Origin of the sequence: Rhizobium sp. AC27/96 (assembly GCF_001692325.1) — a bacterium.
Lineage (GTDB): Bacteria > Pseudomonadota > Alphaproteobacteria > Rhizobiales > Rhizobiaceae > Rhizobium.
In genome coordinates this window covers 1-55822 of record NZ_LXKN01000014.1, presented here as the reverse complement: position 1 = coordinate 55822, position 55822 = coordinate 1, and the positions used below count along the sequence as shown (strand labels likewise).

Here is a 55822-nt window from a genome sequence, read left to right as displayed (position 1 = left end):
GTCGCCGGCCCCGACGGCATGGCGGCGGGCGCGATCGCGGAAAAGGCCGAGGTGTCGCCGTCGAATGTGTCCTTCCATCTGAAGGAACTGGAACGGTCGGGGCTAATCGCGCAGCAGCGTGAATCCCGATCGATCATCTACACCGCCAACTACGAGGCGCTCGGCGGCCTCGTTCGCTTCCTCATGGAAGACTGCTGCTCCGGACACCCGGAAATCTGTGCACCGGCCGCCGAGGTCGCGGCCTGCTGCACCCCTAAAATGGAGGAGAAACTGCAATGACCACTGACCGCGTTTACAACGTGCTCTTTCTCTGCACGGGCAATTCCGCCCGTTCGATCCTGGCGGAGTCGATCCTCAACACCGAGGGCAAGGGCCGCTTCAAGGCTTATTCGGCCGGCAGCCACCCGAAGGGCAAGGTCAACCCGTTGGCGCTGAAGGAGCTCGAATCCCTTGGGTATCCGTCGACGGGCTTTCGCTCGAAGAGCTGGGACGAGTTCGCCGAACCGGGCGCACCGGAAATGGACTTCATCTTCACCGTCTGCGACAGCGCCGCCGGCGAGGCTTGTCCGGTCTGGCTCGGCCATCCGATGACCGCTCATTGGGGTATCGAGGATCCCGCCGCCGTCGAGGGCAGCGAGATCGAGAAGAGACGCGCCTTCGTGCAGGCCGCCCGCTTCCTGAAGAACCGCATCATGGCCTTCCTGAGCCTGCCCCTGACATCGATCGACAAGCTCGCACTGGAAACGCATCTGCGTCAGATCGGTGCGATGGAAGGCGCCAGCATCAAGCAGCCCAAGGCAAGCTGATGGGCTTCGATTTTCCGCGCCGGCTTGTCGCTGAGGGACTTGGCACCGCCATGCTGGTCGCGACTGTCGTGGGTTCGGGAATCATGGCCACGTCGCTGACCCAGGACGTCGGGTTGGCGCTCCTCGGGAATACGCTGGCGACGGGCGCCATCCTGGTGGTGCTGATCACCGTGCTCGGGCCGATCTCCGGCGCCCACTTCAATCCGGCCGTGTCGCTGGTCTTTGCGATGTCTCGATCCTTGCCGAAGCGCGACTTCGGCGGATATGTGATTGCGCAGATCGCCGGCGGCATCCTCGGGACGCTGGTCGCCCACCTGATGTTCGACCTGCCGCTGATCGAGCTGTCGAGCAAGGTTCGCAGTGGTGGCGCCCAATGGTTCTCCGAAGGCGTCGCGACATTCGGGCTGGTTGCCACCATCCTTGCCGGTATCCGCTTCGAGCAGAAGGCGGTTCCGTGGCTGGTCGGGCTCTACATCATGGCCGCCTATTGGTTCACGGCATCGACATCCTTCGCCAATCCAGCCGTCGCTCTGGCGCGGTCGCTGACCAATACGTTCTCCGGCATCCGTCCGGTCGACCTTCCAGGCTTCTGGATCGCGGAGATTGCCGGCGCGGTCGCAGCCCTCTTCCTGTTCACCTGGCTGCTGCAGCCCGGTGCGTCATCAACCGTATCGTCAGAGGCAAAGCTATGAACGTCACCATCTACCACAACCCCGACTGCGGCACGTCGCGCAACACGTTGGCGATGATCCGCAACGCCGGCATCGAGCCGACCGTGATCGAATACCTGAAAAACCCACCAAGCCGCGAGCAGCTGGTGAAGATGATCGCCGACGCGGGCCTGACCGTCCGCGGCGCCATTCGCGAAAAGGGCACGCCCTATGCGGAACTCGGCCTCGACAATCCCGATCTGACAGACGACCAGCTTCTTGACGCAATGCTGAAGGACCCGATCCTGATCAACCGGCCCTTTGTCATCACGCCGCTCGGCACACGCCTGTCGCGGCCGTCGGAGATCGTTCTGGAGATTCTGCCGGAAACGCACAAGGGCGCCTTCACGAAAGAAGACGGCGAGAAGGTACTCGACGCCGAGGGCAAGCGCATTGTCTGACCTGCCAGCCGCTTCGCCGGAACATCTGCGCCAGGTCGACTTGGCGGCGCTTCGGCCGCCATTCTCGGCACACAAGCCACGCATCCTGATCCTTTATGGCTCGTTGCGCGCGGTCTCGTACAGCCGTTTCCTTGCGCACGAGGCCGCACGGCTGCTTGAGCACTTCGGCTGCGAGGTGCGGATCTTCAATCCGGAAGGCCTGCCGCTTCCCGACGACGCGCCAGTGACACATCCAAGGGTCCAGGAGTTGCGCGCGTTGTCGGCATGGTCGGAAGGCCAGGTCTGGGTGAGCCCGGAGCGCCACGGTGCGATGACGGGCATCATGAAGGCGCAGATCGACTGGATCCCGCTGTCGGTCGGCTCGGTCCGGCCGACGCAGGGCAAGACGCTGGCGCTGATGCAGGTGTCGGGTGGATCGCAATCCTTCAATGCCCTTGGCCAGATGCGCATCCTCGGCCGCTGGATGCGGATGGTCACCATTCCGAACCAGTCATCTGTCGCCAAGGCCTTCCAGGAATTTGATGCCGACGGTCGCATGAAACCGTCATCCTTCTACGATCGTGTCGTCGATGTCTGCGAGGAGCTGGTGAAATTCACCTGGCTGACGCGCGACGCGTCCGGCTACCTCACCGATCGCTACAGCGAGCGGAAGGAAGAAGCCGAGAAACTCGAACAGCGCGTGAGCCTCAAATCCATATGACCACGACCAGCACCGAACGGCCGCCCGTCGCCGCGATCCTTGCCCTCGGCCTTACCCAGGTCATCGGCTACGGCACGCTCTATTATAGTTTCAGCATTCTCGCGCCCGCCATGGCGCGGGATCTCAACTGGTCGTCGGAGTGGATTTTTGGCGCATTGTCGGCCGCTCTCCTGATCGGCGGTCTCGCCGCCCCGACGATGGGCAAATGGATCGATCGCTTCGGCGCTGGCCGCGTGATGACGGGTGGATCGGCGATTGCCGCCGCGGCGCTGATCGCCTGCGCCTTCTCTTCCGGCAAGATCGCCTTCGTCGCGGCGCTGATCGCTATCGAGACCGCGTCCAATCTGGTGCAATACGGAGCCGCCTTCGCATTGCTCGTGCAGATCAGACCCAAGGTGGCGCAGCGCAGCATCACCTATCTGACGCTGATCGCCGGCTTTGCCTCGACCATTTTATGGCCGATCACGGCGGCGCTGCACGCGCATATGTCGTGGCAGGCGGTCTATCTGGTCTTCGCAGCCCTCAATATCGCCGTCTGCCTGCCGATCCATGCGTGGCTGTCGTTCAGCGTCACCAAGAGCCGGAAGAATGAATCGGGAGAACCGGCAAAGCATGTCGAGCCCAGCCTGCCGCCGTCGATCCGGACGCCGGCCTTCGTGCTGATGGTCACGGGCTTCGCTCTGGAGAGCTTCGTCAACGCCGCGCTGCTCGTCCACATGGTTCCCGTGCTGTCGGGACTTGGGCTCGGAGCCATGGCGGTGATGGTCGGCACGCTGTTTGGCCCCTCGCAAGTGCTCAGCCGCTTCACCAACATGGTGTTCGGGGGCGGCCTGTCGCAGTTAACGTTGGCGCTCATCTCCGCCGTGTTGCTGCCGGCGGCGCTGGCCATTCTCATCCTCACCGCTCCGTCCGTACCCGGCGCATTGGTCTTCGCGGTGGTCTTTGGCCTCGGCTCCGGCCTGAGCAGCATCGTGCAGGGAACCCTGCCGCTGGCGCTCTTCGGCAGTGAGGGTTACGGCCGACGCCAAGGGCAGGTGCTGGCGATCCGGTTGGTGGTCTCTTCGACTGCACCATTCGTGCTGGCGTTCATGATGGAAAACATCGGCGTGCCGTGGTCGCTCACGGTTGCGGCTATCGTCGGCGCGATTGCCGTGCTTTCGTTCGGCGCCATCAGCCGGCTGGCCCACCTGCTGGACCGATCGCATCACACCTTCGGCCGTGCCGAGACCTGATCGTTGCCAGTCGCCTGGGACGGGCCGCTTGATTTGCAAGCCGGCTAGTGTCGCCAGACTTTTACTGCCGAGATCAGCAGGATGATGGCCAGAGCGGGGAGCAATATCGCGTTGGGGACGATACCGAGCAACAGGCCGCCGATGAACGTACCGACGATCGATCCCGCAGCCATTATAAGCAGGAAAGCCTTGTTGCGACCGATCACGGAAAAACTCTGGTCGCGGCTGTATCGGGTGAACCCGACCAGCATCGTGGGCAGGCTTACAGCGAGCGAGAGGCTACCGGCGAGCTTGATGTCGGCGCCGAACAGGAGGACGAGCGTCGGGATCAGGAGTTCGCCTCCTGCAACACCCAGCAGCGCGGCAACAATGCCGATGACGAAACCCGCGACAACGCCGGCAATCGTCTGGGCCACGCCCGTCAGCAGCGGTTGGCCCGCTGTCGCATCATGCCCGACCATCAGAACGATCGCGATTGCCACGAGCATGATGGCGATAACCTTGTAGAGCGTTTCCGATCGAAGTCTTGTCGCCCAGCCGGCGCCGAACCAGGCGCCGATCAGGCTTCCGGCGAGGAGGTTGAGAACGATCGGCCAGTTATCGGCGATGACGTCGAAGGGAACGGTCCCCGCCCGAAAGGGAAGCGCGGTCGCCACGACAACGAGACTCATGGCCTTGTTGAGGATGACCGCCTCCAGGGCTGCAAAATTGAAGAACCCGATCAGGATCGGAAGACGAAACTCGGCGCCTCCAAGACCTATGAGGCCACCGAGGGCGCCGATAACCGCACCTCCGCCAAAAGCAGTTGCAGGATGACGGGGAAGTGATGTGTTGGCGGCGTCGGTCATGGGCGATATGTATGCACAAATATCGCGAGAGTGGACAGTCGGTATGGCAGAGGAAAACATAGAAAATTGTCGGTGGTGCCTTGCGAACGGCTTGGCTGGAGCAGAGCCGGCGGCAAGCAATCAGTCCCAATATCTGATGCTGAAGCCGACCGTGCCGAACCCGTCGGCGATGATCATTCCCTTCCGTCATGTCGAGACGCCCTTCGAGTTCAGTTCGCAGGAGTGGTCCGACCTCGGCGATATGCTGGCGGAAGCGAAGCGCCAGCTTGACCGGTTCCAGCCCGAGGGGTTCACGATAGGATGGAATGTCGGAACAACCGGCGGCCAGCATATCTTCCACGCGCATATGCATGTGGTGTGCCGCTACGAACACGATCCGAAGGCTGGCCAGGGAATCCGCGACTTTTTGCGGTGATCAGCGGCACGAAGGCTTGTTCTTGCCGGGCTACGCCTCCCCTGAGGAACCACGGTTCTCCTCCTGCAGCGCGAAAACCTGATTGGCGTAAGCGTCGAGCAGCACTTCGCATTTCGCCAGCCGTGCCTCGGCCTCGGCCGCCAGCGTCGCGCCATAAAAGTCGAGCCGGCGGATTTTCTCGTACCAGGACCTGAGCTTCTTCAGGTCCTCGTCGTTCTCCTCGATCTCGGCATAGCTGAAGTGGTTTGAGGTCGTCTCCTTGGCAATCTCGGCCTCGAAATCGTCGCAGCGTCCCAGCAGTTCCCTGTATTCTTCGTCTCGGTCGGCCCGGAACCGGGCCAAGACCTTGTCGCCCTGGGCCTTGTCGAGCGCCACCGTTTCGAGAAGGACGGCCTCGCCCTCCATCTCGGCGATTTCGTTTTCGATGACCTTCAGCGCCCGGCGATGATCGTCGGTTTTCGGAAGCAGGCAGACACCGCTCTGCAGGTAGACCGCTCCCATGCTCTTGAGCTTGCGCCACAGCGCGACGCGCCGGCGATTGGGTTCGGCAGGAACTTTATAGGTGAGCAGGAACCATGTTTCTGTAGCCATACGTGGAATCCTAATGTAACAGTGGTTACAAATAAAATCCTATAAGGCCATCCATGCTGAATCGATATCTCGACACTCCGCTTCGCAGGATCGTCGCCCTCGTGGCGTTGCTGAACGTCGGATACTTCGGGATCGAATTCGCGGTAGCGCTCAAAATCGGTTCCGTGTCACTGTTTGCGGACAGCGTCGATTTCCTCGAAGATGCTTCGGTCAATCTGCTGATCCTGCTCGCGCTCGGATGGTCCTACCGGAGCCGGGCTCGGGTGGGGATGGTGCTTGCACTGATATTGTTGGCGCCCGGCATCGCGACGTTATGGACCGCCTATCGGAGCTTCATCGATCCAGCCCCGCCGCAGCCCTTGCTGTTGACCGTCACGGGCGCGGGAGCGCTTGCCATCAACCTGTCCTGCGCCTTCCTGCTTGCGGCTTTCCGTCACGAGAGCGGCAGCCTCACCAAGGCTGCCTTCCTTTCCGCACGCAATGATGCGCTCGCCAATATCGCCATCATCGGCGCGGGCCTCTTCACCGCCTTTGTCTGGCGTTCGGCGTGGCCGGACCTGATCGTCGGCCTTGGCATCGCTGCGATGAACATGGATGCAGCGAGAGAAGTCTGGGAAGCAGCAAGGGACGAACATCGCGCCGCTGCCTAGAACGTCGATCATGCCGCTCCGCGAGAACGCGTATGCATCGGGAGGCAAAAGCCCGACAGCGGATTTTGGTCGGCTCGGAGCGGCGTGCCGCTATCCCGATGGTTCGGACCAGGAATCGAGGTCTTCCGTCATAGCGTCGTCGTCGGGCTCCTCGCCAGGTGCGATGGGAATGTCCCCGTCGGGCGACCCGTCCTTGCTGAGCAAGCCCGCATCCTCAAGCGCTTCGAAATCCGGCAGGTCGCGCAGGGTCTGGAGCCCGAAGTGCGACAGGAAGGTTTTGGTCGTCACCAGCGTGTAGGGTGCGCCCGGTTGCGGACTGCGCGGCCCGGAGGAGACAAAGCCGAGCGCCCGAAGATGGGCGATCGTGTCGCGGCTGACCTCCTTGCCGGTGATCTTCGAGATTTCGCCACGGGTGATCGGCTGGTGATAGGCGATGATCGCCAGCACCAGCAGATCCGCTTGCGACAGCGGCCGTTCCTGCTGCTCGACGGCCGTCACGCTGCGGATCGCCTCGGCAAACCGTTGCCTGGTGCGGTGCTGCCAGCCGCCGGCGACCGAGACGAGCTCGTAGGGACGGTCACGCAATTCTTCGCGGATGTCGTCGATCAGGAGATCGACGCTGCAGTCGCGCCCGACCAGGTGGGCGAGCGTCTCGCGCATCACCGGCTCGGCTGATGCGAAAATCACCGCCTCTACACGCCCCATCCACTCGCGCCAACGCAGCTCCGGCGGCAGATCGGTGAGCTCTGTGTCGAGCCCCTCTGTTGGTCGTGGCCGCCGTCCCATGAGCTACAATCCATAGAGCCGAAAGGTCGATCGACCGGTGAGCTCGCGGACCCCGCCGAGCGTCACCAGCCGGTCGAACAGCCGCCGGCTGGACCGGTCGCTGGTGGCCCTGCCGGTCTTTGCAGCCATCGCGTCCTCGCGGATCAGGATCGAGATTGTCGTATCGGCGTCCTTACCGCGCAGTTGTGGTGCCACTTCGAGCAGCTGCGTCGTCCGCCGCCCGAGATCGGCGTGGAGATCCAGCGCCGCCGCCGCGCCGCGGCCATAAGCCAGATGGCAGGCATCGGTCCAGGCTTCCGCCCTGCCCTCCCGCAGCACCCGCCAATCGGCCGGCCGCAGTGCGTTCGCCAGAAGCGGCAGGGGTGCCGGCCAGCCGAGACGGGCAGCGAGAACGGCATCCGCCAGCCAGACGGCCATCGGTCGGGCATCCGGGCGGCGCCGGGTGAACTCCAGTGCGGCCGTTGCGGCCGCCCGCACCGCATCGCCAGGCCCGCGCACATGATCGGCAGCCATCTCCAGCGCCACGATCAGGGATGCGTCGGCGGCGAGTTCGAACAGTTTTGGCAGGCGCGTCGCCCACTGCTCCGAACGCGTTGCCCGCGACTCGCCCAGTGCGCGAAATGCGCCAAGCAGCCGGCCCGCTGGTCCGGGATCGCCGCCTACCGGCGTCAGATACCAGTGGTCGCGCAGCATCGCCTCCCCTTCCGGCCGTCCCTGCTGCCGCGCCACTACCGCGGCACAGCCAAGCGCCAGCCGCTGTCGCCAGAGACTGCCGAGCGGATGTTCGTCGCACGCCGGCGGATGCAGGGCGGCGAGTGCCGCGCCGGCGAAATAGCCCGCGTCGCCAATGGCTTCCGCCGTGGCGGGAAGACGCGCCCAGCCGGGAAGGGGCGGATAGCTCGGGGGTGGATCGGGGATGATTCGCGCGCGTGAGGCCATGCCGGACCCTAGCAGATGGCGGCGGTTTATGCTATGTTTTGTGGACAAAACCGCCGCGCCCGTCGGCGGATAAAAACGAACGATAAACTTCCATTATCGTTCATTTCTGTCATTATAGAGAAATGGTGCAAATCATCGAGCAAAACAGCGAAAGTTACCTTCCCGAGAGCGCTGCTCCGTCTGGCAGCATGACGCCCGACGCCGATCTTTCGGCGCCGCAGGTGTCGGCCGACGTTTCCGCGCGCAATGCGGCGACCCCCTCCCCTCTTCCGGAAGCGTCCCTCGCCCTGCCTGCTCATCTGGAGCGGCTGGCCGATCAGGCGCGCGGTTATGTCGAGGCCGCCAGCTCCGCCAACACCCGCAAGGCCTATGCCTCCGACTGGAAGCATTTTTCCGGCTGGTGCCGCCGGCAAGGGCTGGAGATCCTGCCGCCGAACCCGCAAACCGTTGGCCTCTATGTAACGGCCTGTGCTTCCGGGGCTGCGATCACCGGCCACAAGCCGAGTTCCGTCACCACGATCGAGCGACGCCTTTCTGCCATTACGTGGAATTATGTGCAGCGCGGCACACCACTCGACCGCAAGGACCGTCACATCGCCACAGTGCTTGCCGGCATCCGCAACACCCACGCCACCCCTCCCCGCCAGAAGGAAGCGGTTCTGCCCGAGCACCTGATCGCCATGCTCGAGACGCTTCACCGCGGCACGCTGCGGGGCTTGCGCGACCGGGCAATGCTGCTGATCGGCTTTGCCGGCGGGCTGCGGCGCTCGGAGATCGTCGGGCTCGACGTCGGCCGCGACCAGACGAAGGAGGGTCGCGGCTGGGTCGAGATCCTCGACAAGGGCATGGTCGTGACGGTCCGCGGAAAACGCGGCTGGCGTGAAGTGGAGATCGGCCGCGGTTCCTCGGACGCGACCTGCCCGGTCGCGGCGCTGCAGACCTGGCTGAACCTCGCGAGGATCGCGCACGGCCCCCTCTTCCGACGGGTCACCGGCCAGGGCAGAGACGTGGGTCCCGATCGACTGCTCGATCAGGAAGTCGCACGCCTCGTCAAGAAGGCAGCACTGGCTGCCGGCGTGCGTCCAGACCTTACCGAGGCCGAGCGTGCGGAAATGTTCTCCGGCCACTCCCTGCGTGCCGGCTTGGCCTCCTCGGCGGAAGTGGATGAGCGTTACGTGCAAAAGCAACTCGGCCACGCTTCGGCGGAAATGACCCGAAAATATCAGCGCCGACGGGACCGGTTCAGAGTGAATCTGACCAAGGCGTCCGGGCTTTGACCGACCCCTCCCCTGCTCGCAGTGAAACGGTTAGATGAAAATCGGGGCTGAATTCTCAGCTTAGCGCTTCAATTGAAATCGGGAAGTAAAAGCCACAAGCATTCATTACAGGCTGCTTTTGTTAAAGCGTATCTAACCATCGATAACAACCTCTTATCGCTGGTAGATCGACAAGGCCCGCAAATCACCCTATCGTCGCGCCATCAATCGCCGGAAAGGCTCACCATCCATGGAAGATCGCGTCCGCTTTGCCCTCGAAAAGCTGCTCAACGTCGCGCACGGCGATACCGGACAGAGTCGCCGTGTCGCGAACTTCCTGCTGGCCTGGTGGAATGCCGACGTGCATGGCGGCTTCGACCTGACGGACCTTGCCGATCTCGATCCCGAAATCTGCGAGGACATCGTCACCGTCTTCACCTTTATCGCCCGCGAGGAGACGCTGTCCTATCCCGATGCCTACAAGCCGGAGATTGTTCAGATCATCCGCCGCTGGCGGCCGCATGTCGAGATCGACTAATGGCGGCCCCACGGAAATCGGCTAGCCTCTCTGGCGTCGAGCGTCGCGCCGTCGAACTCGACACCATCGCATCGGTGCTGCCGCTCGAGCGCCGCGACGAACTCGCCGAACTGCTGACCGACCAGGACGTCGAGACGCTGCGTCATCTCGTCAACGAGGGCATGGGCGCCAATACGCTGCGGGCACTGACCTCCGATCTGACCTATCTCGAAGCATGGGGCTTGGCGGCGACGGGGAGGTCCCTTCCCTGGCCGGCGCCTGAGGCGCTGCTGTTGAAATTCGTCGCCCATCACCTTTGGGATCCAGAGAAGCGCGAGACCGACCCCGATCACGGCATGCCGGCCGATGTCGACGAAAACCTCCGGCGCCAGGGCTTTTTGAAAACCATCGGCCCGCATGCGCCAAACACCGTGCGCCGGCGGCTGGCCAACTGGTCGACGCTGACGAAATGGCGCGGCCTCGACGGCGCCTTCGCCTCCCCTGCCCTGAAATCCGCCATTCGCCTCGCCGTGCGCGCCGTTCCGCGAACGCGTCGTCGCAAGAGCGCCAAGGCGGTGACCGGCGACGTGCTGGCTAAGCTGCTGGCGACCTGCGCGACGGACAGCCTGCGCGATCTGCGTGATCGGGCAATTCTAATGGTCGCTTTCGCCTCCGGCGGCCGGCGGCGTAGCGAGATCGCCGGACTGCGTCGGGAGCAGTTGACCACAGAGCCGCCCATCGAAATGCCTGACGGCCCTCCCCTCCCCTCGCTTGCCATCCACCTTGGCCGGACGAAGACTACGAGCGGCGAGCATGACGACGTTGTCTACCTCTCCGGACGCCCAGTCGAAGCCTTGAGTGCCTGGATGGTTGCGGCCAAGATCGATAAGGGAAATGTGTTTAGGGGGATCGGGCGTTGGGGAACGGTGTCGAGGCGGGCCCTCGATCCGCAGTCGATCAATGCGATCTTGAAGCAGCGGGCGGAGATGGCTGGTTTGGAGCCAGACGAGTTTTCGGCGCACGGATTGCGGTCGGGATACCTGACGGAAGCCGCCAATCGCGGTATCCCTCTTCCGGAGGCGATGGAGCAGTCACGTCATCGGTCCGTTCAACAAGCATCCACTTATTACAACCATGCGACACGGCGCAGTGGTCGAGGCGCTCGGCTCCTTTCTTAGCCGTCACCTAAATTACTAAAGGTTGTCGCTTACCAGAATTTAGCGAACCCGATTTACTACTGCCGGTTGGAGCACCTCGATCGGAACAGTGATGAATTTTGACGACGCAGACCTCGAACTTCTGACAAGCCGCGGACTTAGCATCCTTCACCTCGGTGTCGACGACTGGGAAAACATCCTCGACACGAGGCGCGGAGAGAGAGGATTTTCTTTGATTTTCCCTCACCACATTGCCAGGGCGGGGCGAAAACAATCGCTTGTCCTTATTGTCGTCGATAGTCCCCTCTGCAGCCTTCGGCTCGGCTGGATTCGTTCAGTCCAATCGGTATCGACTTTCGACTCCCGCATTGCGTTTGACCACGTGCGCCCTATCAAACCAGGGGATCTTGAAGCGCTTCTGGCACCTTTAGCGGCAACGTCGCTGAACTCCGCGGCCACCACCCTCGCACGGTCGCGCGATCAGCTCGTGCGAGTCTCACCGAAGCTCAGCGTTAGACTGATCCGCGACCTCGCTTCAATCCCGGATAACGCCACGGCGATACAACTGGTCCTCGGCCAACTGAAAAGGCCTACTCACTTTCAAGATGCTCGGGCATCGCAACAGGACGCCGTGGAGTTAGCTCTGAAGGCGTTTGGCCTTATCTCTGGAGCGAAATCTGTCTATCTCCCAAAAGAGACAGCGCTTGCGGGCGTCAGGCTCCTAGAGGACGCGGTAATAGAGCACGATGCACGTGCAATCGAAGGCTGGAGATTGTCCGAGAGTGACGTGACAGGGCGAGCAATCTTCGAAAAGCCTGGCGAGCAGTTGGAGGTGATCACAGCAAACAAAAGGCCGCTAGAAACCCTCTTGGGCATTGATCTCATCTACTTCAATCAGCTCCAGAAATCTCTGGTTATGGTTCAATACAAGATGATGGAGCCCCAACCGCGCGGCCGGCATACCGAAGTGCGCGGTAAACATAGCTTTGAAGAGTTGGACGAAAAGGAATGGATTGTTCCCATCGATGATCAGTTCGAGGCGGAACTCAAGCTCATGGAGAGCTACGATCGGGACCTTGCACCTGCTGGCGACTACCGCCTCAATAGCAGCGCTTTCTTCCTGAAGCTTGTCAAACGTTATGCCTCCACAAGCACGTCCAGTGTGATGTTAAGTCTCGGTCACTTCAACCACCTAAGGGAAAGTGGCGTCTTCAAAGGGCCGAGAGACGGGTTCTGGTTAACGTATAGCGGGCTTCGCAACCAATACCTTCGAACCGATGCCTTCGTTGAGCTTGTACGATCCGGATATATCGGCTCACGCGGCGCTACCACCGACCATCTCTACGCTTTGATAGACGCGGCGATGGACGGCGGCCGAGGTGCCGTTGCTGCTATACAAACATCGATCAAGGAATCCGGGCACGACATTGTCGACGATGAACAGGATCCGGAGAAGCCATTGATTCTCAGGCGCAGACCGCACGGGCGCCGGTAACTTGACTGGAGCGAAAGAGACCGGCGCCATTGGATTTTTGTGGCGCTCATACTCCGCACGTTGGCCGGTCTCATCATGCATTTTTCACAGCGATGCCAATCGGATCACTTATGACTAGTCACCTCGAACTTTTCGACAAGATCGAACAGGTTTTCTCCGCTGAGCTTGGCAACGCAATGCCGAGTGACGTCTTTCGCGAGCGCAAGCTTGTAGTTTCGGATGATGGGAAGCGGGTTACAGAATTCACGTCCAATAGCGGCGCACTCGCCGAGGCCGTGCTTGGCGTCGACTTCCCTCGCGAGGCTGGCCCGGTGCTGCTCGAGCATTACGCGCCATTGCACGCGTTGAAGGCAATTGCTGCATCCTCGCAGATCCTGCTCAGACCCGTCTCCAATTACCTGCATCAGGATGAATTCAAGACCTTTGCAATCGATCATCATCTCGACGGTTATCTTGCCGTAGATGACAATTGCCGAGCCGTGTTCGAGGATTTGACGGACAACCTCTTCTTTCTGTCGCTGACCAAGCCAGGAAACCAAAACGAGCTCGACCTTTGGAAAGGGTTCGCAAATGAGGGAAAAGGCGCCTGCCTTCAGCTGTCCCTTACCCCTGAACCAGCATGCGACGTGCGCGCCATGAGTTATCAGCACAGCAAAACCGCATTTCGACGTATCAATGACGAGCTGGCGAAAATCGGTATGACATACATCCCTTGGACACTATCGCGGATTTGCGCTTTCTATCTGCCTCAGACATACAGCTACGAAGAGGAGATCCGCTTGCTGATCAAACGTCATGAAGGCGGCATCAATAACGCCATCAGCGATGTCCGAAGCGAAGCTTGGCCCGTGCAAATCGGGGTTTCCGGATCGCCGGTCTTAGACCCTTGGTGCGGAATTGAACTCGTTGGAATTCGATCCGGACCCCGGTGCACTCCCGACGCCGTGCGGGCAGCCATCAAGGGAACGACTTTCGAGGACACCCCAATCACGTGAACGCGTGCACACCTTGTAACTGAAAAGCAAAGCCATGCCTAAAAGTTCTAAGAGCCACCCGGCCTTCACCGCTTCACTGAACAAGGTCTTTGAGGCGCTGGACGCATGCCCTACGGATGGCTTCAAGCCGTTTTTTCCGAAACTTGCCGACAAAGAGTATTACGAGACCCAAGTCATGTTTTCCGTGCGCAAACGCGAAGCAGCAGCGTACCATCTGGTGAATGTCAGGCGGCACTTGGCGAACGATCTCAAGGCTTCCCAGCGTGCAGCCCTGAAACATGCGCCGAATACGAAACCAAGCAAGGGGGCATTTTCGGTCTCCCTTTCAATTTCGAAGGGCGAATATGTTCACGAACTCGGTGCTTTTCTCGGAGCACTCAGATCCGGGCTCGACTTTGCGAGCGTTTTTGCGTCGAGATCGATTTCCGGTGTATCGGCGCACTCGATCACGACCCTGGTCAAGATGGTAGACGAGGGCAAGGTTGCGCCGATGCTTGAGGTCGTGAAAGCGCACCGAGATTGGATCCTGGCTCTGCGGGCATACCGCGATGAAACCGTCCATCGGTTGGTCGTTGCCTCCCCTGCTTCAGGGTGGCGAGTGTCGCATGATGGACTGACGTCGACTGTGTCACTTCCGATTGTTGTGCCCAAAAGCATTCCAGAGCGGGTTTCCGATACGAGAAGATCCAGATCGATGGACGCCGACGTCCCGCTCGGCTTAAACGAATTTCGAAAGCACGCTGTCGCAACTTTCCCTGACGGCACCATCCAGGCCTTGGATCATTCCGTCACTTATTCACCAGCAAAGGGCTATATCGCCATCGATGAATTTATGCGGCGTCACCTGGAATCATACGACGCCTTTTTGAATGACATCTTTGGCACCCTCTCTACGCTCGATTTTCATCCTCCCAGCAAGCCGACAAAGCTATCCACTTCCGCATCGCTTTGAACGGCTTCCTAAGAGCCAGCGGCAGCCTTCAGCGCCGATGTCCATTCAGTACAGGTATTGGGCACGAATTGTGAAGCTCTTGTCGGATGGTGGCAACATCGCCGGATTCAAGATCAAGCATCCCGAAAAACTTCCTGCCGAAACCTCCAAATGATGTTCCGATCATTTTTCCGTGGGATCCGTCCTTGATAACAAACCGATCGTGCAGCTTGTCCGAGCTAAAGTGACGCACGTTTCGACCCTGCTTCAATGCGCTCAAGACCACTGGACGAACCGCGTTTGCATAGCTGTTTGTGTACAGGTCCACGCGTTTCGCTGACGCCGGAAGGAGTTTCGCCAGTTCATCAGCGTATTCAGAAACATCCTTGTACAGATCAGACGGCGAAAATTTCAGGAGGTACGGGTCACAGATAATGATGTCGGTGGATCCTCGCAGCCAGTTTCTGAGGTGTGCCAATCCACCCTCGGCTTCCTCGACGCCCGCGCGCACGATCATGTGAATGTATTGGCCGGCCGATTCCACACTCTCGGAACTCGGCGACCTAGTCCTCAGCTTTTCGCAGAGAACGACCAGCGTCTGCTCAAATTCTCTCGACGTAAGAACGCTCGGACCAAGTTGACCGCTCCGGATCTGCGCCAGGCAAGCCTCGAAGAGCCTCAGGCAATAGATTCTCAACTCGTCGTCCATTCGCGATAACCTTTCAAAGCAATCGGGACGATCCTTCTCCACGATTGAAAAATTGCGTTCAACTTCAATAAGGCCCTGTTTTCAATAGAGAAACGGCGAAAAAAACCGGCTGACAAGTAAGGAACAAACGAACTCGTCACGCTACCCCAGCCGTATCACCCAGCAAGCAGCCGGCCGTCGCCCGCGGACCTCATCAAAGCCATCAACATCGGCCCCAGCGAAAACTCGCCGCGTTCCGAGCGTCTCGTCAGATCCCTCAGATACCCGCCGGCTGAGTTGATAAAATTCGATCGCTCGAGAATGCACGCTATCGCCACGGCTGCATTCTCAGGCCCCATGGCATCGCAAGCATCCTGATAGGCTGACGGGCTGACACCGAGCATCGACCGGACCAGCACCGCGGCTGCCATGAGCTCGCGCCAGTGCGATATGCCACCACCCGGCCCGTAGTCGACGATCTGGGGGCAAGCTCGCAGGACCATGCCCAGCGGGAACGACTTGATGGGCTCCCGTTTCGCCTCGGCCCGCCGCCCGCTCACCGTTTGTGGTTCTAGCCGCCCCACTTCGCCCTGCTCTTTTTCAGAGCTAGGTTCAAGTTCATAGATGGATTCGGTTTTTGAATTCTGTATGTGGCATCCATTTTGAACACCATTGCCATCTGTATTTTCAGTTTTAACATGAATTTCCAGGATGTTGAGGACTTCTCCCCTGAGAAGCTCCATTTCATCGAGCGTAGCTTCTACCTGCGCCCGGGAAGGATACCGCGGCAGACGCCCAAGAATGCCTGCGCACATGCCTTCCACGGCAAGCCAGTCGCCCGACACTCCCTCCTCAATCGCTGCTGTAATCAATTTCCGAACGTCTCGCCGGCAAATGGTCAATGCTTCCTTCGCGCGGCGAAAGCGAATTCGTTCAGCTGCGATGTCCTGCGCAGCTGCTGCAAACTCTGCCGCGCGCGCCACCAGCGGCGCGAGATCGAAGCCATATGCTTGTTCGATCTCACCGTCGCGGTTGCGATGCGCGTAGCGCTTTCCGTTGGGGCTGTCACGGCGCTGGATGAGCCCAGCCTCTACGAGCGCCGCCAAGTGTCGCCGTAGCGTGGTTCCGGTGATCCCGTGCGCGCGCACCGATAGCTGGCCGTTCGAAGGAAAAACGACAAGGCCCTGCTCCGCATCGAGCTCCGTCTCAGGATGAAACGTCAACAGCGCGTCGAGAACGGCAAGCGCTCTGTCCTGGAGGCCGAAGCGTTCTCGTGCCTCGCAGACGTCGCGAAACACTTTCCACTTTTCAACGCGTGCAGTGGGTTTTAACTCGGCGACCTCAAGCTGGCCCTTCACCAAGGCAAGCGTCATCGGCCGCCGCCCAAAAGGCGTCGTCACATGTCCCGTATGCATTTCTCTCTCACCTTTCTTCAGGCAAAAGAAATCCGCTCACCAAATCGGTGCCAAAGACTCTTGACTGTGATTCCGGGAAATGCGATTCTCGATCTTGCTAAGGATAACGAGAGAGGCTTCCGCGGTTTGCCGTTTGGGGGCCTTTTTCTTTTGCGGTCTAATCTCCGTTGCGTTCAGGTTTGGACTGTCTGTATTCGTCGTACAAACGATCCATGCGACTAGAAAGCCAATCGCTGAAGGGTTTGGCTTCCGCATTCGAAAGCTCGATCGCGACCTTCTTTGACCTGGCATTCATTGTGAGACTCAGAGAACTGTCAATCGACGTCCATTCTTTCGCCGACCTCGGACCTTTCGGATTCTTGGCCGCTGACTTGTTCTTGTACCGAGCCAGATACCCGTGCAGGTTATCGAACCTCGCCTCTTCCTCAAGCTTCAGAAACTCGGCCGTTTCCACATAGCCCGTGGCGATCTTCAGAAGGGCAGGGGTCAGCAGCAGCTGGCGCAAGCTCAGCCACTTGTCGCGGCCGATCTTCTTGGACGCACCGAGAGCCTGGATGACCGGGGCAGGGACCACATCGACCACGCCTAGCATTTTGGAGAGCATTGCCTCATCAATCGCCAGCGAAGATCTGACCACGTCCTTCGTCATCCCGGACGCGATCAGGTTCTGTGCGAAATAAGCACGCTCAATAAACGAGAGATTTAAGCGGGCGGAGTTTTCCTGTCCTTGCGCAATCGCAGAGGTGATGTCGTCCAGCTTCTTGACGACGGCCTTGACCGGTATTCCGAGTTCTCGAGCGACCTTGAGGCGACGATGGCCGAAGACGACCATGTAGCGTTGTCCGTCTGACGAACTGGGTCGAACCAGAATAGGTGTCGTTTGCCCAGATTCTTTGATCGCTTGCTTGAGCTCCTGAAATTCCTCGCCGTCGTCTGAAAGTCGATCGGCTATGAACGAGACGTCGAGGAGTCGCGGATCCAAATCCACGATCACCTCGCCCTCCATGAGCTTCTTCGTATTCTCCGCTAGGTCCTCAATGGACCGGACGACTGTCTTTGCAGCGCCCGTCATGCCGTAGCCAGGCTTCGTTGGCGTTTTCTCGTTCAGCGAGGAAAGATCCAGTTTTGCGAACGGGTTTTCACGCGACATAATCGGCCTCCATATTCGCCATCAACTGCGATAAGGCATTGGCTCGGCTAGTGAAAAGCGGGAAAAAAACGGCTGACAAGTTGATCATTTCCTCCCCCATGCGCTGTGAATGAGATCCACGACCTCGCCGTTGGCCGCGTTCAGGCTCTCCATAGCGCGGTCATAGGTTGAGCGAACGAAATCACCGCGCTCAACCTCATACAACGTCTGCTTTCGTATCGATGCATCCGATATCGCCGTCGACTTAAGCACGTGATTTCGCAGCATCTGCTGTGCAAACATCGACTGCATAAAGCCGACCATCTGTGCTTGCGGAATATCGGTCGGCTCAAAGCGAGTTACGAGGTAACGGAACCATTCCACACGGATTTCTGCACCAGCCTCTGCAACGGGGGTCATGATGCCGCCCAGCATCTGCAGGAACTGGCTCATCGACATGATGTCCAGCATTTGCGGGTGGATGGTAATCAGGATGCCGGTGGAGGCCATCAGCGCGGTGATCGTTAGATAGCCGAGTTGCGGGGGGCAGTCGATGACAACAACATCGTACCTGTCATCCACTTCCTTCAGCGCATTGACGATGCGCATGTGAAACAACCGGCCCTCGTCACCTTTCCGCGAGGAAATGGACAGTGGCACATCGTACTCAAACTCCTGCAGCACGAGATTTGCCGGGACAACGTCTAGTCCAGGAATGTTCGTCGGCTGGATCACCTCTGAGATTGGCTTGCGCTCATCATCGAAACGAAGCGCTTCGTATAGAGACGCGGTGTCATCGAGTTCGGGCTGAATGCCGAACAACGACGTAAGTGACGCCTGAGGATCGAGATCGACGGCGAGGACACGGTGACCGGTGAGGGCTAGGTATTGCGCCAGATGCGCCGCTGTCGTCGTCTTGCCGCTTCCGCCCTTGAAGTTCACGACCGAAACGACCTGCATCGGTTCCCCTTCACGACGCTGAGGAACGTAATAGCGCTTGTCGGATTTTTTGTTTGCTTCGAGATACTCGCGAAGTTCCAGCATCTGATCCGCCGTATAGTAGCGTCGGCCGCTGACCGATTCGATCTCTGGACCCTTCCCTTCGGAATGGATTTGCCGGAGATGGCTCTGGGTAACGCCCATGAATTCGGCGACTTCGCCAAGCTGAAACTTGCGTAGTCCCTTCCGAGCGTCCGGAGGATACTGCTGGCTGCGCAGCATATGCAACGCGCTTGAGATCTTCGCCCCTTGCTGGGCGATCTCAACGTCAAACCTGTTGGGCTGCGGCTGGTTCATTTTGCAAACTATTTCCTGGGAGGCTAAACTTTCGAAAAAATGGCCCCATAGCCATAATTTTCGCAACTATCTCCCGATTCTCACATAGCCGCAAGAGATTTAAGGTTAACAAAGGGTTAAGGCGAAATCGACGGGTTGCACGTTTACAGATTCTTTTTCTTGCGTTTTCATGTATTTAGCAAGCGGCATGGCCTGCCGCGTTCATGCTTTGTTTTACTGTGAATCCTACAATGCCCCCGCTTTTATATGGGGGGACAAGACCGCCCTCGATCGCTCTTTATCGCTTGTCCTGGCCGACTCGTGTGAGTGCGACTTGTAGGATCCTACAACTGCCCGCCCATCCAGATTTGTGCTGATTTCCCCGTCGACCAACAACGTCGGAGAAATTCATGCAGGTTCTCGCCCTCTCAACACCCAGGACAATCCAAGAGGCGCATCTCCTTCAAATCCACCACCAGCTTCGTGCGCGGGTCTTTTCCGATCGCCTGGGTTGGGAAGTCGAAGTATCGGCTGGGTGCGAGTCGGATGGTTTCGACGCGCTTCGGCCGACCTATGTTCTCGCCATCGCTGAGACCGGCCAACTGGTGGGGTGCGCGCGGCTCCTTCCTACGCTTGGTCCGACAATGGTGGCGAACGTTTTCCCGTCGCTTCTCCCCGACGGTCAACTTAACGGTCACGCCGCGATGATCGAGAGTTCTCGTTTCTGCGTCGACACGGCCCTCGCGGAGGGAAGGGGCGACGGTTCCATCCATGAGGCCACGCTGACCATGTTCGCCGGCATCATCGAATGGTGCATGGCGAATGGCTACACCGAGATTGTCACGGTGACCGATCTTCGATTCGAGCGGATCCTTGCTCGCGTCGGATGGCCGCTGCAGCGTTTGGGCGAGCCCAAGAAGATCGGCGTGACGATGGCCGTGGCGGGCACGTTGCCAGCCAATGCGGACACGTTCCTCAGGCTCCGTCCTTCCAATTACCGTTCTGATCTCACCCCTCTCAGCCAGGCAGCGTAAGGAGAAATCCGTGAACCAGCTTCGCTCTCACCCTCGGCTCGTCCGCAAACTTCAGGAGGCGCTCGGCGATCAGCTTTGTGTTGCCCTGGACGACGCAAATGTCGTCGAGATCATGCTCAATCCGGACGGAAAACTGTTCATCGAACGCCTCGGTCACGGCGTTGCGCCTGCTGGCGAGATGTCATCCGCTGCCGCGGAGATGGTCATTGGCACAGTGGCGCACGCGCTTCAGTCAGAGGTCGACACGGAACAGCCAATCATCTCCGGCGAGCTGCCAATTGGCGGCCACCGCTTTGAGGGTCTGTTGCCCCCAATCGTCGCCAAGCCTGCCTTTACCATTCGGCGCCGCGCGTCACGCCTCATTCCGCTCGAAGATTATGTCCGTACCGGCGTCATGACCGAATACCAGGCGTCGACGATTCGCAGCGCGATCTCCGCGAGGCTAAACATCGTCATTTCCGGGGGAACGGGCTCGGGCAAGACGACGCTTGCGAATGCGGTGATCGACGAGATCGTCAAATCTGCGCCGGAGGATCGTCTCGTCATTCTTGAGGATACCGCGGAAATTCAATGCACTGCCGAGAACGCAGTTCTTCTCCATACCAGCGACACGATCGACATGGCGCGGCTCTTGAAGAGCACTATGCGACTGCGTCCCGACAGGATTGTGGTTGGCGAGGTCCGCGACGGCGCGGCCCTGACCCTGCTCAAGGCTTGGAACACTGGCCATCCCGGTGGAGTGGCGACCATTCACTCGAACACTGCCATGTCGGCGCTCCGTCGCCTTGAACAACTGACGGCCGAGGCGAGCCAACAGCCAATGCACGAGGTGATCGGCGAAGCGGTTGATCTCATCGTGTCCATTGAGCGGACGCCGCGCGGACGGCGCGTGCGCGACGTCATCCAGGTCGAGCGATTCGTCAATGGTCAATACGAGATCGAATCCGATCAACTCACGGAAGAACAGGAGGCGCGCCATGTCGCGTAAGAACGCACTGATCGCCATAGCAATCCTTGCAGCGCCGATCGTATTAGCCTCCGTCGCGCCGGCGCTCGCGAGCTCCGGCGGCAGCCTCCCCTGGGAAGGACCGTTGCAGCAAATCCAGGAGTCGATCACCGGCCCGGTCGCGGGCGCGATTGCGCTTGCGGCCGTGGCTATCGCGGGCGGCATGCTAATCTTCGGCGGCGAGCTCAACGATTTCGCCCGAAGGCTTGTCTATGTCGTTCTCGTCGCCGGCATCCTGCTCGGCGCCACCAACATCGTCGGCCTGTTCGGCGCAACCGGCGCCTCGATAGGACTGACGAGCGAGCAGCTCAACACGAACGACTCGACCGGAGGAGGGGAGCGAACTCATGGCTAACTCCCTTTCCGGCCTGCAGCGCAACCGCATCCACCGCGCGCTTTCGCGCCCGAACCTGCTGATGGGCGCCGACCGGGAGCTGGTGCTGATCACCGGTCTTGCCGCCGTCATCCTGATCTTCGTGGTCCTGACCGCTTATTCGGCGCTCTTCGGGATCGCCGTGTGGATCGTAATCGTCGGACTTCTCAGGATGATGGCGAAGTCGGACCCGCTCATGCGACAGGTCTATATCAGGCACATTTCCTACAAGCCCTACTACAAGGCAACCACTTCGCCTTGGCGTCGCTATTGAGGAGACCGCCATGGTAGCTCTCAATCGCTTCCGGGTGACCGGTCCATCCTTTGCGGATCTCGTTCCCTATGCCGGCCTCGTCGACAATGGTGTTCTCCTCTTGAAGGACGGAAGCCTGATGGCCGGCTGGTATTTCGCCGGTCCGGATTCTGAAAGTGCGACCGACCTCGAACGCAACGAGCTGTCGAGGCAGATCAACGCCATTCTCTCGCGGCTTGGAAGCGGCTGGATGATCCAGGTCGAAGCTATCCGCATTCCGACGGTCGACTATCCCACAGAAGATCGTTGCCATTTCCCCGACCCGGTGACCCGCGCGATCGATGCCGAACGGCGCGCACATTTCGCGCGCGAGCAGGGACATTTCGAGAGCAAGCATGCGCTGATCCTGACCTACCGGCCGCTCGAGTCCAAGAAGACTGCTCTCAGCAAATACATCTATTCGGATGAGGAAAGCCGGAAGAAGTCCTACGCGGACACGGTTCTCTTTGTGTTCAAGAACGCGGTGCGAGAGCTTGAGCAGTATTTCGCCAACACACTTTCGATCCGGCGAATGGAAACCCGCGAAACGGTCGAAAGGGGAGGGGAGCGAATTGCCCGATATGACGAGTTGCTCCAGTTCGCCCGCTTCTGCATCACAGGCGAGAGCCATCCGATCAGGCTTCCCGATGTTCCCATGTATCTCGACTGGATCGCCACGGCTGAGCTTGAGCATGGACTGACGCCAAAAGTCGAAACCCGTTTCCTTGGCGTCGTTGCGATCGACGGCCTGCCCGCCGAAAGCTGGCCTGGTATCCTGAACAGCCTGGATCTCATGCCGCTGACCTATCGCTGGTCATCGCGCTTCATCTTCCTTGATGCCGAGGAAGCTCGTCAAAAGCTCGAGCGCACGCGAAAGAAATGGCAACAGAAGGTCCGGCCGTTCTTCGACCAGATATTCCAGACACAAAGTCGATCCGTCGACCAGGACGCGATGACCATGGTGGCCGAGACTGAGGATGCCATCGCGCAGGCCTCGTCGCAGCTGGTTGCCTACGGCTACTACACGCCGGTCGTCGTGCTCTTCGACAGCGATCGCGAAGCACTCCAGGAGAAGGCCGAAGCGATCCGCCGGCTGATCCAGGCGGAAGGCTTTGGGGCACGGATCGAAACGCTGAACGCCACCGACGCCTACCTCGGCAGCTTGCCGGGCAACTGGTATTGCAACATCCGCGAGCCGCTGATCAACACCAGCAATCTCGCCGACTTGATTCCGTTGAATTCGGTCTGGGCCGGAAACCCGGTCGCGCCATGCCCCTTTTACCCGGCGAACTCCCCGCCCCTGATGCAGGTTGCGACCGGTTCGACAGCGTTTCGCTTGAACCTGCACGTCGATGACGTGGGTCATTGCCTTATCTTCGGGCCGACTGGTTCGGGCAAATCGACGCTGCTTGCTCTGATCGCCGCACAGTTTCGGCGGTACGAACATGCGCAGATCTTCGCCTTTGACAAAGGCAGTTCACTTCTTCCCCTAACTCTTGCTGCCGGTGGTGATCACTATGAGATCGGCGGCGAGAATGCGGAAGAGGGGAGGGCGTTGGCCTTCTGCCCGCTCTCTGATCTCAAAAGTGACGCCGACCGGGCTTGGGCGACAGAGTGGATCGAGATGCTGGTCGGTCTGCAGGGCGTGACGATCACCCCTGATCATCGCAACGCCATCTCTCGGCAAATCGGACTAATGGCGAGCGCATCCGGTCGCTCACTGTCGGATTTCGTCAGCGGCGTGCAGCTGCGCGAAATCAAGGACGCGCTGCATCACTACACCGTCGACGGGCCGATGGGCCAGCTTCTCGATGCCGAAGAAGACGGCCTGACGCTCGGCGCCTTCCAGACCTTCGAGATCGAGCAACTGATGAACATGGGCGAGCGCAATCTCGTGCCAGTGCTGACCTACCTGTTCCGGCGGATCGAGAAGCGTTTGGATGGGTCGCCAAGCCTGATCGTCCTCGACGAGGCGTGGCTGATGCTTGGCCACCCAGTTTTCCGCAGCAAGATCAGGGAATGGCTCAAGGTGTTGCGCAAGGCGAATTGCGCAGTCGTTCTGGCGACCCAATCAATCTCCGACGCCGAACGGTCAGGGATTATCGACGTGCTGAAGGAATCCTGCCCCACCAAGATTTGCCTTCCGAATGGTGCCGCTCGAGAGCCGGGGACGCGGGAATTTTATGAGCGTATCGGTTTCAACGAGCGCCAGATTGAGATCGTCTCAACAGCGATCCCGAAGCGCGAATACTACGTCGCCACGCCGGAAGGCCGTCGTCTCTTCGACATGTCGCTCGGACCCGTTGCGCTGAGCTTCGTAGGAGCTTCCGGGAAGGAACACCTCAAGCGCATTTGCGCATTGAAATCCGCACATGGCCACGACTGGCCGATCCATTGGCTTGAATCGAGAGGAGTTTACGATGCCGCATCGCTACTCAAATAAATGGATCGCCTGCTTGGCGGCCACCGCCATCACGATCGTAAGCGCAGGTTCGGTGCAAGCCGGTACGGCCACCGGCGCTGCGACGGAATGGACGCAGCTCGCCAACAATGCGCAACTCGTGGACCTCATGAAAAGCTCCGGCATCCAGGTCGACAACCAACTGACGCAGATCAGCCAGCTTGCTGAGCAGATCCAGAACCAGCTCAAGATCTACGAGAACATGCTGCAAAACACTGCGCAGCTTCCTGATCATATCTGGGGGCAGGTCGAAGGCGATCTCAACCAGCTGCGCAGTATCGTCGACCAGGGTCAGAGTATCTCATTTTCGATGGGCAACGCTGACGACGTTCTTCAGCAGCGCTTTCAGAGCTACGCCGATCTCAAAACCAACCTGCCTGATAACGCGACGTTCTCCTCGACCTACCAATCCTGGTCGGACACCAACCGTGACACGATCGCCAGCTCGCTGAAGGCTGCGAGCCTCACGGCCGACCAGTTCGATAGCGAGGAAGATACGATGTCCTCGCTGCGGTCGATGTCCGAAACGGCGGACGGGCAGATGAAAGCTTTGCAGGTCGGCCACGAGATCGCCGCTCAGCAGGTTGCCCAGATGCAGAAGCTTCGCGGTCTCGTCTCGCAACAGATGACGATGATGGGAACCTGGCTGCAGACCGAACAGACCGACAAGGACCTGGCGCAGGCGCGGCGGGAAAAGTTCTTCAACGCCGAGGTCAAGAGCGTTCCGGAAGGCCAGAAAATGGAGCCGCGTTGGTGAGCCGCCCTGTCCTGGTTGCCATATTGCTCGCCGTCGCCGCCGCATCGTCGGCTGCGACCGTTCTGATCGTTAAGTCCGGTGACGCAGGTAAAGCCGCGCTCACCGATGAACAGCGTGCTGTCCGGGAAAAATTCTTCGGCTCCGACAAAGAGTTGCCGCCGGTCAAGGATGGTCAGGAGATGCGCCCAAGATGGTGAAGCCCGCTGTCACACGTTCACTCCTGATAACTGGTCTGTTCTTCCTCGCCTATGCTCCCGCATTTGCGCAGGAGGGGCAGGTCCTCACGGAACTGGAAAACCAGGTCTCCTCCGCCGCGAAGGGCTGGGAGACCACTATCATGGATGCGGCGAAATCCCTTTTCTGGATCCTCGCAACGATCGAGATCGGCATTGCGGCCGTCTGGCTGGCGATCCAGTCAGCCTCGCTGGACAGCTGGTTCGCCGAACTGGTTCGGCGGATCATGTTCGTCGGATTCTTCGCGTTCGTTCTGACCCAAGGTCCGAGCTTTGCGCGGGCGGTGGTCGACAGTCTTTTCCAAATTGGCGCCGGCGGCGGTTCAGCTTCGCCCGCCGAAGTGTTCGATGCCGGCATCCGCGTCGCCTCGCAAATGTCGCAACAGGCGCAGTTCGGTGTGTTCGAGGATAACGCCCTCGCGATCGCCGCCGTTCTCGCCATGGGCGTCGTGGTCATATGCTTCTCGCTCGTCGCCGCGATTTTCGTGTCGGTGATGGTGGAGATGTATGTCGGCCTGCTCGCCGGCATGATCATGCTCGGCCTGGGCGGTTCTTCCTTCACCAAAGACTTTGCTGTTCGCTATCTTGTGTACGCCTTCGGCGTCGGAATGAAACTGATGGCGCTGGTGATGATTGCAAAGATCGGGTCACAGGTCCTCTTGGGTCTGGCCAATGCCCCGACCGCATCCTCCGACCAGTTTGTCACCACCCTGGCCATCGCCGGTATTTCCGTCGTGGTCTTCATCATCGCCATGTACGTGCCGAACATCATCCAAGGTGTCGTCCAGGGTGCGTCCGTCACCGGCGGTATGGAGACAATCCGCCACGGCGGGCAGGCGGCGTCCTTCGCCGCGGGCGCTGGATTCTTGGCAGCCGGCGCTGCCGGCGCGGGTTTTGCGGCGGCCCAAGCCGCACGAGCTGGCGGTTCATCCGTCGCTGGTGCTGCCCTGCGGGGGATAGGCGCAAGCTTCAGTTCCGGCGCGCAAGCAGCGGGCGCGGCCGCCAAGGAAAAGGCAATCGGCTCTCCCGGTGCCTATGCGGGGTCCATCCTCGGACTAGCCAACGCCAAGCTCGATGAACAGCGCAGCGGTCACAGCGGCCCGAAGCCTCCTCCCGAACGCAACGACAAACCATAATCGAGACAAGGGAAGAATAAATGGCAGCGAACCGCGCCCCTGATAATCCGTATCTTGCCGCCCGCCAGGAATGGAACGAGCGCTACGGCACATATGTGAAGGCTGCTTCCGCATGGCGGATCGTCGGCATTCTCGGCCTGGCGATGGCCGTCATCGGCTTCAGCTACGCGATGTACCTAAGCACGCAGGTCAAGCTCGTGCCTTATATCGTTGAGGTCGACAAGCTGGGGACGGCGGTCACGGCAGGCTTCCCGGAGCAGATCGAATACGCCGATGTCCGCGTGGTTCGCGCCACACTCGGCAACTTCGTGACAAGCTTTCGCTCGATCACGCCGGATGCCGTGGTGCAGAAGCAATATATCGACCGCACATACGCTCTTCTTCGCACGTCCGATCCGTCGACGGAGAAGGTCAACGCCTGGTTTCGAGGCAATTCTCCATTCGAGAAGGCGAAGTCTTCGACAGTTGCCATCGAGGTCAACAACATCGTGGCGCTTTCGAACCAGACCTATCAGATCGACTGGACGGAATACGAGCGAGACCGCAAGGGCAAGGAAACCGGCACACGCCGTTTCCGCGGGATCGCAACGGTGACGCTCACCGCGCCGCAGGATGAGGCGACGATCCGCCTCAATCCGATCGGCCTCTATGTCCGGGATTTCGACTGGACGGCACAGCTTTAAGGGCAGGGATTTCTCAATGCAAAAGACAGGATTGATCGCAGCCGCCGGCTGCATGGCCGGACTCGCCTTTGTGGTGAGCGCGCAGGCGCAAAGCATGACGAGCAACGAGGTCAAGGGCACGAATATCTCCCGGAAATGGCGCGGCACACCGGGCCTGGTCACAACGGGACCGGACGGCAAAGTGATTTTTCTGTTCGGCGAGACCCAGCCGTCCGTCGTCTGCTCGCCGCTGCAGGTCTGCGACATCGAGCTTCAGGGCGGTGAGATCGTTCGCGACGTGCTCGTCGGCGATACGGTGCGGTGGAAAGTGGAGCCGGCCACCTCGGGGGCGACAGGCGGGCAGGCCATCCATCTGATTGTCAAACCGTCGGAGCCAGGTCTTCTCACCTCGATGGTCGTGACGACGTCACGGCGAACCTATCATATCCAGCTCAAGTCCCATCCCAGCCAGTACATGGCGCGCGTTGGTTTCGAGTACCCCGAGGACGCTTCCACCAAACTCGCCGATATCAACGCCCGTCTCGAAACGGGCGGCATTCCCGGCACTGCCCCGGACAAGCTGAACTTCTCCTACTCGGTGAGCGGCAGCGCTCCCTGGAAGCCGAAGCGGGTCTATTCGGATGGAGTGAAGACCTACATCCAGTTCCCGATGTCGATCTCAGGTCAGGATGCGCCGGTGCTCTTCGTCGTCTCCGGCGGTCAGAACCGTATCGTCAATTACCGGATGAAGAACGACATGATGACCGTCGACTATGCGATCGACAAGGCGATCCTCGTTTCGGGGGTCGGCTGGCGGCAGCAGAAGATCACCATCCGGCGGCGAGGCTGAACCATGCGCAAGCTCCTCGCACTCTTCATCGCGGCCGCACTTCTCTCCGGTTGCCAAACGGCCGACGACGCAATGACCACCAGCTCAACCCCGGTCACCGTCACCGGACCCGCGGCAAGCGCGATCGCCGGTGACCTGGCAAGTCGTCTCGCCGAGCAAATCGGCCCGGCCAGCGCTGCGACGGCGATCAAGATGGAAAAGGAGCAGTCGGAATTCGCGACCGCCCTCGAAGCGGCATTGAAGGGGTGGGGATATACCGTCGTCACCGACGGCAAAGTCGCCAAAGACGTCAAGCCGGTCGAACTTGCTTTTGCCGTCGAGGGCTTCGATGGGCAGGTTTTTGCGCGCGTTTCGACGCCTTCCATCGCTCTTGGCCGCGCCTATACGCCAACGGCGGCCGGCGCCACGCCGGCCAGTCCGCTTTCGATCATGCAGCGCAACTGACGGAGGGGAATATGGTCCAGTCGCTCCAACTTGGCGCGCCAGCCCAGGCCGACGATCAGAATGGCATGCGCCGGCTCAACCGCCTGCCGATCATCATCGCCATCATCGTCGTCGCGCTCTTCGTTGGCGTCGTCGTGATCGGCCTGTCGCTGCGGGGGCTGTCCTTCCATCGCGGCGACATCTTGGGGGCTTCCAACACCCCTGCGACCAACTTCGGCGACCAGCTCAAACGGGGTGTCCCCGACGGCATCATCGGCGAGCCGGAGAAGCAGGAAGTGTTTCAACCGACCCCTGTCGTTGAGCAGAAGGTCGAGAAACAGGAAACCGTCGTTGAACGCCGGCCGAATGACCGACAGGAGAGACGCTCGACGCTCGAATCCGAGGAGGAGTGGAAGGCTCGGCTGAAGCGGGAGCAGGACGAACAGTATATCCGGGAAGCGCAGCGCCAGCGTATGGCTCGCCTCCAGGCTCGCGCTACGGCGCTGGATTCGCCGCTAAAGGTAGACATCGGAGATGTCGAGAAGGCGACCTCCACCAATGACACCGGCCGCCGGCCGACAAATGCAGCCGTGAACAGTGCCTCGGACCTTTATGCCGCCGCCATGAAATCCGGCCTGATAGGACAAAACGTCGACCAGAACGGGCAGACATCGAAGGAGGATTTCTTCAATCAGGACATCAAGGACCTCGGCTACCTGCCAAACCAGGTCGTACCGCAGATGTCGCCCTATGAACTGAAGCGCGGGTCGGTCATTCCCGCCACCTTGATCACCGGCCTCAATTCCGATCTGCCAGGGCGGATCACCGCCCAGGTCAGTCAGAATGTCTACGACAGCGCAAGCGGCTATCGCCTTCTCGTCCCACAAGGCGCAAAGCTCTTCGGTCGCTACGATTCCAAGGTGTCTTTCGGGCAGGAACGTGTTCTCGTCGTCTGGACGGACCTTATTTTCCCGAATGGGTCGACCCTGCAGATCGGCGGCATGGCTGGCACGGACGCCGAAGGATATGGCGGCTTCCAGGACAAGGTCGACCGCCATCTTTGGAGGACTTTCGGTTCTGCAGCGCTGGTGGCTATTATTGGGACCGGGATCGATATGTCGATGCCTGAGAGTTCGACGCTTGCGACGCAGGACACGGCTTCCGATGCAGCACGGCGGAATTTTGCCGAATCTTTCGGTCGGGTCGCGGAGCAGACTATCTCGAAGAACCTGAACGTTCAGCCGACGGTTCGCATCCGTCCCGGCTACAAGTTCAACGTTCTGGTAGACCAGGATATCATCTTTCCGTCAGCTTACAGCGGGCGCTAACGCATTTTGAACGCTGCGATTCCGGTCTTTTCGTCGTGCGGAGCCGTCCCGTCAGCAGCTCCCGAAAATCAGCTCGCGCTAAAATCTCTCCTCAAATTATCATCTTTTAAGTCGTGGGGGCTTGAATACCCGGTAAAGGTGAGTAGACCTATCAGCTGCGACGATCGTGGATATGCTTCGTATAGAAGGCAGCTGCGTTTTCATCGGCAACGAATGGGGACACGGAATTCGCAGCCACGGTCCGATGTTCCGTATGGCTCCGGCTGGCCGAACGGTGGCACCATGTAACTCGCGGCGCGTGGAAGGCGCGACGGGTGGGAGGCTCGCAGCTGCGCAAGAGGAGACAGTCCGTGGACGGAGACCTTCGCTCTTTAATCGATATGACGGAAGCTGCGCACGATGAACGCATGATCAAGGGCGCCCTGAAAAGCTTCGCAAACTCCCATGGCTTCGAACGTTTTGCGTTTCTTCAGACCGAGGGCCTGGAAATCCGCACATTCAACTCCTATCCGGAGGAATGGCAGGATATCTATCTTGGCAGCCAGTATTCGCGCATCGACCCCGTCATCACGGAAGCCAAGCGTCGCATGGAGATGTTCTCCTGGACGGCCGATGATTGGCCGGCTCGCGGCGCCTCGGAGCTCAGACGGTTTCGCGACCAGGCGATCGAGCATGGCATTCGCAGTGGGCTGACGATTCCGGTCGAAGGGAGTTTCGGGTCGACGATGATGCTGACCTTTGCCTCGTCGGAGAAGAAAGTCGAGAAAGCCAAACTGCTGGACGCTCAGAAAGCTGTCCGGACGGTCCTTGCGATCCATTACCGCCTGAAGATTATCGCTTCGACGACGATCATCGCTCCGAAACGGCTCCTCTCGCCAAGGGAAGCGATGTGCCTCATGTGGGCAGCGAAGGGCAAGAGTGCACCGGAAACCGCCATGTTGACGGGGATCAACGCGCGTACAGTGCAGCACTACCTCGATAAAGCGCGCGAAAAGCTCGACGCGGCAACCGTTCCGCATCTCGTCGCAATCGCCAAAGATCACGGGTTGGTTTGAGCGTCATTCATCGCTATCCGACGGAACGTCGGGGATGTAGCCGAGCGCGTCGATGATTTCCGAAAGCTCCTCCTGCTGGGCTTCGGATTTCTTTTGGCGCGCGGCATATTCATGCTGCAAGCTTTCGAGCACGGCGCTCGAAACCGAGGGGTCGGCGGCCGCGCGGGTCCATTCCTCATAAACGGCTTCGTCGGCGACGATAAGCCGGCGATGCTCCAGGATTGCAGATATAGCAAGCGCCTCAAGCTCTGATTTTTCCATTGAACGGAAACAGGATCCCATCGGTTTTGTTTCGTCGTTCGTCTCGGATGAGTTCACGTCCTTCATCCGCTTCCCCTTAATTTTTTCATTTGCCGCTCGAAAGCCAAATCCTGGTGAGCATTGTACCGCATAGGCCATAACTGCACGGCCTGTCTTTCAGAAGTTCATATACCCTATATCCCAAGGTAACTTGTGACGGCCTGGACGAGCAATATCATGCGCCGAGACGAATCGGAACTATAGTTCCTGGAACAATAGTTCCGATTCAGGTTCCGCTCGCGTCATGGATCTCAAGGAGGTCATGGCGACCAATATGCGTCGAATCCGTCATGGCAAAAAATTGACGCAGGAGGAAGTGGCCCACCGTACCGGCCTCAGCGTCCGCCATGTCGGAGCAATCGAGCGTGCCGAAATGTCCGCGACCGTCACCGTCCTTGGACAAATCGCAGAAGCACTGGGTGTCGAACCTGCCGAGCTCGTGACGAGATGAGAAGACTCGCGCGTGGGCTCCTCGTCCGGTGCTTTGGCCGGCCTTGAGGCCGCTCGCAAGGAGCCGCCAGGTATGATGACCCGAACGGACCTGCTCTAATTGCCTTTCCCCCCGACCCAGGCTCCCGTGGATGGCGGTGGGGCCTTGACGAGTTCGGACACAAAGGTCGTGAGCGGCACGATGTTCTCGTGCTGGCTCGCCTCCTCAAGGGCGTTCATGTACTCATCGCGTCGTGTCACCGGTATCACGGTCCAAGGTGCTCCGCTTTCGGCCAGTAGCGCGTTCATGATGAAGCGCGCTGTCCTACCGTTCCCGTCCGGGAATGGATGGATGTAGGTGAAGAGAAACGGCGCGAGGATTGCTTTCACGCGCGGATCGGATTCCTCAGAAATGCTCTCGAATAGCGCATCCATGGCGTCAGCGATTGCGTGCGGCGGCAAGGGGACATGCGACGATCCCCGCAGATAGACATTGTGCGACCGATAGCCAGCCAGTTGATGCGCCTTGATGATGCCCGCGGTCACCGAGGGGCTGAACATGGCACGAAACCAGTCCTGGTGCCGTGCCTCGAGCAGTTCACCCGTGGGCGCGCCATCGAGGATCTTCCCGATATCCTCGCGAACTTCCTCGAAGGCCAGTCGGTATCCCTTGGCGGCGAGCGCATTCTTCGTTTCGTGATCCCGGGCGTCCGCGTCCGGCTCCCAATTGCCATCCTGCACCCGCTGAATCAGCTCTTCGGAAACTTCGTATCCCTCGATCGAAAGCGAATTCAGCGCGTCAGCCACATAACGCTCATCGATGTCGGCGATATATCCGGCGCGATCGTTGATCCGTACCTGCTCGAATCCGATGTGATCGAGGGCGTCTTTTCCCATTTTCGCCCAGAGGTTCTTGATCCGGGTGGCCGCCGGCGCCTGAACTCGTCGAGCATCCAGCGTGATCAGGTCAACCGTCGGATCGAACGGGTTGTCTTCGTGCGGGGTATAGCCGGCCGACTCCAGCGTCTTCATGATCGTATCTGCGTCGCGCGCTCTTCCCAGGTGGCGCAGGGCTCCCGCGATGCGACCGCCGACGTGGCTCCGGCCGCCGTCCAACAGGTATTTCAGCAACGTGTTTGTGCCGCGGATCGAGCCGATGACGGCGATGACATCGGTCGCCGACGTTTTCCACGTCTCCGGCGAGAGGTTGCAGATCGCCTCCTCCATCGGCATCAATCTCAATCGTTCTCTTGTCTCGGCCGGCTCGTTTTCCTTTGAGCGCAGCAGATAGAGCGACGTGTTGCACGGCAGGTTCACGAGCTGATTGTTGGCCTTCGGACTTCGGACTATAACCTGCGCAGGAATGGAATGGTTTTCGGACCACAAAGCCACGGATGCCTCTGCGGAGAGCCGCCATTCATCGGCGAAGCGGTCATCCAGATATCTGGCAACAAACTCCCAATAGACCGTGCTCCAGGCGGCATCGATCCTGTTGTTGGCGGATGGTCGCGATTTCACCGCCAGCCAGCCCCTCATGATTTCCTCAAGGAAGCCATTGTCCTGGAGCCGTTCCCGGTGAACACGGCTTAGTTCCTCGGATTTCACCACCGACCGGGTGCCGTTCTGCGTCACACCCCTCAGCTCAGCTAGGGATGTCGCAAGCAGTTCGTGGGGCTTCGCCATGTTGGCCTCCGGCTACCGTGTGGGCCACTACTTCCGTGCATTGTTGTTGCACTAATTTGGCGCCTTTGAAGAACACTAATTTTGCGCATTGGAACTACACTAATTTCAAGCATTTATCTAACACTAATTTCGTGCGCTCGAAATGCACTAATTTCATGCGCTTCACTTTGGGAACCTCAGCCCGAGGCGAACCTAATTCAATGCTATGGCTGACCTCCAATCCGAGACAGATCGATCCGTATCCCCGCGCGCCCGACCTCCTGCACCGTCTCGGACGCATCTTCTCCTGGTTTCGGTTCGGCGCTCTCTTCCTCGACGGGAGTCCCCTTAGTTTCCTGCGGCACTTCAACCGGTGTTCCGGGATCCTCCGCCTGAAACACGCTTACGCCTTCGAACTCGCCGGTCTTCCATGCGTAGATGGCATCTTCGAATATCTGCGGAAAGACGTCTTTGCTCGTGGGGTTGCCATACCATTTCGCGACGATCCGGAGCACCTTGGCGAACATCGCCGTGCCTTTGCGGAGGTTCTGGCAGGCATCGACGAGGTCCGGTTTGAGATCACTCGCTTCCTTGATGCCAACGCCGGCGGGAAACTGGGTCAGCCCGACGCGGACCACCGCCTGACCAGCATATTGCCGCACGATCGCCATCGCCTCGTCAGCCGAGGCAGCTTTTGGCACGAGGATCAAACGGCCACCGGATTTGACGGTGACGGCGAGGGAATCAGTCGACCCTGCTGATGCCACGAACTGCTCGACGATCGCGGGTTTTAGGGAAGGGTCGGCGCATTCTTTGATCAGGGCTGCGTCCAGCATAGTGTCTCCTTTCAGGTGTTGAAGGCAATGACGAGCGGCTTTGCGAAGAGTTTTGCCCAGGCGGTGGTGGCGGCGCGCTGTATGGCGACGATCGACGTGCCTTCGGTCCACCACCCGTTTCCGATGGCGAGGATGGCGTCCGGATCGTGCAGCATCGACTGCAGGACCGGCCAAACGATCAGTTGCTCGTAGCAGATCAGTGGTGCGGCCTGGCTGGCGACGATGGAGGCAATCGGATTCGCGAAGAAGTCCGCCCGGGCGCCGCCGCTCTCCCCAAACCAGGATCGCCATGGCTGCCACATCGAGCCGGGAACCGGCATGCGTTCGCTGTAGAGGATGCGGCTGCCATTCCTGTCGATCGCAACGAGGACATTATCGTAGCCGTCGGCGTCGATTACGACAGCGCCGGCGATGACAGTGGCGTCGCCATCGGCAAGTGCGCCCGTCCATAGACGCTCCACGGTCGGCGTCCAGAAGCCGAGCGCACTTTCCGGCAACACGACGAAGCGGGCGCCATTGCCGGCTGCGCGGCGCACCGTTGCGATCATGTCACGCTGGCGTTGAAGACCGGTGTCGCGGCCAAGCGAAACGCCCAACTCCAGATCGACGCCGTGCCAGGCTTCCGGTAGCTTCGGGTCGGTCCAGATTGCGGCGGACCACAGCCAAAAGCCCGTCAAGGCGATGGCGACAGCTGGCCAAATGCGGGTTACGAGGCCCGCAAGGCCAGCTGTCATAAGCCCCAGTCCCCACCATCCCCATCCCGGAAACAGTACCCCCGCGGCCGTGACGGGATGCGCCCATCCCGTGATGCCGAACGGCGGGATGGCCATGATGACGGCCGCAAGGAGATAGCGGAACGAACGAATGCCGGCGGTCCCGGTCCACAGGACGGTATGCACGGCGACAAAGCTCAGGGACGCACATAGCCAAAGCAAAAAGCCCGGCCAGATATCCGACGAATAGAAGGTAGCAACGCCCTGTGGCAGACCCCGCAACGCGGCCAGGAAGTATCCGGCCGACACGAGCGCCGCAATCATTCTCGTTCGCGCGATCGACCAAAGAACAGGAAACGCCAACGCGACGGGCAGTAGAGCCACGTATCCGCTCCACCCCACCACGCCGATCGCCATCGAAGCGGATATCAGTAACGCCGATCGAATGTACTCACGGCGCATAGTTGAGGACCTCCTGCGCCAGACCGAGAACGCCCGACGCAGGCACCGGCCCGAAGTAGCGGGAGTCGTAGGAGCCTGGGAATGACGAATGCAGGAAGATATATCCTGGCGGTACGATGCCACTCGGAGACGGCGCCAATGGCCGGCCCTTTCCGTCTCGTGGTGCGAGACTGGAAGAGGAAACCACCCGCCTGTCCACAGTCACTCTGGCGCCGATTTCGACATGCTGTCCTGCGACCGCGATCACCGTCTTGATGAGCGGTGCAACACCGCCCGGGCAGGAACCGGAACGGAGATAGCCACGCGCTCGTGCCACCCCCATTTCCGCAGTTTCCGGTGGGCAAATGAACACCAGGTCGTTGACAGCAACGGGGCGATAGAGTGGTAGAATTCGCCATAGGCCGAGTGGCTCGCTCGGTGTCAGATTGATGCGGTAGCCACCGATGAGGGCGGTGCCGATCGAAAGGATGGCCGCCAATGCGGCCATCAAAATGATCCCGGCCGCTCGTCGCTGTTGCGCGGTCATCGCCCGGCGCGTTCCTGCTCCCGCCGTCATTTCAGAGAGAGCCCTTGGCTCTTGGTTTGACGCAGCGTCTCGGCCTGCTTGAGCGCTTCGGTCGTTCGCTCATGAGCAGCAAGCTGCTGGACGGTCCGCATGGAGTTCCAGGCGGTCTGGACTTCGGCCTTCTGGCCGGCCGTCATACCCGCCGTGACGGTCTCGAAGGTCTTGCCGCTGGCGTCTTTCGCGGCGAGAGGCAGGAAGGTCCGTTCGCCGAAGCGCTCGGACACAGCCTTGGCGAAACCCTCAAGTTCGGCCTTCACCATCTTGTCGGCCAGCGCATATTCGAGCCCGGCCGGGAGATCGTTGCGATCGATGGCATCGCGCACGCGTTCGAGTGTTTGTTTCGCCGCGGGCGAGAGCGCCGGGATGTCGACGGACACCTTGAGCCGGACCGCGCGCTCCTCCGTCTCATGTTTCAATTCGGTCTCGGCCCGCTCACGAAGATAGCGTTCCAGGTTGCGAGCGAGCGCCGGCACATTGGCGATGGCTTTTTCCCGGTCCTGTCTGTCGGCGCGGCGGGCGAGAAGACCGGCCTTTCCCTTGAGCGCGCCGAAGCTTTCAGGCTCGCCGGCGATTCTTGAGAGGGTGGACTTCGCGACCGACGGGTCCTTGAGCATGGCGTCGACATTGATTGCCTTGAAGGCGGCTTCCGGCTGCGCGTAGACGAGATGGAAGCGGGTCGAGACGTCCTCCCATTGCTTCTTGAGGCCGGGATCGGCGGCGAGCTTGTCCTCGACTGCCTGCTCGAACGATTTCGGGAAGGTGGTGATGCCTGACACCATGGGCTTGGCCTCCTTTATCGAATGTGAGGGGGATTGCTTATTGTTGCCGCGAACCAGTCCGAGCACCGCGCCGATGGCGGCAAGACGGGCGCCGAGGTCGGCGAGTTTTTGATTCTGACGGACGGCCCACTGGAGGCGATCATGTGCGATCGTGCGGGCGACGTTGACGAGATGAAGGCCCCGGGCTTCCGCGAAGCGCAGCGCCTGGCGATAGAACGACGCCTGCTCGTAATCGAGGGTCGTTTCCTTGGCATTTCGGCGTGACAGGATCTGGATGAGGCCGCCCGCCTTCGCGAAGGAGCGACTGCCGTAGTAGACGGCGAGATCTTCACGATGGCGGGTCATCGCGACGTAGGTGAGATGCCGGTCGAGCGACAGTGAAGCAAGCACCTTCACCCGGTCGACTGTCGCGCCCTGGCTCTTGTGGATCGTCGTCGCATAGCCATGATCGAGATTGTTGTAGAAGCGCTGCTCGATCGTGACCTGGCGGCGATGCTCGCCTTCGCCAATCTTTGCGACGATTCGGTTCTGAGCAGCATCGACGACCTTACCGAGCATGCCGTTCTTGACGCCAAGCGAACCTTCGTTCTTGAGGAAAACAATCTGATCTCCGGGCGCAAAGTTACGGTGTCCGTCCTCCGTCTTGAAGGTAAATCCTTCGCCGACGACGCCGCGTTCGACTAGCTTGGTGCGGGCCATATCGTTGAGCATTCGCACATCACGGCGGAGGTGCGCGAGGATCAGGCTACTCTTCGAAGGGTCGTAGTCGTGATCCCAAGCTGCGATAAGGTTTTTGACCGCCTCGTCCTTCAGTCTCAAACCAATCATTCGACCATGCGCCGCGTAGGCATCGACAGCCCTGTGGACATTGCCGCGAGCGAGATCGAGCGAGGCATCGCGCATCCATTGCTGACGCTGGCGATAAATTGTCTCAAGTTCGGCATAGCCGATGCGATCGGCGATCGCACGGAACGCAGCACCGGCCTCGATCGGCTGAAGCTGTTCCGGATCGCCGACAAGGACGAGTTTGGCGCCGGCCTTGGTCACGGTTTCGACGAGCAGCGCCATCTGCCGTGACGACACCATGCCCGCCTCGTCCAGCACAATAACAGTCTTGTGGTCGAGCTGATTGCGCCCCTGGTTCCAGCGAAGCTCCCACGACGATAGCGTGCGCGATTGGATGCCTGCTTCCCTCTCCAATCCCTCGGCCGCTTTGCCCGCCAAAGCGGCGCCGACGACACGATAGCCGGCCGCTTCCCATGCCTCGCGCGCAGCCTTCATCATCGTCGTCTTGCCCGCGCCGGCGCGTCCGATGACGGCGGCGATCCGAGCGGCCCCGGCGACATGTTCAATCGCCGTTCGCTGCTCATCCGACAGACGGGAATGGCGCGCAAAGGTCGCCTGCAGCACCGTCTCACGGACCCCATGCGAGGCGCGACCGGAGAGCCAGATCGCGCGGTTGGCCATCTCGGCTTCGAGCCGGATCATCTCGCGCGTGGTGTATTTCGCCGGCTCACGGACGCCGGTCGCAAGATTCATTCGCTCGCGCTCGAGCCTGAGCGCTTCCGGACTTTGCAGAATCCGGACCATCAGACTTTGGAACAACGCGGCATCGTCGATATAGCGATACAGGACCTTCGCTACATCGCGCTCGTCGAAGACGCTCTTCTCGCGGGTGATCAGCTCAAGCACGATTTCAGGACGGCGCTGGATGCGCCGCGCATTCTCGCTGCGGCGCGCTTCTTGAATTTCGATACGCTCGAGTTTGGGAGCCGAGGTCTCCCGCGTGCGGTCAGATTGCTCTGCTTTGCGCTCGATGGCTTTGGTGCCAACACCGAGGTGAATGGTCGGCTCGAGGTCGATGCCCTGCTTTTCGAAGGAGCGGCCATCGATGCGAATATCGAGGCCGGCGAGCGCCAGATGTTTGTTCTGGCAGGCAAACCAGCCGTCGCGGAAAGCGTTGAAGTCCTCAGTGCTGCCGGCCCATAGATCATAGACGATCTTGCCTGCATCATTGCGGATCGGTTTGCCGTCCCGACCGAGCACAGCGACCTTCTTCGAACCGAACCCATCTTCGGTGAGCGGCCGCAATGTCGTCATGAGGTGGACATGCGGATTGCCAGGGGCGTCGTGATAGACCCAGTCGGCGACCATCCCCTTCGCCGTGATGTGTCTCTCCACAAAGTCGCGCATGAGAGCGATATTCTGCTCGGATGTCAGCTCGAGCGGCAGGGCAATGGTGACATCCTTGGCGAGCTGCGCATCGGATCGCTTCTCGAATGCCTCCACCTTGTTCCAGAAGGCTTCGGATGCGCCCGCGACTGAGCGATCGGCAATCATGCTGCGCACCCATTCGGGCGAGTCTGCCGGAATCACAAACTCTTCGTGCAACAGCCCCAGCTTGCGGGTGTAGTCGATCGTTCGAGCTTCCCGCTCGTATTCCATTTTCGCGCAGTGCCGGTAGGCCGCCGACAGGACAGCGCTGCGGCCGGAGCCGCGGGCGACGACGCTGACGGAGAAATGGGGGACGGCCACGGCGGAGTTCTTTCCCGGTTGCAAACGAAATCAATGGGTTCGTCGGGAGCGGGAGGCCTGACCAGGCCTCAAGCAAGGGCGTCGCGTCAGCGACGTATAATTGCGCCCTTGGAAGCCGCTCCTTCGGAACGGCCGGGATCATTCACCAAAGCATCGCCCTTGGCGATTGTAGGATTCACAGTAGTGCGTTCCGCACTCTGTTCCGAAAAACTGGGTTCGAAAGACAAGCTTTCTCACCCAGGGAGACAGACGGAATGAAAAAGCCATCCTCGAAAATCCGCGACGAAATCGCCAAGCTGCAGGAACAGCTCAAGCTCGCCGAAACAAGGGAAGCCGAGCGGATCGGCCGCATCGCGCTCAAGGCAGGCCTTGGCGAGATCGAGGTCGACGAGGCAGAGCTGCAGGCCGCTTTCGAGGAAGTGGTGAAGCGGTTTCGCGGAGGCCAAGGGGGAGGGAAGGGCGCTACGAACGGAGGGAAAAAGGGTGCCGGCGATAGCAGCGGCGCAACGTCGACGCCGGCAGACTCCTCTGGCGCGGGCGCGGGCAGCGCTGGCGAGGCTTGAGCGTATGGCGAGGACGATGACATCCGACGCCCGCAAGAAGGAAACGCGGGAAAAGATCGAGCTCGGCGGCCTGATCGTCAAGGCCGGGCTGCGCTACGAGAAGCGCGCGCTGTTGCTGGGCGCGCTGATCGATGTCGCCCGCCGCCTTAAAGGCGACGAAGGTGAGCGGTCCAGGCTCACCGCAATCGGCGCGGAGGCCTTCGGCAATGACGGTGAATAAAATTGCGCTCGTCGTCGGGCCAGCGGCGTTGATGATCCTGGTCGTCATCGGAGTGACCGGGATCGAACAGTGGCTCTCCGGCTTCGGCAAGACCGACGCCGCACGGCTGGCATGGGGGCGGGCGGGCATCGCGCTGCCCTATGTCGCGAGCGCGGCGATCGGTATCGTGCTCTTGTTCGCGAGTGCCGGCGCGATCAGCATCAAGCAGGCAGGCTGGGGCGTCGTTGCGGGATGCAGCGGGACGATCCTGATCGCAGCTTCCCGCGAAACCATACGCCTTGCCGCTTTCACGAAGACGCTGCCAACCGGCAAGACGGTCTTGGCCTATCTCGATCCAGCAACATCGATCGGAGTGGGCGCAGTGTCCATATGTATCTGCTTCGCGCTCCGCGTTGCGTTCATCGGCAATGCGGCGTTCGCAAGGGCCGAACCGAAACGCATTCAGGGCAAGCGAGCGCTCCACGGCGAAGCCGACTGGATGAAGCCGACAGAGGCGGCGAAGCTGTTTCCCGATTCCGGCGGCATCGTCATCGGCGAGCGCTATCGGGTCGACAAGGACAGCGTCGCGGCTCAAGCGTTTCGAGCCGATAGCGCGGAGACCTGGGGCGCCGGCGGCAAGTCGCCGTTGCTGTGCTTCGATGGCTCATTCGGCTCGTCGCACGGGATCGTCTTTGCGGGGTCCGGTGGTTTCAAGACGACGTCGGTGACCATCCCGACGGCCCTCAAATGGGGCGGCACGCTGATCGTGCTCGATCCGTCGAACGAGGTCGCACCGATGGTCTCCGCGCATCGCGGCGGAGCGGGAAGGGACGTATTCGTCCTCGATCCACGGAAGCAGGACGTCGGCTTCAACGTGCTCGACTGGGTCGGTGGTTACGGTGGAACCAAGGAGGAGGATATCGCCTCTGTCGCATCGTGGATCATGAGCGACAGCGGCGGCGCGCGCGGTGTTCGTGACGACTTCTTTCGCGCGTCAGCCCTGCAGTTGCTCACGGCGCTCATCGCCGATGTCTGCCTGTCCGGTCACACGCACGAGAAGGACCAGACGCTTCGGCAGGTGCGCATGAACCTGTCGGAGCCGGAACCGACCTTGCGCAAGCGCCTGCAGGACATCTACGACAATTCGGGCTCGGATTTCGTCAAGGAAAATGTCGCTGCCTTCGTCAACATGACGCCGGAAACATTTAGCGGCGTCTATGCCAATGCGGTCAAGGAAACGCATTGGCTTTCCTATCCGAATTATGCCGCGCTGGTGTCCGGACGGAAATTCTCGACCAGCGACATCGCCGCAGGAAATACCGACGTCTTCATCAACATCGACCTCAAGACGTTGGAGACCCATTGCGGTCTTGCGCGCGTCGTCATCGGCTCGCTTCTCAACGCAATCTACAATCGCGACGAAAAGCTTGAAGGGCGCGCGCTGTTTCTTCTCGATGAGGTCGCCCGCCTCGGTTACATGCGGATCCTCGAGACTGCGCGCGACGCCGGGCGCAAATATGGAATCACACTGACGATGATCTATCAGTCGATCGGCCAGATGCGCGAAACCTATGGCGGCCGCGACGCGGCAAGCAAGTGGTTCGAGAGTGCCAGCTGGATTTCGTTTGCCGCGATCAACGATCCCGAGACCGCCGATTACATATCGAAACGCTGCGGCATGACCACGGTCGAGATCGACCAGGTCAGCCGTAGTTCCCAGGCAAGGGGATCGTCGCGAACACGCTCGAAGCAGCTCGCGGCTCGACCGCTGATCCAGCCGCACGAAGTCCTGCGCATGCGCGCGGACGAGCAGATCGTGTTCACGGCCGGCAACGCGCCGCTCCGATGCGGCCGCGCCATCTGGTTTCGGCGCGATGATATGAAAGCCTGCGTCGGCACAAACCGGTTTCATTCCGTTGGCGGGAAGGAGAAGGAAGCTTCGAATTAGACGCCTGCGGTAAACGCCGATGAAACCAAAGCGACTGTAGCGTCTGCCGGCGGAGAGGGGAAAGAGCTTGGCGCAAAAGAACGTCATACCGTTCAGGAAAAATCGGAAGTTCGCGAACGATCGTCCTGGCATCAATGCGCCGCGGTCGACGTCACGTCGTCACCGTCCCGGTCGCGGCAAAGGCTTATCGACCACGATTGTCTGGGCCGCGGTGATCGGCGTCGCCGGCTGGCTGTATCTTGATCGCAATGGTCATCTCGACAACGCTGCTGCTTTCGTCACAGCGCCTGCACAGGATGCGCTATCGGCGTCGTTCGTGCTCTGCGGCGACAGCCATCGGACGAACTGCGTCGTCGATGGCGACACCTTCTGGTTCAACGGGACGAAAATCCGCATTGCCGATATCGATACGCCTGAGCTTAGCCCGCCCCGTTGTGAGGCGGAACGGAGAAAAGGTGAGGCGGCAAAATCCCGTCTGCTGTCGTTGCTCAACGCTGGAAAATTCTCGCTGGCGGCCGGGCTCCGTGACGAAGACAAGTATGGCCGTAAACTTCGAACCGTGTCTCGCGCGAGCAACTCGCTGGGCGATGTTTTGATCGAGGAAGGCCTCGCCCGGTCATGGGATGGTGCGAGACACGGATGGTGCCAGGGCCAGTGAGAGGCAGCCCCGTATCACATCCACGGGAGAGGGATTGGGGTTTGGGGAAAGGGAGGAGGGAACCGTCCCCGTTCACCATGGGAGGAAGTTTGAAGGAGGGGCTCGCCCTTCTTTCATGGGGTGAGATTGAGAGGGGCGGCGCAGCCCACCTTTTATAGCCGCTCCGGCCGGTCGATCCGGCTGGAACGGCTCACATGAAAAGGCGAAGACCAGAGGCGTCTCACCGCCTCTGGTCTGAACCTCAATAATCTTCATCAGGCTCGAAGTGCGGCTCCCGGTCTTCAAGGCCGATGTGCCATCGTTTGTCGGACCACCGGGAGGGGAGGTAGGTCTCGTCACCGCCAAAATGCGCGATAATGTCACATTATCAATCATTTAGCCGATCTCTTCGCAGATCGAATGGGGCGGTTAACGAGTTGCAGCGCTTGAAGAAGGATATGAACCGTCGACCCGCTTGCCCCGGCGGTCCCAATCAATGAAGCACCTGCGAAAGGAAATCCCGCAGCCGCGGCTCTTTGGGATTGTCAAAGAACTGCTGCGGCGTGTTCTGCTCGACGATCGTGCCGTGATCCATAAAAATTACCCGGTCGGCGACGGATCGGGCGAAGCCCATCTCGTGTGTGACGCAGACCATGGTCATGCCATCAATGGCCAGTTCACCCATGACATCCAGCACCTCCTTCACCATTTCCGGATCGAGTGCTGAGGTAGGTTCATCGAACAACATGATTTTCGGGCGCATTGACAGGCTGCGAGCGATTGCTACGCGCTGCTGCTGGCCGCCGGAAAGCTGGCCGGGATATTTCTTTGCCTGATCGGCGATCCGGACACGCCGCAAGAGTTCCATCGCGACAGTCTCCGCTTCGTCCTGCTTCTTGCCACTCACCAGCTTTTGCGCCAGCGTGCAGTTTTCCAATACCGTGAGATGGGGGAACAGGTTAAACTGCTGGAACACCATGCCGACGGATTTGCGGATTTCTGCGATATTTCGAACATCGTCATTCAGTTCCACTCCGAGGACGTTGATGGATCCGGCCTGATGGGATTCCAGATGGTTGATGCACCGGATCATCGTCGATTTGCCGGAGCCGGAGGGGCCGCAGACGACCAGCTTTTCACCTAGCCCTACCGTCAAGCTGACATTTTTTAGGACGTGAAAGTCGCCGTAAAACTTGTCGACATTCTTCAATTCAATCGCTGAATTTTGCATTGCAATTTCCTCGTGGGAATGCTGAACCCTGGTTTGAAGTGGCTATTCCCTGCCCTTCGAGAAGATGTAGGCGTGTTCTAACCTCTTGCTCCATTTGCCCATGGCGAAGCAGAAGACGAAGTAGATCACCGCTATGAACACGTAGACCTCGATGAAGTGCGTTCGCCATACTGGGTCGGCCAAGGCCTGCCTTGCGGTCATCAGAAGTTCGCTGATCGAAACGATTGCCACGAGCGAGGTATCCTTGAGCACGCTGATGAAGGTATTGATCGTCGGAGCAATAACCGTCGTCAGCGCCTGCGGAAGCACGATTCGCGTGTAGGCATCTAGCCGAGAGATGCCGAGCGCTTCGGAAGCTTCAAACTGCCCTTTCGGAACCGTCTGTAAACCGGCGCGGACGACCTCAGCCAGATATGCCGCCGTGAACAGGATAATGGCGACCTGGGCGCGGATCATGGCGTTGATATTCCAGCTCGCCGGCAGCAGCAGCGGAAGGATGAACGTCGCCATGAAGAGGATCGTGATCAGCGGCACGCCGCGGACGACCTCGATGTAGGTTGTTGCGAACCAGCGGATGACCGGTTTCGACGACAGCCTTGCACAGGCGAGCAGAATGCCGATCGGGAACGCAAATCCTATCCCGAAGACGGAGAGCATTATGGTGATCGGCAATCCGCCCCATTGCGTCCAAGGCACGGGGGACAGTCCTGCGATCCCGCCGCCCATCAATACGAAGAACAAGACGGGGGAATAGATCCAGGCGGCCAGCAAACCTTTTCCCCAAAGGCGCGGCAGAGCGGTGGCGACAGTGGTTCCCAGCAAAAGGGCCGATGCCAGGGCCGGACGCCAGAGTTCTGAAGCGGGATAGCGCCCGAAGATAATCAAGCTGGCTTTTTCCGCAATGACCGGCCAGCAGGCGCCAACGCCATTGCACGCATCGGCCGGCTGCGCACCCCAGACCGCATCGAGGATAGCCCAGCGGAACAAGGGAAAGAGGACGACCGCGAGGACCGCGATCACCAGCGCAGTTGTCAGACGGTTCCGCCAGGAAGTGTGTCGTTTCATAGCCATCATCGACCTCATCGTGTCCGCAAAGCCATCTTTTTGTTGTAGACATTCATCGCGGCCGAGATCGCCAGACTAAGCGAGAGATATACGGCCATCATGATGGTCACGCACTCGATAGCGCGGCCGGTGATGTTGAGCGTGGTGTTGCCGATCGAGACCAGGTCCGGATAACCGATCGCAACCCCGAGCGAGCTGTTCTTGACTAGGTTCAGGTATTGGCTCGTCAGCGGCGGGATAATCACGCGAGAAGCCTGGGGAATGACGATGTAGCGCATCGTCTGTCCAGGTGAGAGGCCTAGTGCCTGTGCCGCTTCCTTCTGCCCCTTCTTCACGGCAAGAATACCCGTGCGCACGATCTCCGCTATGAAGCTGCCGGAGTAGATCGAAAGTCCGACGAGGAGGGCCGAGAACTCTGGCGAGAACTTGATACCGCCGTTGAAGCGGAACTTTTGCCAAACTGGTAGCTCGAAGAATGCACCGCCAGCCCCGACCAGTGCGATCGTGCCGGCAAGCATGGCGGCAGCAAGAATTGCCAGGAACGCAACAACACCCGCCCGTCTGTCAAAGACGTAGCGCCAGACCGCAAAGCCGACCGCTATCGCCGCCACCAGGCCCGCAACGGTCGAAAGCGCCGTCGGCTGGAGGTGCAACATTGGTAGGAATACGCCGACGCGGCTGATTTGGACGCCAAAAGCTCCCCATGCTTCCGCCGGCGTTGGCAGGAGTCCTGTTGCAATTGAGTACCAAAGATAAAGTTGAAGGAGGAGCGGGACGTTGCGGAAGAGCGCGACGTAGGTCAGGCACACGCGCCGAAAAGCTTGATTCGTTGAGAGCGACCCAATACCGACGGCGAATCCGATCACCGTGGCGAGCACAAGTGCATAGGCTGAAACGACGATCGTGTTGACCAGGCCTGTGAGAAAGGCGCGGGCAAAACTCGACTGGGAGCTATAGTCGATGAAGGTTTCGCCAATGCCAAACCCTGCCTCGCGCGAAAGGAAGTCGAGACCGAAGCTCAGTTTTTGCCGGCTGATATTGAGGGATGCGTTGTAGGCGAAAAACCAGACCACTGCACCAACCAGCAGGATCAGCAGAGCCTGGGGAATCCACGCGCGGAACCGACGGTTCCACCATAGGCTCCCAGTCTCGGAAATCGCCACAACGGGCGGGTTTTGCATTTCGTGCATAGCCATGAAATCAGCCCTTACCTGACACTGGGTGCGAAACGCATGGCCGCCGGTGTTCTCGCACCCGGTCGGATCCATGTCTTCGATCTTACGCCCGTCGATTCGGTCGATGGCGAGGGGCTAATGCTCCAGCACGGCCCCTCGCCTCGACAAATCAGATAAGCGGATTGGCGTAGAGCAGGCCGCCCTTCTTCCACTGTTCGTTGATGCCGCGCTCCTGCTTCAGGGGCGAGGACGTGCCGACATTGCGCTCGTAGATTTCGCCGTAGTTGCCGACGGCCTTGATGGCGTTGTACATCCAGTCGTTGGGAAGACCGAGAAGCGAGCCGAGATCGCCGCTTTTGCCGAGGAGACGCTGGATCGCCGGATCCTGCGACTGCTTCATATCGTCGACGTTGGCCTGTGTAACGCCCAGTTCCTCCGCGGCGACCAGCCCCTCGCGAACCCAGGCGACGATCATGTACCAGCGGGAATCGTCAGCACGGACGGCCGGGCTCAGCGGCTCCTTGGAAAGAACTTCGGGCAGTATGACGAAATCATCAGGATTGGCCTGCTCCGAGCGAACGGACGCAAGCGCGGTCGAATCGTCGGTGAAGGCAACGCAACGATCGTTGAGGAACGCCTCGACGACCTGCTGCTGTTGCTCGATGACGACCGGTTCGAGTTTGATTTTATTGGCGCGGGCGAAGTCCGCGATGTTTTGTTCGGTGACGGTACCCGGCTTGACGCAGACGGACGCACCGTCAAGTTCCCTGGCGCTCGCAACGCCCAGCGACTTCTTCACGATGAAGGCCTGGCCGTCATAGAAGATCGGCTTTGCGAACAGCAGGCCGACCGACGCTTCGCGGGTCAGGGTCGCCGTCACCGTATGCGTGAGAAGCTGGATTTCGCCAGACTGGATTGCCGGGAAGCGCTGCTGGGAGGTCATTGGGACGAGCTCAGCTTTGCTGGCGTCGCCGAAGATTGCCGCCGCGACGGCGCGGCAGAAATCCACATCCATACCGGCCCACTTGCCGGTCGAGTCGACGGTGCTGAATCCGGCAAGCTGGCCATTGGCGCCGCACTTCAACGCGCCGGCCTTCTTCACGGCTTCGAGCGTCTGGGAGTTTTCGGCATATGCGGGTGCAGATGCGGCGACGGCAACGCCCACTGCAAGTGCGGCGATAATCGATTTCAAGCTGTTCATTGCTGTTCCCTTTCAGTTGATGATGACGCCCTCGGGCGGTGTCAAAGTTATTGATTTGGGTTGCTTTCGTCCGACCATGAGGCCGGATGTGCACCTTCTTCTTCGTGCCTTCGTCGAGGAGTCGTGGGCCTCAACCCATCCGCTCGCTGGCGTAGGAGCCCGGGGACGCCGGGAAAACGACAGTCTTGTTTCCGTTGATGAAGACGCGGCCGTGCATATGTGCGTGGATAGCGCGCGAGAGAACCTGCGCCTCGACATCGCGGCCGAGGCTCACATAGTCCTCAGCACTCTGTGCATGGGTGATCCGGACGATGTCCTGCTCGATGATCGGCCCCTCGTCGAGATCCGCCGTGACATAATGCGACGTGGCGCCAATCAGCTTCACCCCACGCTCGAAGGCCTGTTTGTAGGGGTTCGCTCCCTTGAACGACGGCAGGAAGGAGTGGTGGATATTGATGATACGGCCCGAATAGGTCCGGCACATTTCATCGGACAGGACCTGCATATAGCGCGCCAGCACGATGAGGTCCGCACCGGCATCCTCGACGATGCGCATCTGTTCGGCCTCGGCAGCCCGTTTGTTCTCCTTTGTCACCTTGATGTAGTGGAAAGGAATGTCGTGGTTGACAACGAGCTTCTGGTAATCGAGGTGGTTCGAGATCACACCGACGATTTCCACCGGCAACGCGCCGATCCGCCAGCGGTAGAGAAGATCATTCAGACAGTGGCCGAAGCGCGAGACCATGATCATCAGCTTGCGTTTTGAGGCCTCGTCGAAGAACGTCGCCTCCATCTCGAACTTCCCCGCGATCGGCGCAAAGCCGGCACGGAGGTCCTCAAGCGTACGACCTTCTTCCGAGCGGAAGCTGGTGCGCATGAAGAAGCGACCCGTGTGGGCATCGTCGAATTGTGCGCTGTCGGTGATGTTGCAGCCCTCATCAGCGAGGAAGCCCGAGACCGCTGCGACTACCCCTCGGGTGGTTGGCGTGCACGCGACACGGAGTGCGAAATTTGACATCAGGATACCTTCTTCATGGATTTGAGGAGCGTCGGCGCTTGCGCGCGGCGGAACGCTTCGAGCGTGTTTTCGAGCAGGCAACCGATCGTCATCGGACCAACACCGCCGGGAACCGGCGTTATGGCCTTCGCATGGCCTGCCTGGGCAAAATCGACGTCGCCGACGAGACGGGTCTTGCCGTCCCGGCTGATACGGTTGATACCGACGTCGATGACCGTGGCCCCTGGCTTGATCCAATCGCCCTTCACCATTTCCGGACGCCCAACCGCAACGACGAGAATGTCGGCGAGCCGCGTGATCGACGCGACATCGCGCGAATGGCGGTGCGCGATCGTGACGGTGCAGTCCTCCTGAAGGAGAAGCTGGGCCATCGGCTTGCCGACGATGTTGGAGCGACCAACCACCACAGCGTGCAAGCCGGAGAGGTCACCGAGGCGATCCTTCAGCAACATGACACACCCCAACGGCGTGCAAGGCACGAGCGCCTGTTGGCCGACTGCGAGGCGGCCGGCATTAGCGACGTGAAAGCCATCTACATCCTTGGCGGGATCAATGGCATCAATCACCGCATCGGCATTGAGCTGACCGGGAAGCGGAAGTTGAACGAGAATGCCATGCACGGTCGGATCAACGTTGAGCCGACGGATCAATGCCAAAAGCTCCTCCTGCGTCGTCTCCTCGGGAAGTCGGTGCTCGAAGGAGTTCATGCCGGCTGCGATCGTTTCGCGACGCTTTGAGGTGACATAGACGGCACTCGCGGGGTCTTCTCCGACAAGCACCACCGCAAGCCCCGGAACTTCGCCAGTCGTCGCGCGCAGGTCCGCGACATCCTGTTTGATGCGTTGCAGCAGATTCGCTGCGAAGGCCTTGCCATCGATCCTGTCTGCGTTGAAACCCGGTGTTGCGCGGCCCGTCGTCGATTGGGTTGAATTCTTCGTGTCCGACATCTTACCCACTCCCGATCTAAAGCGCCGCGGCCTGTTTCAGGAACGCATCGAACTGCTTCTGCGGCACGAAGGAGCCTCCCGTGGTCCAGGCAATGTGCGTGGCTTGGGAGAGGTAGCTCTGAATGCCCTGGTGCTCGCAGAATGCGCGGCCCTGCGGATGCTTCACCACGAACTGCGGGCCAGACAGGCTCGCGGTTGCAGAAGGCTCAAGGCGAATATCCTGCGTTTCGTGCGCAAGCAGCAGCCAACGGAGAAGATCCTCATCCGCAACCGTGAAGACGCCGGCGAGCATGTTCCGCATGACGGTGGCGACAAAGGCCGACATGCGCGCGACGGCCATGCCGTCTGCCTCTGTCTTGTTGGTGAGGCCGACGTCATAGACAGAGACCAGCTCCTGCGAGCCGCTCATCAAGTGGACGAGCGCGCAAGGCGACTGCACGGGCTCCACGAAGAAGCAGTGGACGTGGTCACCGAATACCTTTTTGGCGCCGTAGGTGGCGCCACCCGGCGCACCGCCGATACCACAGGGCAGATAGAGAAACAGCGGATGTTCCGCATCAACGGCGATATCGAGCGCCTTGAGTTGGTCGGCCAGTTCATAGGCGGCGACCGAATACCCGAGAAACAAATGCCGGGATTGTTCGTCATCGACGAAGTAGATCATCGGGTCGCTTTCTGCGACGAGACGCGCGTTTTCAACGGCGATCGTGTAGTCGGCTTCGTGCTGGACGACTTCGACGCCGAGCTTCTTCAGCCGCTCGACCTTCCAGGCTTTCGCATCCGACGACATGTGGACGGTTGCCTTGAAGCCAAGTGCTCGAGCAGCAATTCCGACGCTAAGACCGAGATTGCCCGTGCTGCCAACGGCGATTGTATAGCGAGAGAAAAAGGCTTTTGCGTCCGCTTCAGCGAGGCAGCGAATATCATCGCCGGAATTCAGGAGTCCCTCGTTCCTGGCAAGCTGCTCGGCAAACAGAAAGACCTCATAGACACCACCCCGCGCCTTGATGGAGCCCGCGACAGGGAGCGCGCTGTCGGCCTTGACGAACACTTTTCCGAATTCGGGCGCGGCATAACCAAGCGCGTCACGCAGCGCTTTCAGTTCCACGAGATCGGAGCGGATTGCCCCGCCTGTGGCCTTCAACTCGGGAAAGCAGGTTTCCAGAAGTGGAGCGAGCCGTTTCCAGTTTGCTTGGGCCTCATCGACCATTTCCGGTCGGATGGGCAGCGCATCGTCCCCGATGGCACCGGGTCGATAGGCGGCATTGACCCAAAGGGTCGGATGAGCGGCGAGCACGTCGCTTCGCGCAGGGTCGTCGGGAAGATGAATCGTCATGTCCGTATCCAAGCCGATGGCCAGAGCCCGAGGCTCCGGCCGGGTGAAAAATTAGGGATAGACAGGGAACGCCGAGCAGAGATCGGCTACTTCTGCGCGAACCCGTTTATGCTCCGAGGCACGATCTTCCGGGGTCAGGTTCTCGGCATCGAAAACATCGGCGATAAGGTTGGCGATCTTCTCGAATTCGGCTGCGCCGAAGCCGCGTGTCGTACCGGCAGACGAGCCGAGGCGGATGCCCTTCCATTCAGACGGCTTGGCGCTGTCGAACGGGATGGGGTTCTTATTCGACGTGATATCAACGGAATAGAGCAGGTCCTGCGCCTGCTGACCGAGCAGACCCTTCGACGAGACATCGACGAGCACGAGATGGGTATCAGTACCGCCACTGACGATGCCGACGCCGCGTTTCATCAGAATCTCAGCGAGTAGCTTGGCATTCGCCTTGACATTCGCACCGTAGGTCTTGAATTCATCGGTCAGAGCCTCACCCAGGCAAACTGCCTTGCCGGCAATGGTCGCAAGATGTGCGCTGCCCTGAACGCCGGGGAAGACCGCCGACTGGAACTTCTTTACAAAGTCCTCCCGGTTGGTGAGGACCAGACCGCCGCGGGCACCACGCAAAGTCTTCGTCGTCGTGCACGTCACGATGTCGGCGTAGGGAACCGGATTTGTGTGAACGCCGGCGGCAACAAGGCCGGCGAAGTGCGCCATGTCAACGAGGTAGACAGCGCCGACGGCGTCGGCGATCTTACGCATGCGGCCGAAGTCATACTCGCGCGGATAGGACGAACCGCCGGAGATGATCAGTTTTGGTTTGTGCTCGAGCGCAAGCTTTTCGACGATATCGTAGTCGATCAGTCCGGTTTCCCGGTCAACACCGTAGGAGACGACCGAAAACCACCGGCCCGACTGGTTCGGCTTGGCGCCATGGCTGAGGTGACCGCCGGCAGCGAGGTCGAGGCTGAGAACCAGATCACCGGGCTGCAACAGGGCAAAGAAGACAGCCTGGTTAGCCTGCGTGCCCGAGTGGGGCTGCACGTTGGCGTAGGAAACACCAAAGAGTTTCTTGGCGCGGTCGATGGCGGCCTGTTCGACGATATCTGCGTAGTCGGCGCCGCCATGGAAACGATTGCCCGGATAACCTTCGACCGTCTTGTTGGTAATAACCGAGCCCAGGGCATCCAGGGTCGCGGCACTGACCGAGTTTTCGGAGGCGATCAACTCGATCTGGCCCTGCTGGCGCTTCCGCTCGCCCTCCAGAGCGTTGAAGATCAGCGGGTCACGCTCGGCGAGCCGGGTATTGAAGTATTCGTGTGCCTGAGTGGTCATTTCGCGTCCCTCTTTTCAAATTTCGAATGGCGGTTGCCGGTGTCAGGCAGCCTGTGTTTTGCGGGCGGAACACGGACGGCGCTTTGATTCCAGCGCCGAATGCCTGCACTGGTGTCCCGCTGTTGAGAGGACGGTAGCGAAATATTTCAGTCAAAAAAAGTTAATTGTATTTTTTATGTTCGTAAATTACGCTAATGTTTTCTGGGGAGAAACTGATGGACCTTGGACGGCTACGCGCCCTTCGCGAACTTTCCATACGCAAGACCATGGCTGCCGTCTCCGAGGCCCTGCTTGTCTCTCCGTCGGCGATTTCGCAGCAGATGACCTTGCTGGAGCAGGAGGTCGGCGCGCCCTTGATCGAGAAGCGTGGTCGCGGTGTCGCGCTCACCGTTGCAGGTCAAATTCTGGTCGATCGGGCAGAACGAATCTTCGCAGAATTGGAAGGCGCAAAAGCCGATATCGCGGAACTGGAAAACCTGGTGGCAGGTGATCTTCGGGTTGCGGCCTTTCCTTCGGTGGCCGCGGTGCTCATCCCACCGACGATCCAGCAATTGGCCGAGGATCACCCGCTTCTCGCCATCCAGTTCGATGAGATGGAACCGGAGGAAAGCGTGGCCGCTTTGCGAACCTGGCAAACGGACGTCGCGATTATTGATGATCTCAACATACTGCCCGGCGCACTCGACTCGAACATGGAAACGATTCCGCTTATTGAGGACGTTTTCCACGTAATGATGGGAAAGGGCCATCGTCTCGCCGGCCGCGATCATGTCACGCTCCCCGACTTGACCGGCGAACGGTGGATCATCGACACTGCATCATCGAACTACACGCGAATGCTCACCGAAGCGTGCCAAGGCGCAGGCTTTGATCCCCAAATCACGGCACGCTGCAAAGGGTTTGAGGTCAGCATCGCCTTGATTAGAAGCCACGCCGGGATCTCGATCCTGCCGGGGCTGCGCGCGAGCCTTGACCTTCGAGACGTCCAAGTCAGACCGTTGCAGCCGGAAATTCGCCGCAAAATCTCCCTCGCCTACCGGAAAGGTCAGGGCCGCAGCCCAGCACTCAAAGCGTTCATCGCGGCTTGCCGACAAAAAGCAAATGACCTCAACCGGAATGCCGTTTGAGGTCATGGGAGGTCTGTGACTAATGATTGATGTAATGGAACTCATCAAATGTTCGGCGAAATGCTGCCGTCCGGGGCGCGACCGTCTCCGGATCGTTGGCGCGCAGGCCCTCGGCAATTAGCGCAGCGAGTTTCGGCGCGTCGGAAGGAGTGACGCCGCGTCGCACGAGTTCAGGCGTGCCGAAGCGTAGCCCATTCTTGTCGCCGTCGATTTCGGGAATGGGCAACCCGATTCCGCATGTGAGAAACCCGGCTTTTCGCAGCTTCTTCGCCGCGGCCTGCCCGCCGCCGAACCCGACCGCCTCCAAAGCGAACTGATGGCTCTCGGTGATCCCCTTGCCAGTTCCGAAGGCCGGCAGTCCTTCTGCCTGCATGGCGATTGCAAGAGCCTGGGCGAGGTCCACCATGGCCCTTGAGTAGGCGATCCCGTGATCGCGCCAATCAAGCAGAGTGATCGCCAACGCGGCCGCCTTCGCCGCGTCGAAGTTTGCCGTCATTCCCGGAAAAGCCACACGGTCAAGCTTTTCGGCAAGCGCCGCATCATTGGTTACGATCAGCCCTCCGGCCGGGCCGCCCAGGCTCTTGTAGGTGCTCATAGTGATCAGATGCGCCCCCTGTTCCAAGGGATTGGCCCAGGATTTGCCGGCTATGATCCCGCATTGATGTGCAGCATCGAAAAGCACATAGGCGCCGACGGCATCAGCAATCTTGCGAATTTCGGCAACCGGGTGCGGAAACAAATTTAGGCTGCCGCCGATTGTAATGATCTTCGGCCTCACTCTTTCCGCCAAGGCGGCAAGGGCAGGAATGTTAACGGTATAGCCTTCAGGATCGACCGGCATCGCATGGATCGACAAGCCGTACATGCCAGCGCAACCGGGAGCGTGGTGCGTGACATGTCCGCCGATTGTTGCCGGAGGCGCAATGATGGCGTCTCCTGGTTTCGCCATTGCCATGAAAGCGTATAGGTTCGCCATTGCGCCCGACGCCACGCGCATTTCGGCGTATTTTGCCTCGAAAATTTCTGCCGCGAGTTCGGCCGCTATGACCTCGATTTCCTCAATGGCCTCCAGGCCCATTTCATACTTGTCGCCGGGATAGCCGAGCGACGGGCGGTTACCGAGACCGCGGCTCAAGACGGCTTCGGCAACAGGGTTGAGAACGTTTGTCGCGGGATTTAGATTAAAGCAGTCGGCATCGTGAATCTCAAGGTTCCTAGCAACCAGAGCTTCGATACGGGCCGCGACGTCGCGGGTTTCTGCCGAAACGTTCGCCGCGATTCGCTGGATATGCGTTTCGCATGCCTCCGGCACCCACTGTCTATGACTCAGATGGGGCATGTCCTCTCCTTCATCGCTAAGCTCGAGGCCCCGGCGTGGGACATCGACGTTGGATGACGAGAGTCTAACGCGAACGTTACATCAGAAAAAGTTAATAATAATATTTCATTGGTTCAGAAATGTTAATGTGTTGTCTACATGTTACGAAAGAACACTGCGCCGAACTGCCGACGCAGCGCTTCCTCGACATTCGGTCAAAATTTCCGTGACATCACAACGCGATGCCGGAGAGGCGGTCAATCGACGACCAGATACGCTTCGCGTAGCGAGGATCGAAAAGTGCATGATATCCGCCTGTATGCCAAAAGACGACAGGGCCTTTTAATTCATTCGTCTTCGAAGAGATCGAGACCGGCATCGCTGCAATTCGAGCCCAGGTAAACAAGAGCGCTGCCCATCCCGATGGCAAACGTCCGCCGCGACCGCGCAAGGGCTTTGCACCACATCTGGAACGCATCGAAGTGGTGATCGAGCCGGATGAACTGCCCGAGCATGCGGGCAAACAGAAGGTGCTGATCGGAGAAGACGTCTCTGAGCGGCTAGACGTCGTGCCGGCGAAGTTCCGCGTCATCGTCACCCGGCGGCCGAAGTATGCCTTCAAAAACGAAGACGGCGTCATTCAGGCCGCCGCACCTGCGCACATCATCGAGGGAGGCATTCCGACGGAAGCGCTTCTCGCCCAGATCGCGGTCTCGAAGTATGCCGATGGCCTGCCGCTCTATCGGCAGGAGGCGATTTACGCCCGCGATAAGGTCGAGCTCGATCGCAAGCTGATGGCCCAATGGATGGGCAAGCTTGGCTTCGAGCTCGATATCCTCGCCGAGTACATCCTCGCCGAAATCAAAAAGGCCGAGCGCATCTTCGCCGACGAAACGACGTTGCCAACGCTCGCACCGGGATCCGGGTCGGCAAAGACGGCCTGGCTGTGGGCCTATGCCAGGGATGACAGACCCTTCGGTGGCAATGGCCCACCGATGGTCGCCTATCGCTTCGAAGATAGCCGAGCTGGCGATCGCGTCGCCCGGCATCTGAGCGGCTATCGCGGCATTCTTCAGGTTGATGGGTATGGTGCCTACAAAAAGCTTGCCCGATCTGACGGCGGCAATGACGGCGTGATGCTTGCCGGCTGCTGGTCCCACAGCAGACGCAAGTTCTACGAACTCCACGCATCGGACACCTCCAAGATCGCCACCGAGACGGTGGAGCTGATGGCAAAGCTCTGGCAGGTCGAAGAAACAGCCCGCGGTCAAAGCCCTGATGTCCGTGTGGCGGCGCGTCAGCAGACATCTGCAGCCGTCGTCAATGAGCTCTTCGGCCTTTGGCAGAAGACCCTGCCGCGGATCTCCGGCAAATCCAAGCTCGCTGAGGCAATCCGATATGCCACCTCACGTCGCGCAATCTTCGAGCGCTTCCTGACCGACGGCCGTATCGAGCTGGACAGCAACATCGTTGAGCGCGCCATCAGGCCCCAGACGATTACGAGAAAGAACAGTCTCTTCGCTGGCAGCGATGGCGGTGGGAGGACCTGGGCGACAATCGCGACACTTCTTCAGACAGCCAAGATGAACAATGTCGATCCGCAAGCCTGGCTCACCCAGACCCTCGAGCGCATCGCCAATGGCTGGTCAAGCAGCGATCTCGATGCACTCATGCCCTGGAATTACGCGCGCTGAACGGGGTCAGCTTGCCGCTTACTTTTGACGAAGGCTTCAGACATGCCGTTCGATTGTGGGCTGGCAACGGGCGTGAAGCATGGGATCAGGTTGAGGGCTTGGGCGAACAGCCTGGTCTCGCGCGCGGTGTATGCACTGCCGTTATCAGATAGATGTTCTATTGCATGGGGGGCGCTGGTTGCGCCGAAGCGCTTTTCGACGGCC

At 59.9% G+C, this 55822-nt stretch carries 56 protein-coding genes and 2 pseudogenes (1 of these 58 cut by a window edge); 34 read left to right on the top strand and 24 right to left on the bottom strand.

What is annotated here, in order from left to right; all coding sequences use genetic code 11:
* The 6 genes in view from A6U86_RS11915 to arsK are tightly spaced (each overlapping or abutting the next) and all read left to right on the top strand, a layout consistent with a single transcriptional unit that may run on beyond the window.
* A protein-coding gene (locus A6U86_RS11915) for a helix-turn-helix transcriptional regulator (RefSeq protein ID WP_068391032.1) crosses the window boundary here: on the top strand, nucleotides 1–279 show its 3' portion. 78 nt of this gene lie to the left of the window's left edge; 279 of the gene's 357 nt are visible here — the last part of the coding sequence; its start codon lies beyond the left edge, outside the window; its stop codon occupies nucleotides 277–279.
* The gene (locus A6U86_RS11910) at nucleotides 276–806 is read left to right on the top strand and encodes an arsenate reductase ArsC (RefSeq protein ID WP_068391029.1); all 531 of its coding nucleotides are present in this window, start codon (nucleotides 276–278) and stop codon (nucleotides 804–806) included. Before A6U86_RS11915 ends, A6U86_RS11910 begins: the two co-directional genes overlap by 4 nt.
* On the top strand, nucleotides 803–1498 hold the full coding sequence (locus A6U86_RS11905) for an MIP/aquaporin family protein (RefSeq protein WP_244509895.1): 696 nt from the start codon (nucleotides 803–805) through the stop codon (nucleotides 1496–1498). Before A6U86_RS11910 ends, A6U86_RS11905 begins: the two co-directional genes overlap by 4 nt.
* Nucleotides 1495–1917, top strand: coding sequence for an arsenate reductase (glutaredoxin) (gene arsC, locus A6U86_RS11900; protein WP_068391023.1), 423 nt, complete (start codon nucleotides 1495–1497; stop codon nucleotides 1915–1917). The genes A6U86_RS11905 and arsC overlap by 4 nt, the downstream gene beginning before the upstream one ends.
* Nucleotides 1910–2617, top strand: a complete 708-nt coding sequence (arsH, locus tag A6U86_RS11895; protein WP_068391022.1) for an arsenical resistance protein ArsH — start codon at nucleotides 1910–1912, stop codon at nucleotides 2615–2617. Before arsC ends, arsH begins: the two co-directional genes overlap by 8 nt.
* Nucleotides 2614–3849: an arsenite efflux MFS transporter ArsK gene (gene arsK / locus A6U86_RS11890; protein ID WP_068391020.1), complete on the top strand. Its 1236-nt coding sequence runs from the start codon at nucleotides 2614–2616 to the stop codon at nucleotides 3847–3849. The genes arsH and arsK overlap by 4 nt, the downstream gene beginning before the upstream one ends.
* A 44-nt stretch (nucleotides 3850–3893) precedes the next feature.
* On the opposite strand, the gene A6U86_RS11885 is transcribed toward arsK, so the two are convergent.
* Nucleotides 3894–4697 carry a sulfite exporter TauE/SafE family protein gene (locus A6U86_RS11885; RefSeq protein WP_068391018.1) on the bottom strand — a complete coding sequence of 268 codons (804 nt, stop codon included), beginning with the start codon at nucleotides 4695–4697 and terminating at the stop codon, nucleotides 3894–3896.
* A 91-nt stretch (nucleotides 4698–4788) separates the two neighbouring features.
* Here A6U86_RS11885 and A6U86_RS34700 point away from each other — a divergent pair, with 91 nt between their 5' ends.
* Entirely contained in the window at nucleotides 4789–5112 is a 324-nt protein-coding gene (locus tag A6U86_RS34700; protein ID WP_158008752.1) for an HIT family protein, read from the top strand.
* Between the two features lie 30 nt (nucleotides 5113–5142).
* On the opposite strand, the gene A6U86_RS11875 is transcribed toward A6U86_RS34700, so the two are convergent.
* Nucleotides 5143–5703, bottom strand: coding sequence for a Chromate resistance protein ChrB (locus A6U86_RS11875; RefSeq protein WP_068391015.1), 561 nt, complete (start codon nucleotides 5701–5703; stop codon nucleotides 5143–5145).
* Nucleotides 5704–5756: 53 nt separating this feature from the next.
* Between A6U86_RS11875 and A6U86_RS11870 the strand changes: the two genes are divergently transcribed.
* Nucleotides 5757–6353, top strand: a complete 597-nt coding sequence (locus A6U86_RS11870; protein WP_068391013.1) for a cation transporter — start codon at nucleotides 5757–5759, stop codon at nucleotides 6351–6353.
* Between the two features lie 90 nt (nucleotides 6354–6443).
* Here A6U86_RS11870 and scpB read toward each other — a convergent pair whose 3' ends face one another.
* On the bottom strand, nucleotides 6444–7139 hold the full coding sequence (scpB, locus tag A6U86_RS11865) for an SMC-Scp complex subunit ScpB (RefSeq protein ID WP_068391012.1): 696 nt from the start codon (nucleotides 7137–7139) through the stop codon (nucleotides 6444–6446).
* A 3-nt stretch (nucleotides 7140–7142) separates the two neighbouring features.
* Nucleotides 7143–8126: a DUF1403 family protein gene (locus A6U86_RS11860; protein WP_244509886.1), complete on the bottom strand. Its 984-nt coding sequence runs from the start codon at nucleotides 8124–8126 to the stop codon at nucleotides 7143–7145.
* A 74-nt stretch (nucleotides 8127–8200) separates the two neighbouring features.
* Between A6U86_RS11860 and A6U86_RS11855 the strand changes: the two genes are divergently transcribed.
* The 6 genes from A6U86_RS11855 to A6U86_RS11830 all read left to right on the top strand — a co-directional run bounded on the left by A6U86_RS11855 (nucleotide 8201) and on the right by A6U86_RS11830 (nucleotide 14450).
* Complete coding sequence (locus tag A6U86_RS11855) at nucleotides 8201–9355, top strand: site-specific integrase (protein ID WP_068391010.1); 1155 nt, start codon at nucleotides 8201–8203, stop codon at nucleotides 9353–9355.
* A 229-nt stretch (nucleotides 9356–9584) separates the two neighbouring features.
* Complete coding sequence (locus A6U86_RS11850; protein ID WP_068391009.1) at nucleotides 9585–9872, top strand: hypothetical protein; 288 nt, start codon at nucleotides 9585–9587, stop codon at nucleotides 9870–9872.
* On the top strand, nucleotides 9872–11029 hold the full coding sequence (locus tag A6U86_RS11845) for a site-specific integrase (RefSeq protein WP_068391007.1): 1158 nt from the start codon (nucleotides 9872–9874) through the stop codon (nucleotides 11027–11029). The genes A6U86_RS11850 and A6U86_RS11845 overlap by 1 nt, the downstream gene beginning before the upstream one ends.
* A 91-nt stretch (nucleotides 11030–11120) precedes the next feature.
* Entirely contained in the window at nucleotides 11121–12503 is a 1383-nt protein-coding gene (locus A6U86_RS11840; RefSeq protein WP_068391005.1) for a hypothetical protein, read from the top strand.
* 110 nt (nucleotides 12504–12613) lie between these two features.
* Complete coding sequence (locus A6U86_RS11835) at nucleotides 12614–13498, top strand: hypothetical protein (protein WP_068391002.1); 885 nt, start codon at nucleotides 12614–12616, stop codon at nucleotides 13496–13498.
* 34 nt (nucleotides 13499–13532) lie between these two features.
* The gene (locus tag A6U86_RS11830) at nucleotides 13533–14450 is read left to right on the top strand and encodes a hypothetical protein (protein ID WP_141683689.1); all 918 of its coding nucleotides are present in this window, start codon (nucleotides 13533–13535) and stop codon (nucleotides 14448–14450) included.
* A gap of 28 nt (nucleotides 14451–14478) precedes the next feature.
* Here A6U86_RS11830 and A6U86_RS11825 read toward each other — a convergent pair whose 3' ends face one another.
* The 4 genes from A6U86_RS11825 to repA form a co-directional block, all read right to left on the bottom strand.
* On the bottom strand, nucleotides 14479–15138 hold the full coding sequence (locus tag A6U86_RS11825) for a hypothetical protein (protein WP_068390994.1): 660 nt from the start codon (nucleotides 15136–15138) through the stop codon (nucleotides 14479–14481).
* 155 nt (nucleotides 15139–15293) lie between these two features.
* Entirely contained in the window at nucleotides 15294–16532 is a 1239-nt protein-coding gene (gene repC / locus A6U86_RS11820) for a plasmid replication protein RepC (RefSeq protein WP_068390986.1), read from the bottom strand.
* 157 nt (nucleotides 16533–16689) lie between these two features.
* Entirely contained in the window at nucleotides 16690–17682 is a 993-nt protein-coding gene (gene repB / locus A6U86_RS11815; RefSeq protein ID WP_068390983.1) for a plasmid partitioning protein RepB, read from the bottom strand.
* An 84-nt stretch (nucleotides 17683–17766) separates the two neighbouring features.
* On the bottom strand, nucleotides 17767–18957 hold the full coding sequence (repA, locus tag A6U86_RS11810; protein WP_068390976.1) for a plasmid partitioning protein RepA: 1191 nt from the start codon (nucleotides 18955–18957) through the stop codon (nucleotides 17767–17769).
* 389 nt (nucleotides 18958–19346) lie between these two features.
* Here repA and A6U86_RS11805 point away from each other — a divergent pair, with 389 nt between their 5' ends.
* The 13 genes from A6U86_RS11805 (at nucleotide 19347) to A6U86_RS11745 (ending at nucleotide 30546) form a co-directional block, all read left to right on the top strand.
* A complete protein-coding gene (locus A6U86_RS11805; RefSeq protein WP_068390975.1) occupies nucleotides 19347–19970 on the top strand; it encodes an acyl-homoserine-lactone synthase in 624 nt (207 codons plus the stop codon).
* Between the two features lie 10 nt (nucleotides 19971–19980).
* Nucleotides 19981–20958 carry a P-type conjugative transfer ATPase TrbB gene (trbB, locus tag A6U86_RS11800; RefSeq protein ID WP_068390974.1) on the top strand — a complete coding sequence of 326 codons (978 nt, stop codon included), beginning with the start codon at nucleotides 19981–19983 and terminating at the stop codon, nucleotides 20956–20958.
* Nucleotides 20948–21331 carry a TrbC/VirB2 family protein gene (locus A6U86_RS11795; protein ID WP_068390972.1) on the top strand — a complete coding sequence of 128 codons (384 nt, stop codon included), beginning with the start codon at nucleotides 20948–20950 and terminating at the stop codon, nucleotides 21329–21331. The genes trbB and A6U86_RS11795 overlap by 11 nt, the downstream gene beginning before the upstream one ends.
* Nucleotides 21324–21623: a conjugal transfer protein TrbD gene (locus A6U86_RS11790; protein WP_068390971.1), complete on the top strand. Its 300-nt coding sequence runs from the start codon at nucleotides 21324–21326 to the stop codon at nucleotides 21621–21623. Before A6U86_RS11795 ends, A6U86_RS11790 begins: the two co-directional genes overlap by 8 nt.
* A gap of 10 nt (nucleotides 21624–21633) precedes the next feature.
* On the top strand, nucleotides 21634–24084 hold the full coding sequence (locus tag A6U86_RS11785; protein WP_068390970.1) for a conjugal transfer protein TrbE: 2451 nt from the start codon (nucleotides 21634–21636) through the stop codon (nucleotides 24082–24084).
* Entirely contained in the window at nucleotides 24062–24859 is a 798-nt protein-coding gene (gene trbJ / locus A6U86_RS11780; protein ID WP_068390959.1) for a P-type conjugative transfer protein TrbJ, read from the top strand. Before A6U86_RS11785 ends, trbJ begins: the two co-directional genes overlap by 23 nt.
* Nucleotides 24856–25056, top strand: coding sequence for an entry exclusion protein TrbK (gene trbK, locus A6U86_RS11775; protein WP_068390957.1), 201 nt, complete (start codon nucleotides 24856–24858; stop codon nucleotides 25054–25056). Before trbJ ends, trbK begins: the two co-directional genes overlap by 4 nt.
* Nucleotides 25050–26228, top strand: a complete 1179-nt coding sequence (trbL, locus tag A6U86_RS11770; RefSeq protein WP_068390955.1) for a P-type conjugative transfer protein TrbL — start codon at nucleotides 25050–25052, stop codon at nucleotides 26226–26228. The genes trbK and trbL overlap by 7 nt, the downstream gene beginning before the upstream one ends.
* Nucleotides 26229–26248: 20 nt before the next feature.
* A complete protein-coding gene (locus A6U86_RS11765) occupies nucleotides 26249–26911 on the top strand; it encodes a conjugal transfer protein TrbF (protein WP_068390953.1) in 663 nt (220 codons plus the stop codon).
* A 16-nt stretch (nucleotides 26912–26927) separates the two neighbouring features.
* Complete coding sequence (gene trbG / locus A6U86_RS11760) at nucleotides 26928–27740, top strand: P-type conjugative transfer protein TrbG (protein WP_068390948.1); 813 nt, start codon at nucleotides 26928–26930, stop codon at nucleotides 27738–27740.
* 3 nt (nucleotides 27741–27743) lie between these two features.
* Nucleotides 27744–28184, top strand: coding sequence for a conjugal transfer protein TrbH (gene trbH, locus A6U86_RS11755; RefSeq protein WP_068390946.1), 441 nt, complete (start codon nucleotides 27744–27746; stop codon nucleotides 28182–28184).
* Between the two features lie 11 nt (nucleotides 28185–28195).
* On the top strand, nucleotides 28196–29491 hold the full coding sequence (trbI, locus tag A6U86_RS11750; protein WP_068390943.1) for an IncP-type conjugal transfer protein TrbI: 1296 nt from the start codon (nucleotides 28196–28198) through the stop codon (nucleotides 29489–29491).
* 350 nt (nucleotides 29492–29841) lie between these two features.
* Nucleotides 29842–30546: an autoinducer binding domain-containing protein gene (locus A6U86_RS11745; RefSeq protein ID WP_068391193.1), complete on the top strand. Its 705-nt coding sequence runs from the start codon at nucleotides 29842–29844 to the stop codon at nucleotides 30544–30546.
* Between the two features lie 3 nt (nucleotides 30547–30549).
* Here the strand turns inward: A6U86_RS11745 and A6U86_RS11740 are convergent, their stop codons facing one another.
* Complete coding sequence (locus A6U86_RS11740; RefSeq protein ID WP_068390940.1) at nucleotides 30550–30873, bottom strand: transcriptional repressor TraM; 324 nt, start codon at nucleotides 30871–30873, stop codon at nucleotides 30550–30552.
* A gap of 217 nt (nucleotides 30874–31090) precedes the next feature.
* Between A6U86_RS11740 and A6U86_RS11735 the strand changes: the two genes are divergently transcribed.
* On the top strand, nucleotides 31091–31297 hold the full coding sequence (locus tag A6U86_RS11735; RefSeq protein ID WP_068390937.1) for a helix-turn-helix domain-containing protein: 207 nt from the start codon (nucleotides 31091–31093) through the stop codon (nucleotides 31295–31297).
* A 95-nt stretch (nucleotides 31298–31392) separates the two neighbouring features.
* Here A6U86_RS11735 and A6U86_RS11730 read toward each other — a convergent pair whose 3' ends face one another.
* The 5 genes from A6U86_RS11730 to traA form a co-directional block, all read right to left on the bottom strand.
* Nucleotides 31393–32958, bottom strand: coding sequence for a Fic family protein (locus A6U86_RS11730; RefSeq protein ID WP_068390935.1), 1566 nt, complete (start codon nucleotides 32956–32958; stop codon nucleotides 31393–31395).
* Between the two features lie 203 nt (nucleotides 32959–33161).
* Nucleotides 33162–33773, bottom strand: a complete 612-nt coding sequence (locus tag A6U86_RS11725) for a TraH family protein (protein ID WP_068390932.1) — start codon at nucleotides 33771–33773, stop codon at nucleotides 33162–33164.
* A gap of 11 nt (nucleotides 33774–33784) precedes the next feature.
* Nucleotides 33785–34948: a conjugal transfer protein TraB gene (locus A6U86_RS11720; RefSeq protein WP_068390929.1), complete on the bottom strand. Its 1164-nt coding sequence runs from the start codon at nucleotides 34946–34948 to the stop codon at nucleotides 33785–33787.
* Nucleotides 34938–35435: a conjugative transfer signal peptidase TraF gene (gene traF / locus A6U86_RS11715; protein ID WP_244509885.1), complete on the bottom strand. Its 498-nt coding sequence runs from the start codon at nucleotides 35433–35435 to the stop codon at nucleotides 34938–34940. The genes A6U86_RS11720 and traF overlap by 11 nt, the downstream gene beginning before the upstream one ends.
* Before the next feature lie 65 nt (nucleotides 35436–35500).
* Entirely contained in the window at nucleotides 35501–38827 is a 3327-nt protein-coding gene (traA, locus tag A6U86_RS11710) for a Ti-type conjugative transfer relaxase TraA (protein WP_068390924.1), read from the bottom strand.
* Between the two features lie 254 nt (nucleotides 38828–39081).
* Between traA and traC the strand changes: the two genes are divergently transcribed.
* From traC to A6U86_RS11690, 4 genes are all read left to right on the top strand, one after another.
* Nucleotides 39082–39390 carry a conjugal transfer protein TraC gene (gene traC / locus A6U86_RS11705; RefSeq protein ID WP_068390922.1) on the top strand — a complete coding sequence of 103 codons (309 nt, stop codon included), beginning with the start codon at nucleotides 39082–39084 and terminating at the stop codon, nucleotides 39388–39390.
* Between the two features lie 4 nt (nucleotides 39391–39394).
* The gene (gene traD, locus A6U86_RS11700; protein ID WP_068390919.1) at nucleotides 39395–39610 is read left to right on the top strand and encodes a type IV conjugative transfer system coupling protein TraD; all 216 of its coding nucleotides are present in this window, start codon (nucleotides 39395–39397) and stop codon (nucleotides 39608–39610) included.
* Entirely contained in the window at nucleotides 39597–41537 is a 1941-nt protein-coding gene (gene traG, locus A6U86_RS11695; RefSeq protein ID WP_068390916.1) for a Ti-type conjugative transfer system protein TraG, read from the top strand. The genes traD and traG overlap by 14 nt, the downstream gene beginning before the upstream one ends.
* 232 nt (nucleotides 41538–41769) lie before the next feature.
* A complete protein-coding gene (locus tag A6U86_RS11690; RefSeq protein WP_343287068.1) occupies nucleotides 41770–42195 on the top strand; it encodes a thermonuclease family protein in 426 nt (141 codons plus the stop codon).
* A 472-nt stretch (nucleotides 42196–42667) separates the two neighbouring features.
* On the opposite strand, the gene A6U86_RS11685 is transcribed toward A6U86_RS11690, so the two are convergent.
* The 8 genes from A6U86_RS11685 to glyA (A6U86_RS11650) all read right to left on the bottom strand — a co-directional run bounded on the left by A6U86_RS11685 (nucleotide 42668) and on the right by glyA (A6U86_RS11650) (nucleotide 51479).
* On the bottom strand, nucleotides 42668–43405 hold the full coding sequence (locus tag A6U86_RS11685) for an amino acid ABC transporter ATP-binding protein (RefSeq protein WP_068390910.1): 738 nt from the start codon (nucleotides 43403–43405) through the stop codon (nucleotides 42668–42670).
* 42 nt (nucleotides 43406–43447) lie between these two features.
* Entirely contained in the window at nucleotides 43448–44470 is a 1023-nt protein-coding gene (locus A6U86_RS11680; protein ID WP_068390908.1) for an amino acid ABC transporter permease, read from the bottom strand.
* A gap of 14 nt (nucleotides 44471–44484) precedes the next feature.
* Entirely contained in the window at nucleotides 44485–45738 is a 1254-nt protein-coding gene (locus tag A6U86_RS11675; RefSeq protein WP_077472589.1) for an amino acid ABC transporter permease, read from the bottom strand.
* A 76-nt stretch (nucleotides 45739–45814) separates the two neighbouring features.
* Nucleotides 45815–46846, bottom strand: coding sequence for an amino acid ABC transporter substrate-binding protein (locus A6U86_RS11670; protein ID WP_068390895.1), 1032 nt, complete (start codon nucleotides 46844–46846; stop codon nucleotides 45815–45817).
* 130 nt (nucleotides 46847–46976) lie between these two features.
* Nucleotides 46977–47864 (bottom strand): formyltetrahydrofolate deformylase, encoded by an 888-nt coding sequence (gene purU, locus A6U86_RS11665; RefSeq protein WP_068390890.1) that lies wholly within the window; start codon nucleotides 47862–47864, stop codon nucleotides 46977–46979.
* Entirely contained in the window at nucleotides 47864–48811 is a 948-nt protein-coding gene (gene folD, locus A6U86_RS11660) for a bifunctional methylenetetrahydrofolate dehydrogenase/methenyltetrahydrofolate cyclohydrolase FolD (protein ID WP_083196804.1), read from the bottom strand. The genes purU and folD overlap by 1 nt, the downstream gene beginning before the upstream one ends.
* Before the next feature lie 16 nt (nucleotides 48812–48827).
* Nucleotides 48828–50147: a D-serine ammonia-lyase gene (locus A6U86_RS11655; protein WP_068390888.1), complete on the bottom strand. Its 1320-nt coding sequence runs from the start codon at nucleotides 50145–50147 to the stop codon at nucleotides 48828–48830.
* A gap of 51 nt (nucleotides 50148–50198) precedes the next feature.
* Nucleotides 50199–51479 (bottom strand): serine hydroxymethyltransferase, encoded by a 1281-nt coding sequence (gene glyA / locus A6U86_RS11650; protein ID WP_068390886.1) that lies wholly within the window; start codon nucleotides 51477–51479, stop codon nucleotides 50199–50201.
* A gap of 215 nt (nucleotides 51480–51694) precedes the next feature.
* On the opposite strand from glyA (A6U86_RS11650), the gene A6U86_RS11645 reads away from it, so the two are divergent.
* Complete coding sequence (locus A6U86_RS11645) at nucleotides 51695–52606, top strand: LysR family transcriptional regulator (protein ID WP_068390884.1); 912 nt, start codon at nucleotides 51695–51697, stop codon at nucleotides 52604–52606.
* A 19-nt stretch (nucleotides 52607–52625) separates the two neighbouring features.
* On the opposite strand, the gene glyA (A6U86_RS11640) is transcribed toward A6U86_RS11645, so the two are convergent.
* Nucleotides 52626–53945, bottom strand: a complete 1320-nt coding sequence (glyA, locus tag A6U86_RS11640) for a serine hydroxymethyltransferase (RefSeq protein WP_068390882.1) — start codon at nucleotides 53943–53945, stop codon at nucleotides 52626–52628.
* Nucleotides 53946–54271: 326 nt separating this feature from the next.
* On the opposite strand from glyA (A6U86_RS11640), the pseudogene A6U86_RS11635 reads away from it, so the two are divergent.
* Nucleotides 54272–55618: pseudogene (locus A6U86_RS11635) on the top strand (IS66 family transposase); the annotation flags it as partial.
* 11 nt (nucleotides 55619–55629) lie between these two features.
* On the opposite strand, the pseudogene A6U86_RS11630 reads toward A6U86_RS11635, so the two are convergent.
* A pseudogene (locus A6U86_RS11630) lies at nucleotides 55630–55822 on the bottom strand (IS3 family transposase); the annotation flags it as partial.

Excerpts from the sequence above, each read along its gene's own strand:
- glyA (WP_068390886.1), bottom strand. The coding sequence starts at position 51,479 with ATGACCACTCAGGCACACGAATACTTCAATACCCGGCTCGCCGAGCGT.
- A6U86_RS11870 (WP_068391013.1), top strand. The coding sequence starts at position 5,757 with ATGCTGAATCGATATCTCGACACTCCGCTTCGCAGGATCGTCGCCCTC.
- A6U86_RS11680 (WP_068390908.1), bottom strand. The coding sequence starts at position 44,470 with ATGAAACGACACACTTCCTGGCGGAACCGTCTGACAACTGCGCTGGTG.
- trbJ (WP_068390959.1), top strand. The coding sequence starts at position 24,062 with ATGCCGCATCGCTACTCAAATAAATGGATCGCCTGCTTGGCGGCCACC.
- A6U86_RS11740 (WP_068390940.1), bottom strand. The coding sequence starts at position 30,873 with ATGAAGGACGTGAACTCATCCGAGACGAACGACGAAACAAAACCGATG.
- A6U86_RS11655 (WP_068390888.1), bottom strand. The coding sequence starts at position 50,147 with ATGACGATTCATCTTCCCGACGACCCTGCGCGAAGCGACGTGCTCGCC.
- A6U86_RS11875 (WP_068391015.1), bottom strand. The coding sequence starts at position 5,703 with ATGGCTACAGAAACATGGTTCCTGCTCACCTATAAAGTTCCTGCCGAA.
- trbL (WP_068390955.1), top strand. The coding sequence starts at position 25,050 with ATGGTGAAGCCCGCTGTCACACGTTCACTCCTGATAACTGGTCTGTTC.
- A6U86_RS11825 (WP_068390994.1), bottom strand. The coding sequence starts at position 15,138 with ATGGACGACGAGTTGAGAATCTATTGCCTGAGGCTCTTCGAGGCTTGC.
- A6U86_RS11910 (WP_068391029.1), top strand. The coding sequence starts at position 276 with ATGACCACTGACCGCGTTTACAACGTGCTCTTTCTCTGCACGGGCAAT.
- repC (WP_068390986.1), bottom strand. The coding sequence starts at position 16,532 with ATGCATACGGGACATGTGACGACGCCTTTTGGGCGGCGGCCGATGACG.
- A6U86_RS11670 (WP_068390895.1), bottom strand. The coding sequence starts at position 46,846 with ATGAACAGCTTGAAATCGATTATCGCCGCACTTGCAGTGGGCGTTGCC.
- A6U86_RS11840 (WP_068391005.1), top strand. The coding sequence starts at position 11,121 with ATGAATTTTGACGACGCAGACCTCGAACTTCTGACAAGCCGCGGACTT.
- A6U86_RS11730 (WP_068390935.1), bottom strand. The coding sequence starts at position 32,958 with ATGGCGAAGCCCCACGAACTGCTTGCGACATCCCTAGCTGAGCTGAGG.
- A6U86_RS11735 (WP_068390937.1), top strand. The coding sequence starts at position 31,091 with ATGGATCTCAAGGAGGTCATGGCGACCAATATGCGTCGAATCCGTCAT.
- trbG (WP_068390948.1), top strand. The coding sequence starts at position 26,928 with ATGCAAAAGACAGGATTGATCGCAGCCGCCGGCTGCATGGCCGGACTC.
- A6U86_RS11685 (WP_068390910.1), bottom strand. The coding sequence starts at position 43,405 with ATGCAAAATTCAGCGATTGAATTGAAGAATGTCGACAAGTTTTACGGC.
- A6U86_RS11885 (WP_068391018.1), bottom strand. The coding sequence starts at position 4,697 with ATGACCGACGCCGCCAACACATCACTTCCCCGTCATCCTGCAACTGCT.
- A6U86_RS11720 (WP_068390929.1), bottom strand. The coding sequence starts at position 34,948 with ATGCGCCGTGAGTACATTCGATCGGCGTTACTGATATCCGCTTCGATG.
- A6U86_RS11645 (WP_068390884.1), top strand. The coding sequence starts at position 51,695 with ATGGACCTTGGACGGCTACGCGCCCTTCGCGAACTTTCCATACGCAAG.
- repB (WP_068390983.1), bottom strand. The coding sequence starts at position 17,682 with ATGTCGCGTGAAAACCCGTTCGCAAAACTGGATCTTTCCTCGCTGAAC.
- A6U86_RS11725 (WP_068390932.1), bottom strand. The coding sequence starts at position 33,773 with ATGCTGGACGCAGCCCTGATCAAAGAATGCGCCGACCCTTCCCTAAAA.
- A6U86_RS11855 (WP_068391010.1), top strand. The coding sequence starts at position 8,201 with ATGGTGCAAATCATCGAGCAAAACAGCGAAAGTTACCTTCCCGAGAGC.
- A6U86_RS11805 (WP_068390975.1), top strand. The coding sequence starts at position 19,347 with ATGCAGGTTCTCGCCCTCTCAACACCCAGGACAATCCAAGAGGCGCAT.
- repA (WP_068390976.1), bottom strand. The coding sequence starts at position 18,957 with ATGAACCAGCCGCAGCCCAACAGGTTTGACGTTGAGATCGCCCAGCAA.
- arsC (WP_068391023.1), top strand. The coding sequence starts at position 1,495 with ATGAACGTCACCATCTACCACAACCCCGACTGCGGCACGTCGCGCAAC.
- A6U86_RS11785 (WP_068390970.1), top strand. The coding sequence starts at position 21,634 with ATGGTAGCTCTCAATCGCTTCCGGGTGACCGGTCCATCCTTTGCGGAT.
- traD (WP_068390919.1), top strand. The coding sequence starts at position 39,395 with ATGGCGAGGACGATGACATCCGACGCCCGCAAGAAGGAAACGCGGGAA.
- arsK (WP_068391020.1), top strand. The coding sequence starts at position 2,614 with ATGACCACGACCAGCACCGAACGGCCGCCCGTCGCCGCGATCCTTGCC.
- A6U86_RS11850 (WP_068391009.1), top strand. The coding sequence starts at position 9,585 with ATGGAAGATCGCGTCCGCTTTGCCCTCGAAAAGCTGCTCAACGTCGCG.
- glyA (WP_068390882.1), bottom strand. The coding sequence starts at position 53,945 with ATGCCCCATCTGAGTCATAGACAGTGGGTGCCGGAGGCATGCGAAACG.
- traG (WP_068390916.1), top strand. The coding sequence starts at position 39,597 with ATGACGGTGAATAAAATTGCGCTCGTCGTCGGGCCAGCGGCGTTGATG.
- A6U86_RS11675 (WP_077472589.1), bottom strand. The coding sequence starts at position 45,738 with ATGGATCCGACCGGGTGCGAGAACACCGGCGGCCATGCGTTTCGCACC.
- folD (WP_083196804.1), bottom strand. The coding sequence starts at position 48,811 with ATGTCGGACACGAAGAATTCAACCCAATCGACGACGGGCCGCGCAACA.
- trbH (WP_068390946.1), top strand. The coding sequence starts at position 27,744 with ATGCGCAAGCTCCTCGCACTCTTCATCGCGGCCGCACTTCTCTCCGGT.
- trbI (WP_068390943.1), top strand. The coding sequence starts at position 28,196 with ATGGTCCAGTCGCTCCAACTTGGCGCGCCAGCCCAGGCCGACGATCAG.
- A6U86_RS11795 (WP_068390972.1), top strand. The coding sequence starts at position 20,948 with ATGTCGCGTAAGAACGCACTGATCGCCATAGCAATCCTTGCAGCGCCG.
- A6U86_RS11765 (WP_068390953.1), top strand. The coding sequence starts at position 26,249 with ATGGCAGCGAACCGCGCCCCTGATAATCCGTATCTTGCCGCCCGCCAG.
- A6U86_RS11830 (WP_141683689.1), top strand. The coding sequence starts at position 13,533 with ATGCCTAAAAGTTCTAAGAGCCACCCGGCCTTCACCGCTTCACTGAAC.
- traC (WP_068390922.1), top strand. The coding sequence starts at position 39,082 with ATGAAAAAGCCATCCTCGAAAATCCGCGACGAAATCGCCAAGCTGCAG.
- A6U86_RS11790 (WP_068390971.1), top strand. The coding sequence starts at position 21,324 with ATGGCTAACTCCCTTTCCGGCCTGCAGCGCAACCGCATCCACCGCGCG.
- scpB (WP_068391012.1), bottom strand. The coding sequence starts at position 7,139 with ATGGGACGGCGGCCACGACCAACAGAGGGGCTCGACACAGAGCTCACC.
- A6U86_RS11845 (WP_068391007.1), top strand. The coding sequence starts at position 9,872 with ATGGCGGCCCCACGGAAATCGGCTAGCCTCTCTGGCGTCGAGCGTCGC.
- purU (WP_068390890.1), bottom strand. The coding sequence starts at position 47,864 with ATGTCAAATTTCGCACTCCGTGTCGCGTGCACGCCAACCACCCGAGGG.
- traF (WP_244509885.1), bottom strand. The coding sequence starts at position 35,435 with ATGGCCGCATTGGCGGCCATCCTTTCGATCGGCACCGCCCTCATCGGT.
- A6U86_RS11835 (WP_068391002.1), top strand. The coding sequence starts at position 12,614 with ATGACTAGTCACCTCGAACTTTTCGACAAGATCGAACAGGTTTTCTCC.